General features: G+C 46.2%; 50 protein-coding genes (1 of these 50 running past the window's edge). 29 read left to right on the forward strand and 21 right to left on the reverse strand.

The window, feature by feature from the left end:
• Window positions 1–1,197: the start of a cation-transporting P-type ATPase gene (locus C9I99_RS11710; protein ID WP_107349064.1), read on the reverse strand. 1,512 nt of this gene lie to the left of the window's left edge; 1,197 of the gene's 2,709 nt are visible here — the first part of the coding sequence; it begins with the start codon at window positions 1,195–1,197; its stop codon lies off the left edge, out of view.
• Between the two features lie 96 nt (window positions 1,198–1,293).
• Between C9I99_RS11710 and C9I99_RS11715 the strand changes: the two genes are divergently transcribed.
• Genes C9I99_RS11715 through C9I99_RS11730 form a run of 4 tightly spaced genes read left to right on the forward strand, consistent with a single transcriptional unit; the run spans window position 1,294 to window position 6,105 of the window.
• A complete protein-coding gene (locus C9I99_RS11715) occupies window positions 1,294–2,106 on the forward strand; it encodes a formate/nitrite transporter family protein (RefSeq protein ID WP_107349065.1) in 813 nt (270 codons plus the stop codon).
• A 48-nt stretch (window positions 2,107–2,154) separates the two neighbouring features.
• Window positions 2,155–4,245: a formate dehydrogenase subunit alpha gene (fdhF, locus tag C9I99_RS11720; RefSeq protein WP_107349066.1), complete on the forward strand. Its 2,091-nt coding sequence runs from the start codon at window positions 2,155–2,157 to the stop codon at window positions 4,243–4,245.
• Between the two features lie 2 nt (window positions 4,246–4,247).
• Entirely contained in the window at window positions 4,248–5,279 is a 1,032-nt protein-coding gene (locus tag C9I99_RS11725) for a 4Fe-4S dicluster domain-containing protein (RefSeq protein ID WP_107349067.1), read from the forward strand.
• A complete protein-coding gene (locus tag C9I99_RS11730) occupies window positions 5,272–6,105 on the forward strand; it encodes an iron-sulfur cluster-binding protein (RefSeq protein ID WP_107349068.1) in 834 nt (277 codons plus the stop codon). Before C9I99_RS11725 ends, C9I99_RS11730 begins: the two co-directional genes overlap by 8 nt.
• On the opposite strand, the gene ppsA is transcribed toward C9I99_RS11730, so the two are convergent.
• The 7 genes from ppsA to C9I99_RS11765 all read right to left on the reverse strand — a co-directional run bounded on the left by ppsA (window position 6,102) and on the right by C9I99_RS11765 (window position 15,237).
• Window positions 6,102–8,510 carry a phosphoenolpyruvate synthase gene (gene ppsA, locus C9I99_RS11735; RefSeq protein WP_107349069.1) on the reverse strand — a complete coding sequence of 803 codons (2,409 nt, stop codon included), beginning with the start codon at window positions 8,508–8,510 and terminating at the stop codon, window positions 6,102–6,104. The genes C9I99_RS11730 and ppsA overlap by 4 nt on opposite strands.
• A 12-nt stretch (window positions 8,511–8,522) precedes the next feature.
• The gene (locus tag C9I99_RS11740; protein ID WP_107349070.1) at window positions 8,523–8,768 is read right to left on the reverse strand and encodes an acyl carrier protein; all 246 of its coding nucleotides are present in this window, start codon (window positions 8,766–8,768) and stop codon (window positions 8,523–8,525) included.
• The gene (locus C9I99_RS11745) at window positions 8,765–10,018 is read right to left on the reverse strand and encodes a dihydrolipoamide acetyltransferase family protein (protein ID WP_243734433.1); all 1,254 of its coding nucleotides are present in this window, start codon (window positions 10,016–10,018) and stop codon (window positions 8,765–8,767) included. Before C9I99_RS11745 ends, C9I99_RS11740 begins: the two co-directional genes overlap by 4 nt.
• Window positions 10,005–12,032, reverse strand: coding sequence for a pyruvate dehydrogenase (acetyl-transferring) E1 component subunit alpha (gene pdhA, locus C9I99_RS11750; RefSeq protein WP_107349071.1), 2,028 nt, complete (start codon window positions 12,030–12,032; stop codon window positions 10,005–10,007). Before pdhA ends, C9I99_RS11745 begins: the two co-directional genes overlap by 14 nt.
• The gene (acsA, locus tag C9I99_RS11755; RefSeq protein ID WP_107349072.1) at window positions 12,029–13,774 is read right to left on the reverse strand and encodes an acetate--CoA ligase; all 1,746 of its coding nucleotides are present in this window, start codon (window positions 13,772–13,774) and stop codon (window positions 12,029–12,031) included. Before acsA ends, pdhA begins: the two co-directional genes overlap by 4 nt.
• 111 nt (window positions 13,775–13,885) lie before the next feature.
• Window positions 13,886–14,623 (reverse strand): hypothetical protein, encoded by a 738-nt coding sequence (locus tag C9I99_RS11760; protein WP_107349073.1) that lies wholly within the window; start codon window positions 14,621–14,623, stop codon window positions 13,886–13,888.
• Window positions 14,623–15,237: an RNA polymerase sigma factor gene (locus C9I99_RS11765; protein ID WP_208113381.1), complete on the reverse strand. Its 615-nt coding sequence runs from the start codon at window positions 15,235–15,237 to the stop codon at window positions 14,623–14,625. Before C9I99_RS11765 ends, C9I99_RS11760 begins: the two co-directional genes overlap by 1 nt.
• A gap of 127 nt (window positions 15,238–15,364) precedes the next feature.
• On the opposite strand from C9I99_RS11765, the gene C9I99_RS11770 reads away from it, so the two are divergent.
• On the forward strand, window positions 15,365–15,787 hold the full coding sequence (locus C9I99_RS11770) for a hypothetical protein (protein ID WP_107349075.1): 423 nt from the start codon (window positions 15,365–15,367) through the stop codon (window positions 15,785–15,787).
• An 83-nt stretch (window positions 15,788–15,870) separates the two neighbouring features.
• Here C9I99_RS11770 and C9I99_RS11775 read toward each other — a convergent pair whose 3' ends face one another.
• The 3 genes from C9I99_RS11775 to C9I99_RS11785 form a co-directional block, all read right to left on the reverse strand.
• Window positions 15,871–16,662, reverse strand: a complete 792-nt coding sequence (locus C9I99_RS11775; RefSeq protein WP_107349076.1) for a hypothetical protein — start codon at window positions 16,660–16,662, stop codon at window positions 15,871–15,873.
• A 328-nt stretch (window positions 16,663–16,990) separates the two neighbouring features.
• Window positions 16,991–17,212 carry a hypothetical protein gene (locus C9I99_RS11780; protein WP_107349077.1) on the reverse strand — a complete coding sequence of 74 codons (222 nt, stop codon included), beginning with the start codon at window positions 17,210–17,212 and terminating at the stop codon, window positions 16,991–16,993.
• A gap of 80 nt (window positions 17,213–17,292) precedes the next feature.
• Window positions 17,293–17,622 (reverse strand): DMT family transporter, encoded by a 330-nt coding sequence (locus C9I99_RS11785; protein WP_107349078.1) that lies wholly within the window; start codon window positions 17,620–17,622, stop codon window positions 17,293–17,295.
• Between the two features lie 348 nt (window positions 17,623–17,970).
• Between C9I99_RS11785 and C9I99_RS11790 the strand changes: the two genes are divergently transcribed.
• A complete protein-coding gene (locus tag C9I99_RS11790) occupies window positions 17,971–18,897 on the forward strand; it encodes a TAXI family TRAP transporter solute-binding subunit (RefSeq protein WP_107349079.1) in 927 nt (308 codons plus the stop codon).
• A gap of 133 nt (window positions 18,898–19,030) precedes the next feature.
• A complete protein-coding gene (locus tag C9I99_RS11795; protein ID WP_107349080.1) occupies window positions 19,031–20,920 on the forward strand; it encodes a TRAP transporter permease in 1,890 nt (629 codons plus the stop codon).
• 76 nt (window positions 20,921–20,996) lie between these two features.
• Here the strand turns inward: C9I99_RS11795 and C9I99_RS11800 are convergent, their stop codons facing one another.
• Window positions 20,997–21,704, reverse strand: a complete 708-nt coding sequence (locus C9I99_RS11800) for a response regulator (RefSeq protein ID WP_107349081.1) — start codon at window positions 21,702–21,704, stop codon at window positions 20,997–20,999.
• 2 nt (window positions 21,705–21,706) lie between these two features.
• A complete protein-coding gene (locus C9I99_RS11805) occupies window positions 21,707–23,395 on the reverse strand; it encodes an ATP-binding protein (protein WP_243734437.1) in 1,689 nt (562 codons plus the stop codon).
• A 231-nt stretch (window positions 23,396–23,626) separates the two neighbouring features.
• On the opposite strand from C9I99_RS11805, the gene C9I99_RS11810 reads away from it, so the two are divergent.
• The 5 genes from C9I99_RS11810 (at window position 23,627) to C9I99_RS11830 (ending at window position 28,812) form a co-directional block, all read left to right on the forward strand.
• Window positions 23,627–24,571, forward strand: coding sequence for a tripartite tricarboxylate transporter substrate binding protein (locus C9I99_RS11810; protein ID WP_420849230.1), 945 nt, complete (start codon window positions 23,627–23,629; stop codon window positions 24,569–24,571).
• Between the two features lie 115 nt (window positions 24,572–24,686).
• Window positions 24,687–25,163: a tripartite tricarboxylate transporter TctB family protein gene (locus C9I99_RS11815; protein WP_107349083.1), complete on the forward strand. Its 477-nt coding sequence runs from the start codon at window positions 24,687–24,689 to the stop codon at window positions 25,161–25,163.
• Window positions 25,164–25,179: 16 nt separating this feature from the next.
• Entirely contained in the window at window positions 25,180–26,727 is a 1,548-nt protein-coding gene (locus C9I99_RS11820) for a tripartite tricarboxylate transporter permease (protein WP_107349084.1), read from the forward strand.
• A 49-nt stretch (window positions 26,728–26,776) separates the two neighbouring features.
• Entirely contained in the window at window positions 26,777–27,979 is a 1,203-nt protein-coding gene (locus C9I99_RS11825) for a CaiB/BaiF CoA transferase family protein (RefSeq protein WP_107349085.1), read from the forward strand.
• The gene (locus tag C9I99_RS11830; protein ID WP_107349086.1) at window positions 27,976–28,812 is read left to right on the forward strand and encodes a citryl-CoA lyase; all 837 of its coding nucleotides are present in this window, start codon (window positions 27,976–27,978) and stop codon (window positions 28,810–28,812) included. The genes C9I99_RS11825 and C9I99_RS11830 overlap by 4 nt, the downstream gene beginning before the upstream one ends.
• Before the next feature lie 73 nt (window positions 28,813–28,885).
• Here C9I99_RS11830 and C9I99_RS11835 read toward each other — a convergent pair whose 3' ends face one another.
• A complete protein-coding gene (locus C9I99_RS11835) occupies window positions 28,886–29,572 on the reverse strand; it encodes a DUF3047 domain-containing protein (protein WP_208113382.1) in 687 nt (228 codons plus the stop codon).
• Window positions 29,573–29,716: 144 nt separating this feature from the next.
• Here C9I99_RS11835 and C9I99_RS11840 point away from each other — a divergent pair, with 144 nt between their 5' ends.
• The 6 genes from C9I99_RS11840 to C9I99_RS11870 all read left to right on the forward strand — a co-directional run bounded on the left by C9I99_RS11840 (window position 29,717) and on the right by C9I99_RS11870 (window position 38,812).
• Window positions 29,717–30,655: a LysR family transcriptional regulator gene (locus tag C9I99_RS11840; protein WP_166645413.1), complete on the forward strand. Its 939-nt coding sequence runs from the start codon at window positions 29,717–29,719 to the stop codon at window positions 30,653–30,655.
• 279 nt (window positions 30,656–30,934) lie between these two features.
• Window positions 30,935–32,140, forward strand: coding sequence for a NupC/NupG family nucleoside CNT transporter (locus C9I99_RS11845; protein WP_107349087.1), 1,206 nt, complete (start codon window positions 30,935–30,937; stop codon window positions 32,138–32,140).
• Between the two features lie 197 nt (window positions 32,141–32,337).
• Window positions 32,338–32,865 (forward strand): NADPH-dependent FMN reductase, encoded by a 528-nt coding sequence (locus C9I99_RS11850; protein WP_107349088.1) that lies wholly within the window; start codon window positions 32,338–32,340, stop codon window positions 32,863–32,865.
• A 398-nt stretch (window positions 32,866–33,263) separates the two neighbouring features.
• Window positions 33,264–36,293 (forward strand): cadherin repeat domain-containing protein, encoded by a 3,030-nt coding sequence (locus C9I99_RS11855; RefSeq protein WP_107349089.1) that lies wholly within the window; start codon window positions 33,264–33,266, stop codon window positions 36,291–36,293.
• A 775-nt stretch (window positions 36,294–37,068) separates the two neighbouring features.
• On the forward strand, window positions 37,069–38,100 hold the full coding sequence (gene parM, locus C9I99_RS11865; RefSeq protein ID WP_107349091.1) for a plasmid segregation protein ParM domain-containing protein: 1,032 nt from the start codon (window positions 37,069–37,071) through the stop codon (window positions 38,098–38,100).
• Window positions 38,093–38,812, forward strand: coding sequence for a hypothetical protein (locus tag C9I99_RS11870; protein ID WP_107349092.1), 720 nt, complete (start codon window positions 38,093–38,095; stop codon window positions 38,810–38,812). Before parM ends, C9I99_RS11870 begins: the two co-directional genes overlap by 8 nt.
• Before the next feature lie 82 nt (window positions 38,813–38,894).
• Here C9I99_RS11870 and C9I99_RS11875 read toward each other — a convergent pair whose 3' ends face one another.
• Complete coding sequence (locus tag C9I99_RS11875) at window positions 38,895–40,271, reverse strand: MATE family efflux transporter (RefSeq protein WP_107349093.1); 1,377 nt, start codon at window positions 40,269–40,271, stop codon at window positions 38,895–38,897.
• A 155-nt stretch (window positions 40,272–40,426) separates the two neighbouring features.
• On the opposite strand from C9I99_RS11875, the gene C9I99_RS11880 reads away from it, so the two are divergent.
• The 7 genes from C9I99_RS11880 (at window position 40,427) to C9I99_RS11910 (ending at window position 46,420) form a co-directional block, all read left to right on the forward strand.
• Window positions 40,427–41,299 carry a LysR family transcriptional regulator gene (locus C9I99_RS11880; protein WP_107349094.1) on the forward strand — a complete coding sequence of 291 codons (873 nt, stop codon included), beginning with the start codon at window positions 40,427–40,429 and terminating at the stop codon, window positions 41,297–41,299.
• 147 nt (window positions 41,300–41,446) lie between these two features.
• Window positions 41,447–43,405, forward strand: a complete 1,959-nt coding sequence (locus C9I99_RS11885; RefSeq protein WP_107349095.1) for an alkaline phosphatase D family protein — start codon at window positions 41,447–41,449, stop codon at window positions 43,403–43,405.
• A 60-nt stretch (window positions 43,406–43,465) separates the two neighbouring features.
• Window positions 43,466–44,065, forward strand: a complete 600-nt coding sequence (locus tag C9I99_RS11890; protein ID WP_243734438.1) for a YceI family protein — start codon at window positions 43,466–43,468, stop codon at window positions 44,063–44,065.
• A gap of 130 nt (window positions 44,066–44,195) precedes the next feature.
• The gene (locus C9I99_RS11895; RefSeq protein ID WP_107349132.1) at window positions 44,196–44,813 is read left to right on the forward strand and encodes a fumarylacetoacetate hydrolase family protein; all 618 of its coding nucleotides are present in this window, start codon (window positions 44,196–44,198) and stop codon (window positions 44,811–44,813) included.
• Window positions 44,814–44,858: 45 nt separating this feature from the next.
• The gene (locus C9I99_RS11900; RefSeq protein ID WP_107349096.1) at window positions 44,859–45,074 is read left to right on the forward strand and encodes a DUF3820 family protein; all 216 of its coding nucleotides are present in this window, start codon (window positions 44,859–44,861) and stop codon (window positions 45,072–45,074) included.
• Window positions 45,075–45,597: 523 nt separating this feature from the next.
• The gene (locus C9I99_RS11905) at window positions 45,598–46,122 is read left to right on the forward strand and encodes a hypothetical protein (protein ID WP_107349097.1); all 525 of its coding nucleotides are present in this window, start codon (window positions 45,598–45,600) and stop codon (window positions 46,120–46,122) included.
• Window positions 46,097–46,420, forward strand: coding sequence for a hypothetical protein (locus tag C9I99_RS11910; protein WP_107349098.1), 324 nt, complete (start codon window positions 46,097–46,099; stop codon window positions 46,418–46,420). Before C9I99_RS11905 ends, C9I99_RS11910 begins: the two co-directional genes overlap by 26 nt.
• A 237-nt stretch (window positions 46,421–46,657) precedes the next feature.
• Here C9I99_RS11910 and C9I99_RS27550 read toward each other — a convergent pair whose 3' ends face one another.
• Entirely contained in the window at window positions 46,658–46,783 is a 126-nt protein-coding gene (locus C9I99_RS27550; protein ID WP_275937918.1) for a hypothetical protein, read from the reverse strand.
• 220 nt (window positions 46,784–47,003) lie between these two features.
• Window positions 47,004–48,443: an MltF family protein gene (locus C9I99_RS11915; RefSeq protein WP_107349099.1), complete on the reverse strand. Its 1,440-nt coding sequence runs from the start codon at window positions 48,441–48,443 to the stop codon at window positions 47,004–47,006.
• A gap of 389 nt (window positions 48,444–48,832) precedes the next feature.
• Here C9I99_RS11915 and nrdD point away from each other — a divergent pair, with 389 nt between their 5' ends.
• The 4 genes from nrdD (at window position 48,833) to C9I99_RS11935 (ending at window position 54,432) form a co-directional block, all read left to right on the forward strand.
• Entirely contained in the window at window positions 48,833–50,953 is a 2,121-nt protein-coding gene (gene nrdD / locus C9I99_RS11920; protein ID WP_107349100.1) for an anaerobic ribonucleoside-triphosphate reductase, read from the forward strand.
• A gap of 72 nt (window positions 50,954–51,025) precedes the next feature.
• On the forward strand, window positions 51,026–51,502 hold the full coding sequence (gene nrdG, locus C9I99_RS11925; protein WP_107349101.1) for an anaerobic ribonucleoside-triphosphate reductase-activating protein: 477 nt from the start codon (window positions 51,026–51,028) through the stop codon (window positions 51,500–51,502).
• A gap of 635 nt (window positions 51,503–52,137) precedes the next feature.
• On the forward strand, window positions 52,138–54,135 hold the full coding sequence (locus C9I99_RS11930; RefSeq protein ID WP_107349102.1) for an EAL domain-containing protein: 1,998 nt from the start codon (window positions 52,138–52,140) through the stop codon (window positions 54,133–54,135).
• 33 nt (window positions 54,136–54,168) lie between these two features.
• Complete coding sequence (locus C9I99_RS11935; RefSeq protein ID WP_107349103.1) at window positions 54,169–54,432, forward strand: DUF2960 domain-containing protein; 264 nt, start codon at window positions 54,169–54,171, stop codon at window positions 54,430–54,432.
• A 29-nt stretch (window positions 54,433–54,461) separates the two neighbouring features.
• Here C9I99_RS11935 and C9I99_RS11940 read toward each other — a convergent pair whose 3' ends face one another.
• From C9I99_RS11940 to C9I99_RS11955, 4 genes are all read right to left on the reverse strand, one after another.
• Window positions 54,462–55,295 carry a hypothetical protein gene (locus C9I99_RS11940; protein ID WP_107349104.1) on the reverse strand — a complete coding sequence of 278 codons (834 nt, stop codon included), beginning with the start codon at window positions 55,293–55,295 and terminating at the stop codon, window positions 54,462–54,464.
• Window positions 55,296–55,304: 9 nt separating this feature from the next.
• On the reverse strand, window positions 55,305–55,703 hold the full coding sequence (locus C9I99_RS11945) for a globin (protein ID WP_107349105.1): 399 nt from the start codon (window positions 55,701–55,703) through the stop codon (window positions 55,305–55,307).
• A 139-nt stretch (window positions 55,704–55,842) separates the two neighbouring features.
• A complete protein-coding gene (gene rarD, locus C9I99_RS11950) occupies window positions 55,843–56,739 on the reverse strand; it encodes an EamA family transporter RarD (protein WP_107349106.1) in 897 nt (298 codons plus the stop codon).
• 243 nt (window positions 56,740–56,982) lie between these two features.
• Window positions 56,983–57,579, reverse strand: a complete 597-nt coding sequence (locus C9I99_RS11955; RefSeq protein ID WP_107349107.1) for a class I SAM-dependent methyltransferase — start codon at window positions 57,577–57,579, stop codon at window positions 56,983–56,985.
• Between the last annotated feature and the right edge of the window lie 92 nt (window positions 57,580–57,671).

A 57,671-nucleotide genomic window follows, 5' to 3' on the forward strand; every position in this document is an offset into this window, starting at 1 on the left:
CTTTTCTTGGCGAAGTGTCGCGTCATTGCACAGAACGGCAGCTTCGATTGTTTGCAAGAGAGGGGATCCGGTCTCGGGGAAAACGGTTTGATTGCCACAGGTCAGAATACCGTGTGGATCATAACCGGTGCCACTGAGCGTGTATTGGTTGTCGATGGTGATAATTGTTCTGACGGTCATTTCGTTGCGGGTCAGTGTCCCCGTCTTGTCGGTGCAGATCACGGTGACAGCCCCTAAGGTTTCGACGGCAGGAAGACGACGGATCACGGCTTTACGCCTGGCCATTCTTTCGACACCGATCGCCAAGGTGATAGTCATAATAGCCGGTAGCCCTTCAGGTATCGCGGCAACGGCGAGGCTGACAGCGGCAAGAAACATATTGGTTAAGGGGTAATCCCGGATCAGGACTCCATAGGAAAAGGTGGCGGTTGCTAATGTCAGGATAGTGGCTGTCAGCCAGCGACTGAAGAGGGCAATTTGTTTGAGCAACGGGGTTTGGGTTGATCTAACCTTTGAGACGAGTTCGCTGATCTGCCCCAACTCAGTCCTAACCCCTGTTGCGACGACAATTCCAGTTCCAATACCGTGGGTGACCAAGGTGCCAGAATAGGCCATGCAAGCACGGTTTGCCAATTCGCTCTGGTATGCAACCGGTTCACTCTGCTTATCCACGGCGACAGACTCTCCCGTTAAGGCTGCTTCTGAAATTTGTAACCCTTTGGCACGGCAAAGCCGCAAGTCGGCAGGTATTCGATCCCCAGATTGCAGTAATACGATATCCCCGACGACTAAGTTCTCCACGGCGACGGTTTGTTGCTGGCCGTTGCGAATAACTTCTGCGCTCGGTGATAACATTTTTTGAATGGCTTTGAGTGCATCTTCTGCGCGGCCTTCTTGGATAAAGCCGATGATGGCGTTGATCAGCACAACCCCTGCAATGACCCCGGTGTCTAGCCAATGGCCAAGTAGGCTCGTTATCAGCATGACGGCTAGCAACACGTAAATAAGCAGGTTGTTGAACTGGAATAGGAACCGAACCAATATCGAACGGCGTTGCGGGTCCGGTAACTTGTTCGGACCGTGATGGCGACGGCGGTGATCAGCTTCCGAGGTGCTTAGCCCATCGGGGTGGCTACTGACTGCCTCAAAAGTTCTCTGTATTGAGTAATGATGCCAGGGGAGGGGCGGCTCATGCATGGCAACCTATCCAGCAATCGGATTCTGTCTATGATTGATTATTAGGCAATCTGGTCTAGCTTGTGTGTATGAATAATGGGAAAGAGAAATTATCGAATGGCTGACATCTTTGGTTTTGACGCGTTCTCCCCCAAACAGATCGCCGAGAAGGTTGATAATATCGGGGTAGTAAAAGCAAGGTTGCCACTGGTTTCAATGGTCATGCTCGGCGTCTTGGCCGGTGCTTTTATTGGCCTTGGCGGCTTATATTTCACCTTGGTGAAGTCTGACGCCTCTTTGGGGTTCGCCTCCCAGCAAGTGTTGGGAGGATTGACCTTTTCTCTTGGCTTGCTATTGGTGATTGTTGCTGGAGCTGAGCTATTTACGGGTAACAATTTGCTCGCCATGGCGTGGGCGGATAAGAAAATAACCACTCTAGAACTGCTGAGAAACTGGCTGATCGTCAGTTTAGCTAACTTGGTGGGGGCGGTAGGTCTTGCTTTCCTTGTCTTCTTTTCTGATCACGCCGCCATGAATGATGGGGCCATAGCGGCCATGTACGCGCAAATTGCTGCGGCTAAGTGCGAGTTACCGTTTTGGACCGCTTTTTTCCGAGGGGTATTGTGTAACGTTTTGGTTTGTATGGCGGTTTGGATGGCGCTTGCTGGACGAAGTGTGATTGATAAGGCAGTGGCAATCGTCTTTCCTATTTCAGCGTTTGTCGCGGCTGGTTTTGAGCACAGTGTTGCGAATATGTATTTTATTCCTTTAGCCATGTTACTCAAAGTCTCGGGCACGGTTGACGTTGCCGATTCTGTTTCTATGCTTGGGTTTGTTGGCAATTTGGTTCCGGTTATTTTGGGGAATTTAGTGGGTGGCAGTGTGTTAGTCGGGCTGGTTTATCACATCATTTACTTACGTAAGCAGTAATTGGTGTGGTGCTATAATTTAGCTGGCAATAATGATCAGGCAATCAGCATGCATTCCAAAGTTGTGAAAACTGTCTGTCCTTTCTGTGGTGTTGGCTGTGGTATGTACCTAACCAGCGATTGGAAAGGGAAAGTGTGTGGCGTTACGCCACAATGGGATCATCCAATCAGTCGCGGCAAGCTTTGCGACAAAGGGTGGAGCACGGCTTATGCGGTTTCATCGGAGAGCCGTATTACTCATCCTTTACGAAGAGAGCGTGATAAGTTTGTCCATATCAGTTGGGAAGAGGCACTTTCTTCTATTAGCCGTGCCTTGCAAGACATAATCGATGACGATGGGCCACAAGCCGTAGGCATTATCAGTAGTGCTCGAGCGACCAATGAAGATAATTATGCCGCACAAAAGTTTGCTCGTTCGGTACTGAAAACCAACAATGTTGATCACTGTGCCCGAATTTGTCACAGCCCCACTGTCGCGGGGCTCAAGCAAGTACTGGGTTCGGGAGCGATGACGAACAGCACCGATGATGTGTCGAAGGCCGATGTCATCATGGTTATCGGTGCCGATCCAACTGAAAACCATAGTGTTCTGGGTGGGCAAGTGATCCAGGCCAAGTTAGCCGGAGCCAAGCTTATTGTGGTCGATCCCCGCGTGACACGACTTGCAAAGCTTGCTGATATTCATCTGCAACTTCAACCAGGAACGAATACCGCTCTGCTTAATTCGATGCTACAAGTCATTATTTCCAATGGCTGGCATGATCAAGACTTTATAGCGCAGCGCTGCGAAGGGTTTGAAAAGCTTGAGAAGCACGTTGAAAAAGTAACACCTGAGTCGGTTGAAGCGATCACAGGCCTTGATGCCGAGCAGATCCGACAGGCGGCAAAGCTATACAGCCAGACTGAGCACTCGATGATTTTGTATGGGATGGGGATCACCCAGTTTGTGAGCGGGACAACCAATGTGATGGCCCTTGCCGACTTGGCGCTGGTTTGCGGCCATATTGGTAAGCCGGGCACGGGAATCAACCCTTTGCGGGGACAAAATAATGTTCAAGGTGCTTGCGATATGGGATGCTTGCCCAATGTTTATCCCGGCTATCAACTTGCTGACGAAAAGGAGACTCAAGCGAAATTTTCTGCTGCCTGGGGAGGTGACGTTGCCACGAGCGCCGGGTTGACGTCGATGGGGATGACAAAAGCGGCATTGGCGGGTCAGTTTAAAGGCCTGATCTTGTTTGGTGAAGACCCTGTTGTTACCGACCCAGATCAAAATCATGTTCGCGAAGCATATCAGGCGCTGGATTTGCTGGTGGTGGCAGAGCTGACCATGACAGAAACAGCCAAGCTGGCTGATATTGTATTGCCTGCGGCTTCTTTTGCAGAAAAATCGGGTACATTTACCAATTGTGAGCGAAGGGTGCAGTGTATTCATCCTGTTATTCCACCGCTTGGTGAAGCCATGGGCGACTGGCAGTGGTTGCAAGCATTAGCCAAGGCAATGGGCAGTGATAGGCTAAACTGGCCTGATACTGAGTCAGTGTTTGATGAAATGGCGCGGCTGACACCGCAATACCAAGGGATGAACTACCCCAAACTGGAGCAGGGATTTGGCTTGCAATGGCCTTGTAACGAAAGCGCACCTCAGGGGACGGCAATTTTACATCAGCAGCAGTTCCCCATTGGCAAAGCGAGGCTGACACCAGCCCACTATGTACCAATCGACGAGCCAACAGACGAAGACTACCCATTACTGTTAACCACTAACCGGCTGCATTTTCACTATGGTTGTGGTTCGATGAGCCGTAAATCACCATTACTTGAACGAGAGACACCGCCGGGCATCTTATTTATAAACCCGCTTGATGCCAAGGCCTTATCACTCCATCCTTATCATCCCGTAGGGGTGCGCTCTCGGCGGGGATATATCGAAACAAGGGCCATGATCACCAAAGATGTCCCGCCAGGAGTGGTCAGCATGCCATACCACTTTAAAGAAGCGCCTTCGAACCAATTAACCAATACTGCCTTAGATCCAATCACCAAAATGCCTGAGTTAAAGGCCTGTGCTGTATCCGTGACGGCATTACCGATAGATCATATGCCTAGCCCGGTATGGCAGTTAACAGGGGAGGGGTAAAGATGCACAGTACTTACCTGTTGGAGTCGCTAGATAATTTACGTGAACACTTGGCACAATCTCGAGATATATACCAAGCTGTGGCACTTGCTGATGATGAACATGCGGGTAGCCACTGGCAGTTAGTTTCTGGTGGCAATTGGCCGCCTATGGTTGAACAAAAACCCCTGCAGTCCCCCAAATCATTTTTCTTTGCTGAGCAGGAGCCGTTATATGTCTTTGACGGTGAGTTTTTTAAAGAGGTGTTGCCGGCACCAGATCCGTTTGTGCTCTTTGGTGTAAAGAGCTGTGATTTGATGGCAATCCATTATCAAGATATCTTCTTTGAGCAAGACCCTTATTATCAGGCTCGGCGTAAGCAGGCTCTTTTGGTTGGCGTTGACTGTATCAATCCTTGCGAGCAAGGGTTTTGCCACATGGTCAATGCGGGGCCAAGTGTAAGGGATGAGACTGCAGACTTACTGCTTCACCCGGTGGATTCACAGCGTTGGTTGCTGGTGGTTTTGTCTGCCTTGGGGGAAACGGCATTGCAAGGCATGGAATTAGTTTCTGCATCGCCAAATGATATCAGCTTGAGGTGGGAAAATATCAGCCATTGTGAGCAGTCCTTTTCTGATTACACGTATATTCTCGATGGAATCAGTAAACTGAATCAAGACCTTGTACCCGAGTCGTTGTGGGAACAGTTGGGAGTGCAATGTCTCGGTTGTTCAGGGTGCACAACACTGTGCCCGACCTGCTCTTGTTTCGCTACCCGCCCGGAGGAAAAGACCTCCTCGTCTGAGGCATCGGTGACTCAAGTTCGTTTTTGGGATTCTTGCTTGTACGAGAGCTTCCAGCGTGAGGCAAGTTTTCATAACCCGACGGCAGAAGCAGGCTTGCGGGTGAAGCGCTTTTGGTACCATAAGTTTAGCGATGACTTTATACCTGAATTCGGCCGTTATGGGTGTGTCGGGTGTGGTCGATGTGAGTTGACTTGCCCCGGTGTGGTAGGGGTTCATGCCGTGATGAAAAGGATTGTTGACGATGCTTAGCCTGACGCCTAACCCAATCAAAGTTTTGGACTTTTATGATGATGGTGAAAACACACGTCATTATCAGTTTTGTATTCAGAATCCTGAGCAGCACTTGGCCCCATGGCTGAAAGCTGAAAGTGGGCAATTTTTCATGCTTTGCTTGCCTGGTGTCGGTGAGGCGCCGTTTACCTTTACAGCCCTGCCGGATGAACGAGGCTTATTCAAGGCCCTGGTTCGCAAAACCGGGAGCGTGACAGAAGCTTTGTTCAGGTGTGGCGTCGGGGATGTGATCGGTGCCAGAGGCCCGTTTGGTCGAGGTTGGCCAATGGATAGTTTGACACAGAAACGTATTCTTGTGGTCGGTGGTGGCTGTGGGATCGCCCCTCTTGCGAGTGTGATTGAACAGATGTTGGATAGTCAGGACTTTATCCAGATGGAAGTTGTTTACGCGGCACGTAATAGGGCTTCGCTAATGCTGAATCCAGAGCGTGAGCGTTGGCAGCACAGTGTCCCAATGTTTAACGTGGTCGAAGATGTGACAGGGTTGAGCGAAAGTGAATACTATCAGGGTACCGCACTGGGGATTTTACCAAAGGTGTTACACACATTTGGTGAGCAGCCGGATAGGGTGTTGCTTGCCGGCCCAGAAACAATGCAAACGGTGGCCGCGGAATACCTTGTTGCATACGGTATTGATCCTAAATCGATATTTTTGTCGATCGAGCGCCGTATGCATTGTGCCGTTGGTCTGTGTGGCCATTGCTACCTCAACGAAAAGTATGTTTGTAGCCATGGCCCAACCTTCTCTTGGGCAGAACTCCTGCGCTATGATATTGCCTGTTAATCCTCAGAATGAATTGATTGCTCTGCTTGGGCAATGACCTGGCAGCCCTTGGCAAATGAGTCTGGGTTGAGGGAGATCGAGTCAATACCGCAGTTTACCAAAAATTCGGCAAACTCCGGGTGATCGGAAGGCGCTTGGCCGCAGATCCCGACTTTACACCCCATGCTGTGGGCAACGGTGATCACATGTTCTATCATGCGCTTGACGGCGTCATCTCTGGCATCAAACATGGGTTTTAGCTCTGCGGAGTCGCGGTCTATGCCCAGAACAAGTTGGGTTAAGTCATTACTGCCGATGGAAAAGCCATCAAAGCGTTCAGCAAAGCGCTCTGCCAGGATCACATTCGAAGGGATTTCACACATAACATAAACTTGCAGGCCGTTTTTCCCCCGTTGAAGCCCTGTTTGGGCCATAATCTCTAGCACTTTATCTGCCTCATCGACCGTGCGGCAAAATGGGATCATGATGATAATATTGTCGAACCCCTTGTCATGCCGTGCAGCAGCAATAGCTTGGCATTCGAGTTGGAACGCTTCGCGATAACTCGGGTGGTAATAACGTGATGCCCCCCGCAGCCCGAGCATGGGGTTCTCTTCGTGAAGCTCAAAAAACGTTCCGCCAAGAAGCCCGCGGTATTCATTGGACTTAAAATCGGACATCCTGACAATGACGGGGTTGGGGTATTGGCTAGCCGCAATTTTACTGATGCCAAGCGCTAAGGTGTCGACAAAAAAATCAGGTGGGTTCGTAAAGCTGCTGTATCGTTGCTCAATGGCTTTTCTGACATTGGGATCTGTCACTTTATCTGGGTGAAGCAACGCCATTGGGTGAACCCCTATCTGGCTTGAAATAATAAATTCAATACGTGTCAAACCGATGCCGGAACAAGGTAATTGCCACCAATGAAAGATACCGTCGGGCATTGCAGCATTGATCATCACTTGAGTGCGGGTAGAAGGGAGAGATTTTATGTCAATGCGTTGAGTCGTAAAGTTTACGATACCGTCATAGACTTGTCCGATCGTTCCGCCGGCACAACTTAGAGTGACGGGTTTGCCGTTAGGCAGTATCTGAGTGGCCACTCCGGTGCCTACAATGGCCGGCACTTTAAGCTCTCGACTGACAATGGCGGCATGACTTGTTGGCCCGCCGGTATCAGTGATGATCCCTGCGGCTTTCTTCATCAGTGGTACCCAGTCTGGATCAGTACGTTCCGTTACTAAAATCGCGCCTTCTGGAAACTGTTCGATGTCGTCTGGAGAAAGTACGGTGTAGGTCTTGCCATTGGCAACGGCGCCCCCGACACTGGCACCTTCAAGTAGGATAGGGGCATTAGTGTGATCCAGCTGATAGTTTACTAAAACATCATGGCTCTTTTGCGCTTCTACTGTTTCTGCTCTTGCTTGAACGATACAAAGTTGTTTCGTTTGACTGTCTTTGGCCCATTCTATATCCATGGCTCGGCCATAGTGATTCTCGATGAGCACCGCCCAGCGGCTGAGCTGTAGGATTTCATCATCCGTCAACACTAAATATTGTCGCTCATCAACGCTTGTTGGTATCGTGATTGTCGGGGAGAGGGAAGGCTCTCCATGAGCAAATACCATTTTCTTTTGTTTATCTCCCCGTACCTTCTCGATAATTGGGCATAACCCGGGTTGTTCAAGCAGGGGTTTGTAGACCATAAACTTATCAGGGGTGACGGTCCCTTTAACGATACTTTCACCCAGTCCCCAGCTTCCACTGATCATTACCACATCAGGGAAACCGTTCTCGGTATCCAGAGTGAACATGACGCCAGCGCATTCAGATTCAACCATTTGCTGTATACCGATAGAAAGTGCGACTTGCTGGTGGGGAAAACCTTGTTCTTGGCGGTAGACGATGGCCCGATCAGTATACAGTGAGGCAAAACACTGCTTGCACGCATCAAGAACATGCTGGTCACCCTGGATATTGAGGTAGCTTTCTTGTTGACCGGCAAAACTGGCCTCTGGTAGGTCTTCGGCAGTGGCTGAACTGCGCACTGCAACGGCCAGTCCCTCTTGCCCGACTTGCAGCCCTAACTGGTGGTAAGCATCAAGAATGTGACGCTCTTGGTCGTCCGTAAACTCACCGTGGTTGATCAGCTCCCGGATCTCTTCTCCAGCCTCTGTGAGAGTGGCCGTACCATTTTTCATGGCGTCAAGCAGAGTATTGATTGGGTGCTCAAGTTGATTTTGGTGCAGAAAGTCGCGAAATAACTGGGCACTGGTCGCAAAGCCATTAGGGACTCTGATCCCTGTTTGGTGAAGCTGGTTGTACATTTCCCCTAGGCTGGCATTTTTGCCACCGACTAAGGCGATATCTTGGGCGCGTAATTGAGAGTACCAATATATCTGTGGCGCAGAAGTCGTCGAGTTCATCACAGTATCCAGTTATTGGTTATGGGCTTGAAGGTAGCTTAATAGCTGGTTGTAGCTTCTTACTTTAGGGTAATCACTTTCAGGAATACTGATACCTGATTGCTGCTTGATTTCGGTTAGGAGGTTGAGAAAATCCATTGAGTCTAAGTCGCACTCATCCCGTAGATCTTCCTCCGGGTCGATCTCGGTGACATCAATTTCAGGTGCTATGCGTTTAAGCGCGCTAGCGATGTAATTTGCCGTATCCTTCACCGTCATAAAAGATCCTCTGGGTGTTGAAGCTGTTTAGCTATCGCGTTGAGGAACCGGGAGCCTACGAGTCCGTCGCTAACGCGGTGATCCGCGGAAAGGGTAACGGTCATTAGATCGCCGATTGCTATATTTCCGCTATCCACGATGGGGGCTTGGCGTAATCGGCCTAGACCAACAATGGCGACTTGTGGCGGATAGATAACACCGGTAATAGCGTCAGCGCCTCTATCTCCGATGCTTGTTACTGTCACGGTGGCACTTCCCAGCTCTGAACTTCTGAGGCGGCCTCGCCGCCCCCTTTCGGTCTGATCCCGCAGAGAGACCATTATTTGATCCAAGTTCAGTTGATCCGCATTAAGGATCGCCGGTACAACGAGCCCTTCATCACGAAGACTAATGGTGTTTCCGATATGGATGGCTTGGGATGGCGTGAAGTTGCCATTTTGGTAAAAGCCATTTAGGGCCGGATAGCGCGGTAACTGCCGGGCGATGGCTGTAAGAATGACGGCTGTGATAAGTAAGCGCTGTTCTGGTTCACGTTGTTGATTCTGCCGTATAAGCCATTGTTGTGTCTTGCTTAGATTAATCTCAAGCGAGAGATAGTAATGAGGGATTTGTTGTTTAGATAGGGACATCGCATCGCTGATCGCCTGCCGCATGGTTGATTTTCTATTATCTACATCTCGGCTCGCTTGCGCTTCCGGCACAGCAGGTAAGTCGCGAAGAAGAATTGCCCCGCTTGGACCACTTCCTAGTAAACCGGATAGTGTTATCCCCCTTTGATTAGCCTGTTGGCGAGCCGCTGGAGAGGCCATTGGCCGTGTAGAGCCCAGAGACTCATGGCGCCCAGTATGGGGGGGGAGGTAAGGCCGATGAGCAATAGGAGCCGACTGGGCAGTCATGTCATGACTTTCATGTTCGGGTGAGGTGTGGGTACTTGAGGTTATCGGATGCGATACATGAGTTGTCTTGCTTGATGGTGATTGGCTGGTTGTCTCAGCCATTCTTGCCATCACACTGCCAACAGGGAGCTTGATAGTCGGCATGACGAGTAGTTCGGTAATGATGCCGTCGTGGTAGGCCTCCATATCGATAGCGCCTTTGTTTGTTTCAATAACGGCGATAATGTCGCCTTTCTTTACCTGATCCCCTGGCCTTACTTGCCAATCAATTAAGGTGCCATCGCGCATGTCGGCACCTAAAGCGGGCATTGTGATGTCAACCAGGGGATAGGAGGGGGAGCTATTGTTCATCATGATGCTTCCCTGTTGTATCCTCCCACTGCGGGGCTGCTAGCGCCGTTTTTGCCGCGACAACAATCTGCTGAGGCTGTGGAAGTGCAGCTTGTTCTAAATGTTGGGGGTAGGGAATCGGTACCTCTTGCGTGCAAACCCGACCTACCGGGGCATCCAGGTACCAGAACGCTTGCTCCATAATGATGGCACTGATTTCACCAGCAAGGCTACCGGTATACCAAGCTTCATCGATGATCACGGCACGGTGTGTCTTGCTAATGCTGGCGACGATGGTTTGGCTATCGATAGGGCGTAAAGAACGTAAATCAATGACTTCAGCATCGATCCCCTCTTTGCTTAGTATGTCTGCAGCCTGTAGCACTTTGAGTAGGCTCCCTCCATAGGTGATAAGGGTGATGTCTGAGCCTTCTCGCCTAACCAGTGCTTTATCCATTGGCCCGTCAGGTTGCTCACTGATCGTGCCACTTTCATTGAGAAGCATGACATGTTCGAAAATGATAACGGGATCGGGATCCGATAAGGCCAACCCCAGCATATGTCTTGCATCATTGTGTGTAGCCGGACTAAGAACTTTCAATCCTGGTACATGGGCGTAAAAATTCTCCCAGCTATGGGAGTGTTGTGCCGCGAGTTGTTTCCCCGCACCACAAGCCATGCGTATCACCAAAGGGACATTAAATTGCCCTCCTGACATGTGAAGGAGGGTGGCAGCACTGTTGATGATTTGATCCATTGCCAGTAGGCTGAAATTTACGGTCATGACTTCGACAATGGGTTTCATTCCTCCGAGAGCCGCGCCGATACCAACCCCGACAAAGCCAGATTCACACAAGGGAGTATCAATCACTCGATCAGGGCCGAAGGCATCGAACAGCCCTTTGCTAACGGCGTAGCACCCTCCGTACCGACCGACGTCCTCTCCCATGAGGAAAATTCGCGGATCACTGTTAAGGGCATCACTTAGGCCGTTTCGTAATGCTTCGCGGTAGGTGAGTTCACTTCTTTGCTGTGTATTGATCACGGGGGCTGATGTATGGCTGGTATTGCTGTAGACAAATTGGGTGAGGCCCTCCACGGGCTCCAACTCTCCAGCCTCGGCGAATCTAATAGCGGCCTCAATCTCTTGAGCGATCTCGGCTTCGATAGCGATGAGTTCACTGTCCTGAAAATGATTATTTTTCTGTAACCATTCTATTAATTTCTTCACCGGTCCTTTTTGTTCCCAAAGTGCTATTTCAGCGTTGTCCCTGTAGAGCTGTGTATCAAAGCTGGAATGTCCGCGAAAACGGTAGGTCTGGCATTCAATGAAATAAGGCCCCTTGCCCTGCCGGATATAATCCAGTGCGTTTATGGTGGCCGCTTCGGTATCGACGACATTCATGCCATCGACCTGAACGGCGTTGATGCCATAGCTCTGGGCCTTTCGGGCGATATTGGTTTCCGATTCTGAAAAGGTAAGAGCGGTACCCATTGCATAGCGGTTGTTTTCACAGATAAAGAGCACGGGAAGCTGCCACAGAGCGGCCAAATTCAGGCTTTCATGAAACTCCCCTTCGGCGACAGCCCCCTCACCGAAGAAGCACACGGCAATTGAATCGCGTTGCATCTTCTTGTTGGCCATAGCCAGCCCCGTTGCCAGTGGGAGCCCACCGCCAACAATCGCGTTACCACCGAAAAAGTGACATTGTTTATCAAACAAATGCATTGAGCCGCCCCGGCCGCGGCTACAGCCATTAGCGCGGCCATACATCTCTGCCAATATGCTCCCCATACTCATTCCCCGTGCTAGGGCATGGCCGTGTTCGCGGTAAGTGGCAATGATTTGATCTTCAGGGCTGAGGGCTGACATTACGCCAACGGCTATCGCCTCTTCCCCAATGTAGAGGTGAAGAAAGCCCCGTATTTTTTCCAGGGCGTATAATTCGGCACATTTTTCTTCAAAACGCCGTATTCGAAGCATTTGGCGTAATTGCTCGATAAGGTGTTGGCGGTTGACATGGAGTCTGTTTGTCATTGCTCGTCGCTCTCCAACGTTGAGGTGTCTCCTTCAGGTAGCCCAAGCTCCCTCGCTTTTAGCAGCCGGCGCATGATTTTGCCGCTGCGGGTTTTTGGTAGATTTTTGCGAAAAGCGATTTCTTTGGGTGCTACGGCAGCCCCAAGCTTTTTCCGTGCAAGGCCTAACAATGCTTGCTGAAGCTCATCATCAGCACTGATGCCGGGCTTGAGGGCGACAAAGGCTTTCACTAATTGGCCTGCAACAGGGTCCGGTACGCCGATAACCCCAGCCTCTGCAACGGCAGGGTGTTCCATCAAAACGCTTTCTACTTCAAAGGGACCGATAAGGTGGCCAGATGACTTAATGAGATCGTCTTTACGCCCGACAAACCAGAAATAGCCATCTTCGTCTCTCATTGCTAGATCACCACTTAAGTACCATCCATTGGTGAAACATCTTTCGTATTTCTGTTGTTGATTGAGGTAGCCTCTGAACATGGATGGCCAGCCGGACTTTATTGCTAGCTCGCCAATGATCATCGGTGCCTGTTCTTCAATTGGCTGATTACTGTCATCGGTATTGATGATGGTAGCCTCAATGCCAGGGAGAGGCTGCCCCATTGAGCCGGGTTTAATGGGTTCACTCGGATAGTTGGCAATCATGATCCCCCCCGTTTCGGTCTGCCACCAGTTATCGTGGAATGGTATACCTAGGATCCGGTTGCTCCATTCCACGGCCTCGGGGTTGAGGGGCTCACCAACGCTGGACATAAAGCGTAATGCTGATAAGTCGAACTGGGCGGGGAGTGCATCACCGGCTTTCATTAGCATACGAATCGCGGTGGGGGCGGTATACCAAACAGTAATGTGTTGGTCTTGCAAAAGGGTGTACCAACGTTCTGCATCAAATTCGGCTTCGTCAACGATCATCGTGACCCCGAGGCATAAAGGCGCAATAATGCCGTAGGTCGTACCTGTTACCCAGCCGGGGTCGGCGGTGCACCAATAGGTATCGGTAGGCTTGAGGTCGAGGGCATAGTAGGCTGATATCATGTGGTGTTCAACAGCTTGGTGAACGTGGATAACGCCTTTGGGTTTACCCGTTGTACCACTGGTAAAATGCAGTAATGCAATATCTTCAGGTTGAGTTTTAGCCGTCGTGCTTTGCTGAGTGGCGTTAGCGAGGAGTGAATGAAAGTCAAAGCAATCAGGCTCGTTGTCTGGATTGCCGTCAATAAGCAATATTGCTTTTAAGTGGGGAAGCTCCCGCCACCAGCTTTTGAGTTTTTTACGATATAGAGCCAAGGTGGTGACCACGACATTAGCGTCGCCAATCTCCATTCTTGAACGAATGGGATCGGGGCCAAAAGCTGAAAAAAGGGGGGTAAAAACACAACCCGCTTTTAGTGTTCCCAGCGCGGTGATATATAACTCTGGCCTGCGTCCGATAAGGCTATAGATACGGCTGCCGGATGCTAATCCAAGATGATGTATCAGGTCGGCAAAAGCACTGGATTGCTTGCTAAGTTGATGATAGCTAAACTCAACGATCTGATCTTTTTTACTTATCCAGCGAATAGCGACCTTGTCCTCGAAAGGTGTTCCGAGGTGCCGGTCAATGGCCTCGTAACCAATGTTTATCCCGCCAGATGATAGCCTCTTAGGTTGAGTGCAAAGAGGGGGGATCTGGTTTTGTGCGTGTTTATAGTCTGTAAGGTTGGCATTGTCAGCCAACACCTTATTGAAAATTGGCTTTACCATCTTTAATGCTCGAGAAAAGAATCAGGATTATGACAGCGCTTAAAGCGAACTAAATCTCGAACAAAGTGTGGTTTATTTCTTGGTTTTTGCCATTGCAGTGTTGAGAGAAAGTTATAAATAACTATTTATAAACTCAACATCACCTTCGGCAATCATATAGTAGGTGAATGTTTGATCTTGCCATGAAGCATGGGTAAGGAGCGGCACCTCACTAATAAGCTTTGCGTTCAGAATCACAGCACGATCTTTACCAAACGTATTGAGTTTAGTGATAAATAACCAAATGTATTTGCCTGCCTCGTCCTCCAAGCAAACAATCGATACTTTTTCGTTTTCCCACTCCTGTGTGACGCCGCCCAAGGCGTGCAGACTATTAAGCGCCTTGGGAGTGGTGTAGTTGGTGGGCCACCCTGCTTTTGCAAACCCCTTGTTTATTGAATCAAGATCTTCCACCAAAATATCCATTTCATAAGGTTGGGTAGCAAAGGCGATCATATCTTGCTGGAAATGCACAAAATTCGGTTTATCTAGCGGCGAAAGTTTTCCCCACGATAAAACTAGCAGCAATATAGAAGCAGCAAGAGCCAGTGGTGCTAACCAAGATTTGCGTCTTGATGTCGTGTTTTTAGGCGCGTACTGCTTCTTAAGCTGCGTTTTTAGGTCAATTGGAATTGCAATGTCATTTAACTGAGCACTGATTGCACTTTCGTTTTCTAAGTGTTTTTTGTACCATGCATTAAGTTCAGGGTCGCTCTCTACTTGGGCCAGAGCTTCCGAGATAGGCTTGGTTTCTTCATCAACGTCAGGACGATAAAGTCGTAATATCGACTTGATTTTATTGCTGTCCATTACTCTGCTCCTACTTGCTCCAAGCTATCGTCGAAGTCGGATAAATCTGATTCAATAATTTTGAATAACATTGCTTTACCTCTTGAAATCCTAGACTTAACCGTGCCTATCGGAACACCAATAATATCTGCAATCTCTTGATATGAGTGCTCCCGCATGTAAAACAAAATCAAGGGGGTGCGGTAAAACTCCGTCACGTTTGTTATGGCAGCCATTGCCATATTTGGGTTGATGCAGAGCGATTCATGGTTTTCCAACTCTTCTGCAATGTTTTCAATAATATCTTCATCGCTCGTCAGCAGACCTAACTTCCGTTTTGCATGCAGGAACTCCCTGTACAGCGTGGTAAACAACCATGTTTTTACCTTATCTGGTTCGCGCAGCTGGTGTCCTTTCTCTAGCCAAATACAAAATACCTGCTGGGTAAGATCACAGGCATCGGCTTGTGAATTCGTCAAGCTATAAGCAAAGCGGTAAAGCTTTACGTAGTACTGATCCACGAGCTGGTTGTAGTCATGCTGTGATTGAGAGTGTCTACTCATGTTTATAAGAGGCTCTAAGCGTGAATTTGTTCCATAGGTTTGTTGTAAGCATAGAGTGAATTTTGTATTCAAATTTTCTCACTATCGACATGGAACAATATTGATCCTTTTGTCTCTTACCCGTGAAACAAGGATGTTTATAGTACCGCTTGGAAAAGCAGTGGCATGTTTGATTGAATCAACTTGATTAGGTGAAGTTATGAGAAACGTCATTCAAGGTGCATTAACAGCAGTCGGAATAGTGAGTTTGGTTGCCTTCTCTGGCAGTAGTATTGCGAAAGATGAAGACAGAACGAGAATTGAATGCGAAAAACGCGGTGCTTACGATACCAGTATGGATGCGAGGTTTGAGGTGCGTGGGGGACGGGAGAAATTTGATGTGTCATTCGAAGCTGCGCCTGGAGGCTACTTTACTTCAGGCCAAGAGCTGGATGTTCATGTGGATTATGTTTATGTCGGAAAGCTGATGCTTAGGTATGAAGGCTTTGATCTGCAAGGCGATCTGGAGTTTGATACTAATATCGATAGCGTATATGACGACAGTCAGCCTTTCCCTGAAAACTTCCCAGAGGTAGGTAGAGGAACACATGTTACGGTAGGCTACCTAGGATGCTCGCTGTAAAAAAAGCGCTGTGTCTTTTTATTTGTTTAAAGACACAGCGCTACAGGAAACTTAGTGTTCAGCCAAGAGTTTGCTGTCTTTCATCAGCCTTTGGTAAAGCGGTATGTTTGAATCTTCTGTTCTTGGCCGTTGACTTGAGCATAGGTATCAACCATCCATACACTTGGACCCGCAAAGCCTAGCTCTACGCGTACAGTTGAAGAATCAACGTTTTTGTAAATGCTTGCCTGAGCATTGGTTGGATAAAAGTTGTAGCGGTTCATGTTTTGTTGATATTCACCAGCAAAAGTAACCGGAACATTATTCGCATTATCCGTTACCGTTAGGCTGTAACCGACTTCAGGTGTGTAGGCAAAATTAGCAGTAAAAGAGAGTGCCTGTGACTGACCATCTACGGTGAGGTTGTTAATAGTAACGCTTGCTTCTGTGGTTTTTGCCAGTGAGCCACTTGCCTTTGCTGTTGCATTCACTGGTTGCTCGGTTGCTCCGCTCCAAATATTGACATTCCAGTTGCCAGTGAAGTTATCTAGCTTGTCCCAGTTTTGTGGCTGAGTATTGCTTGCCGTAGCTTGTCCGCCATTACCAATTTGCGCGAGGGCATCGTTGCGGCTGTCATGGCGCTGACTGTCGCGGTTGTTTTGGATATCAGCAGAAGCACCAGCTACACCGCCAGTAACGCCACCAGCTATCGCTCCTTTAACAGCAAGGTCAGCGTCGCCTGTTAGTGCCCCGAGTGTTAGGCCTAGAAGGGCACCACCGGCAGCACCTTGTTTAGTTAGTGCATTTGGATCATCTTGATTGTCTGGGTTTACGCAGCCAGTTAGAAGGGTTAGGCCGATGATTGAAACAATAGAAGATTTGGCGAATGTATTCATGATGATTCCTGCTTATTAATATGCTTTAAGGCTGCATCACTGCTGTGATGGCGTTTTATTATGGCGCTAATTTAGCAACATCAAACTGAATCATTCCTGAATGAATTGAACGGTGTTTTTTATATGTCCAATTGTAAAGGTACCTGTATTTTTTGGCTCTGGATTTAGCGGTTAAGCGGTTCGGTCTATGTGCTTGATTTTAAAAAACACTGTTTTTAAATGAGAGGTTTTCTGTCTGAATTCTGGAACAGTAAAAACGTCAAGGTATGCAAGTTTTCAGTGATAAATGTAAGGATGTGTAACGGTGCGAGGTAGGGTAAGGGAATGATTACTGTCCAAGTTGACGAGTTTGATTCATGGTTCGTGAACCGCCTGCACCATAACTATTGATATCGAATCGATTTTGAGGGCGGTGTCTTTTTCGCTCAAGACGACTTAAATCAATTTGGTATTGCTGGTTTAATAAGTTGATAACCACATCTAATTCTCTTTTCGGAGCTTTATTATTTATAAGGTAGTAGTAAAGATTGATGGCGCGTTCTTCAGTCATTGATATCTCCAAATCTAGAATGTTTGTAAAAGGTGAAAAAGCCTGATTACAACGCCATCAATGTCATTATTTCGGTGTATTTAATGACTGTGCGGGGCACCTGCAAGGTTGATGATGGCAATACCAGCCGCAACGACAATCATGCCCAACCACACTTTGGCATCAAGATGTTGTTTGTATATGAGCCCTGACATTGCTGTGACTACGACGATAGCTAGCCCTGTCCAGATGGTGTGAACGATGCCAACGGGTAATGATTTCATGGCCTGGCCAAGGAAAATGAAGGCAATAAGATGGCCTAAAATAACGATGGTACTGGGGAGCCAGTTAGTAAATCCATTCGTTGCACGTAGTGCAACATGTGATGTTGCTTCTGCCATTACGCCCAATAGTAGAAAAAGCCAGCCCATTGTTATCCTCTCTTGCTTTCTTTGTGATATTCGGTATCAAGATGCGAGTAGTATAACCATTTCCATGGTGGTGATAATTACAGTTAAATGCAAATTACTTTTTACAGGTGGTAACAATAAGGAGGTATTCATAGTTTAGAAGCCATTTGGAGGAGGACAGGCTCTTGATATTATTAACACCACCAATATCTCATTTTCACAACTTTCACATTTTTAACATTTAAATGCAGTTTCTTTTGATGCAACATCGATATGACAATTAAACCTGATGCGTATGTGTCGAGCTTGATACATTTGTATCAAGGACAATACCAACAATCAGGCATTCTGAATGAGAAGGAGTACTCAATGCGTTCAATGATCAAAAAAGGGATTATCTCTCTGGCACTGGCGGTTTCTTTGCCAGTTGCGGCGGCTAACTACACCATAGGTACCGGTAGCCAAAGTGGGACTTACTATCCTTTAGGCGGTTTGCTGGCCAAGGTCTGGAGTGAGAATATTGATGGCTTCAATATGCGCGCAGAAGTGACGGCGGCGTCGGTAGAAAATGTCATCAAAGTATCTACCCAGCAACAACTGGCCGGTATCGCTATGGGGAACGTTGTACAACAAGCCTATCAAGGAACAGAGCCGTTCCCACGTAAGATGGATGTCTCTGTGCTGTTTGCGTTATACCCGAATGTTGTCCAGTTTATGGTGCCTGCGAATTCAGACATCAAGTCTGTTGCTGACTTAAAAGGTAAACGTGTTGCGTTGGGTGCGCCGGGCTCAGGTACGCGTGTGAGTGCGTTGAACATTCTGAAAACCTTAGGTATTGAAGAGGGTGACGTACGCGGTCAGGCGCTGAACTATACCGCGACTACTGAAGCATTGGCGAATGGTCAGATTGATGCTGGTGTAATTGTAGGAAGCTTGGGTGTCGGTGCAATCACCGAATTGGCATTGACGCGTGATATTCGTATTTTGTCATTCAGCGATGAAGAAATAGCGAAAATTAACCAAGACAATGCATCATATAGCGGTTTGGATGTTAGTGCTGATAGTTACCGTAATGTTCCGGCTTTCCAGGCGCCAGCCGTTTGGAATGTACTGGTGGTGAAAGGGGACCTGGATAAAGACTTGGCTTACGAGATGACCAAGGTGGCTTTCGATAACATCGATCAGATCCGCCAGTCTATCGGCGTAACCAAGTTTACGACCGTTGAAAACATGAACAAGCTGGCAGGTATCCCACTGCACCCTGGTTCTCAGCAGTTTATGGATGAGAAAAAATAAACAACCCGAAGTCTTTTGCCTATTGGCATCATGATAGGTAAACCCATACCTCCCGAAGTTGTTCGGGAGGTATATTCCCAAGTTAATTGAAAACGCTTGGGTTAATAACATTGCAGTTTACAAGGAGTTCGCAATGACCCATTCTTCGGCGTTAAATCACAGGGTGACTGAGCGTTTGATACAATTGGCAGCTGTCGCCGCTGTTGCTTTATCAGTGTTTCAAATTTGGCAGGGACTGACCGCCAACCTCTCCGCTCCTGTATTTCGCCCCGTTCACTTATGCTGGATCCTTGCTCTAGTATTTCTCGTAAAACCTTTGGTGAAAGTGGACAACCGTTTCTACCTGCCAGCAAGGCTGGTCGATTTATCTATGGTATTGGCTACCTTGTGGGCTGCACAGCACATCGTTCGTTTTGACTACGATGACATTGGTTTTTTGCTTGATGGGCTAGGGGCGAATGATATTCTGGCGGGCTCTATTTTGATTGTGACCTTGTTGGAAGCGACACGGCGAACCGTCGGTATGGTCATGGTGGTGATTGCTGGATTCTTCTTGTCTTATGCCATGTTTGGCGACATCTTGCCGGCCAGTGTTGCGAGTAAAGGTTTCGCGTTGGATGAGATCATCCGTTTCCATATTTATTCCACTAACGGTGTGTTCGGTGCACCGCTGGCTATTGCTGCTGGGGTGGTATTTATTTTCGTGTTGTTTGGCGCTTTTTTGCAAGTTACCGGTGCTGGACAGTTTTTTATTGATGCTGCGTTTGCGGTCGCGGGAAAATACCGTGGCGGCCCAGCGAAAGCCAGTGTGGTCGCTTCGGCGGCATTAGGGTCAATATCGGGATCGGCGATTGCCAATACAGTGACCACTGGTGCTTTGACTATTCCGATGATGAAAAAGCTGGGCTATAAGCCCGAGCAAGCGGCAGGTATTGAAGCGGCAGCGTCGACTGGTGGGCAGATCATGCCACCAGTGATGGGGGCGGGTGCCTTTGTCATGGCCCAGTTCACCGGTATTGCCTACAGTGAAATCCTGCTGGTGTCGATTGCCCCGGCCATTTTGTATTTTGGCTGTACCTTGCTCTACGTCCACTTGATGGCCTGTAAGCTTGGCCTGAAAGGGATGGACAAAGTCACGCAACTTAAAATAGTGATGAAACAAGGTTGGCACTTTATTGTGCCGTTGGTATTGATCACGAGCCTGTTGCTGATGAGCTACTCGCCAGTACTGGTCGGTATTGCGGGCTGTAGTGCTATTTTGGTCGCCGCGATGTGCCGTAAGCACAGTCGTATAAGCCTTCGAGTTTTCCTTGAGGGGATGAAAGAAGGTGCGTTGCTGGCATTACCTATCTCTGTTGCCTGTGCCACTGCCGGTATTGTGGTTGGTGTCGTGGGCCAGACCGGTATCGGTTTGCAATTTACCCAGTTCCTGATGGCTCTATCGGGGGGGTATTTATGGTCGGTGATGGCGTTGATTGCGCTTGCGGCAGTGATTCTCGGGATGGGCTTACCAGTGACAGCGGCCTATATCGTACTGTCAATTATGGCGGTACCTGCATTGACTGAGCTTGGTTTGAGTATTCTGACCGCACACATGATCGTGTTTTGGTTGTCGCAAACCTCAAATGTAACCCCGCCAATTGCCTTGGCTGCGTTTGCAGGTGCGGGTATTGCTGGGGCATCTCCGATGCAATCTGCGGTACAGGCATTCAAGCTGGCGCAGGGCTTCTTCCTGATCCCATTGATGATGGCGTTCTCGCCGCTTATCTATGATGGTGAAAACCTGTTTGGCTTTATGTTCGCGATAGTGACTACCATCGCGCTTATTGTCGCCTTTGCCGGGGCGATTGAAGGGCGGCTCATTAAGCCGTTGTCGGTATTGGAGCGCTCGATACTGTTGGTGGTGCCATTTGCGCTGATCTTCAGCGGACTCGCGATTAAATTGGCAGCAGTGGCGGTTGTGATTGTGATTACGTCACTCAACGCATTTCGCAGCAGGGAAAGCAGCGCAACACCTGTTTAACGACTCTTTTCTACGGAGTAATAGCCAAAACTAAAGGGGAAGCCATTAGGCTTTCCCTTGTTATTTCAGCGGTAACTTAAGAACAAAGCTGATAACGTCGCTCTGGGCGGCCGACACTGCCGTATGAAACTTCCGCATTCAGTTCATCGGTGCTGACCATATACTCGAGGTAACGCCTTGCGGTTGTTCTACTGGCGCCAATGTGTTGCCCGACCTCTTCTGCATTTAATAACGCTGATTGATCTTTGAAAACCGCGCGGATCTTATCGAGGGTTAAACCGTCAATCCCCTTGGGTAACCGGGTAACTGCGGAGGCTGCTATACCTTGTTGGTTTGTGGCATCGGGTGTTGCTTGCAACAGCCCGTCGACATCGCTTTGTAGTAGTGACTCAATGTCAGAAAACCTATCTAGGTGACCTCGAAACTTTTGCAGTGAAGCCTGCAGACGTTCAAATACCAAGGGTTTTAGGATGTAATCGAAAATACCACTGTGCATGGCTTGGCGCAGGGTATCGACTTCTTTAGCTGCCGTAACCAAAATGACATCGGTGTTGCAGCCATCAGCCCGTAACTCTCTAAGTAGATCAAGGCCAGTACCGGTCGGAAATTGATTATCCAGCAAGACTAATTCTGGTTGGAGAACTTCAATCAAGTCTCTGGCTTCATCGATTCCGTGGGCGATGCCAATCACCTCGAACCCTTCGATACGCTCAATAAAACGTCTTTGAATCTCTGCGATTTGCGGGTCATCTTCGGCGATGACAATGCGAATGGCGGTTGTCATGGCTACACCTCCTTGTGTTTCGTCGTTTTATTATTATGGTTATTTTGTGTGAAATGCTTAGGCAGATATAAGGTAAATCGGCTACCACCGTTCTCTGAATGTGATGCAATAGATTCAACCGTTATCAGTCCGCCGAGATGCTCAGTCAGGCTTTTTACCAAATCCAACCCGATGCCGTGCCCTTGGATATTTTGGGGTGACTGGCTTTTCGTTGAATAGCCTCGGGTAAAGATTTTGTCTTGCTCATCCGCGGAGATGCCCGGCCCTTGGTCTTCAACTTCAAAAATTAACTCTTTACCAAAGTCGGAGAGGATCACTGTCACTGTACCGCCTTTCCCTTGGTGGGAAAGGGTCGCTTCAAGTGCATTGTCGATAAGGTTACCCAAAATACTGACCAGTTGCTCACGGGGGAGGGCATCAGGCAGTGCTGACATTTGACTGCCTTGATCGATAACTAATTCTAGTCCGAGTTCCTTAGCTCGATTGTATTTACCCAGCAAGCAACCGGCGAGGATGCTGTCGGAGGTCACTTCCATCAACTGCTGGATAAAGGCTTGGTGACTCGATGTTTCTTGACCAATAACCGCAAGCGCTTCGTCTTTGGCGTCGATTTGGATCAGTCCGGCAATAGTGTGGAGTTTGTTATTATATTCATGGGATTGGCTGCGCAAACTCTCGGCATACTGTTTGATCCGGGTGAGTTTTCGGCTGACCAAGTCGACTTCATTCTTCAGCCGGAAGCTTGATACGACTCCGGTAATTTGATCGCCTTGGATCAGTGGGATCCGGTTGGCAATCAGCAAGTGGTTATGCAGCCATATTTCTTGATCATACTGTGGCTGGCCTTGTACAAGAACATCAAGCATTCCGCTGTCAGGCAATACAGATTGGATATGTTTTCCGATATAGCTGCCGTCTTCTGGAAGCTCCAGCGTCTTGATGGCCGCGTGGTTGAACGTCGTGACTATACCGTGATGGTTGATGGCAACAATGCCTTCGCGAACCGTTTCTAGGGTCGCATTTCGTTCTTGGTACATTCTGCCGATTTGCTCTGGCTCTAGGTTGAAAATGGCTCTTTTAAAGTGGGAGGCAAACCATACAGCGGTAAAGACACTAAAAAGAAACGCCCCGCCAATAGCAAAGAACATCGTCAAGCGATGGTTGCTTACAATTCTGTCTACGGTGTCGAGCATGTAGCCAACCGAGACAATACCGATAACGTCGGTGCCCTCGGCATTAAATACCGGTGCTTTGCCACGCATTGACCAACCAATACTGCCGAGTGCTTTGGAAATATAGGGTTTTCCCTGCAGCAGTGCTGGAGCGTTGGTATCTCCGTCATCATCTGCCATGGATTTGCCAATCATATGGGGGAAGGGGTGGGCTAAGCGAATACCGTCTTTATCGCCAAACACTACAAACCGAGCTTCTGCTGAATGGGCTAGTTTGTAACTTAAAGGTTGCAAAAACTCTGAGTCTTTAGCCTCTACCGCATGGATAACATCGGGTGAAGCGGCAATAGCCAATGCTACCCGCATTGCTTGCTGACCAATTTGTTCATCCAGAACGCTATCAAGATAGCGAATGGCAAAGTGACCGAGCATACCTGTTTGGAGTATGGCAATAACACCTAAAATCAATACCATACGCCATTTTAGGCGTAAGTGGCGCAGCGAGAGCATTTGTAACATGGAGCAGGTGATTCCTTTCACCGGATAAGATGCAACAACTCTACCTGTTTTTACCGGGCTGTGCTGTGAACAATATGAACAAAATGAAAAATACAGCCGTTATTCACAATAATTTTACAATCTTTAGTTTGGTCAATAGCTGGCTTACCTTTGTGTTGAAGGATAAAAACAACACTCAACGAGGAAAGAGCTATGCTGACTCAGTTTATTACCCGCAACCGTGTAACCTTAATGGCGACTTTAATGGCATCCGCAATGAGCATGGGCTCAGCGCAGGCCAAGGTCGATGAAATCCACTTCTTAGTGCCGGGTGGCGCAGGTGGTGGCTGGGACAGCACAGCACGTGGTACCGGTGAGGCACTCTCAAAATCAGATTTGGTCGATACCGTGTCTTATGAAAACATGTCGGGCGGCGGTGGCGGCAAGGCGATTGCGTATTTGATCAAAACTGCAGAACAGTCACAAGATACGTTGATGGTGAATTCGACCCCTATAGTTATCCGTTCTCTTTCGAAGGTATTCCCTCAGTCATTTCGTGACCTTACTCCTGTAGCCGCCACCATTGGTGATTACGCCGCTTTTGTCGTTGCCAAAGACTCGCCTTATCAATCGTTTAATGAGCTCGCTGAAGCTTACAAGAAAGATCCACGTTCGGTGTCTGTTGCCGGCGGCTCCTCGCGAGGTGGTATGGATCACCTTGTCGCGGCATTGGCCTTCAAGGCCGCAGGTGGGGAACCGCGCCGGGTGAAATACCTTGCCTATGATGCCGGCGGCAAAGCGATGGCGGGTTTGTTGTCAGGTGAAACCCAAGTGCTATCAACGGGGTTGAGTGAGGCGCTGAGCCTCGCTGAAGCCGGAGAAGTGCGTATTTTGGCGATGACAGGTGATACCCGTTCAACAGTTGCGCCGAATGTGCCGACCCTGCAAGAGTTGGGTTATGACGCGACCTTTGTTAACTGGCGCGGTTTCTTTGCTGCACCTGGGATCAGCGATCAGCAGGCCGATGAATTTGCCAGTGTGCTTGAGAAAATGTACCAGACCAATGAGTGGACCACAGTGCGTGACCGTTACGGCTGGACAGAGATCTTCAAGCCTCGTGCAGAATTTGAAGCCTTTTTACAAGAACAAGAAAAAGAGATGGGCAGTTTAATGAAGGAGCTGGGCTTCTTGAACTAACGCTTTGAGTGAGTCTCCCAAATCACGCTGTGATTTACCTTCCGGCAGAGCAGGAGCCTGCTCTGCCAATTCTACGGCGATAGATGTCTAATAATACCTATCAGGGGATATACCCATGACGCTTACCAAAGATCATATCGGCGGCTTGATCTTCTTATGCTTTTCAGTTGCCTACGGTTATTACGCCAATCAAATTCATTTGTTTCCTGGTGATGAATACGAACCCTTCCACGCCAAATCCATGCCAACTATGTTAGCTGTGCTGGGGATAGCACTGTCGCTAATGCAGCTAGTCGCCGCTCATCGAAAGGCGCAGGTTAAAGCCTCTGAAATGCTGTCTTTTGCGGGATTGGATTTCAAAATAATCAGTAAGTTACTGGTTCTGATGGTGTTGTTTGCATTTGCCCTTGAGTGGTCTGGTTTTTTGCTTTCAACCATCTTTTTTCTTGTTGGCGGTTATTGGTTACTGGGTGAGCGTCGCCCGAAAATTCTGTTTATCGCTTCGGTGCCGTTTGCGACCGGATTTTGGTATGTCCTGACCCAGTTACTGGACATTTATTTAGCGCCGGGCCGACTTTGGGCATTCATGTAATAGGGAGAATATATCCATGTTTGATGGAATGATGTCAGGACTGACAACGGCAGTTATGCCATTTAATTTGATGATGGTGGTGGTCGGCTGTTTTGCCGGCACCTTCATTGGAATGCTACCGGGATTGGGGCCTATTTCAGCGATTGCCTTGATGATCCCTATTACATACGGCCTTGATCCCTCTTCGGGCATTATCTTGATGGCGGGCGTCTATTACGGTGCTATCTTCGGTGGTTCTACCTCTTCAATTTTGATCAATGCCCCAGGCTGTGCCAGTACGGTTGTGACTGCATTTGATGGCTATCCTATGGCCCAGCGCAAGCAGGCGGGCAAGGCATTGGCATTGGCCGCTTACTCGTCATTTACTGGCGGGACTATCGGCGCAATTATTTTACTTTTTGCTGCACCAGCGTTGGCTAAAGTCTCGCTGAGCTTCCAGTCGTCGGATTACTTTGCCTTGATGATATTAGGCTTGACCGCTGTGGCTGCTTTTTCAGGTAAAGGGCAGGTGATCAAGGCACTGATAATGACTGTGTTCGGCCTGATGATTGCCACCGTGGGTAACGATGTGATGTCTGGGATCCCGCGCTTTACCTTCGATAACATTAATCTGATTGACGGTATTAGCTTCCTGCTGCTGGCCATGGCAACCTTCGCCCTGACTGAAGTGATCATGACGGTATTACGAGGTGAGCATAAACAAAAAGAAGCGCAAATGGATATGGACTCCCTCGGCAGCATGAAGCTGAGCAAAGAGGAAGTGAAGCATGTGGCCCCGACGGTTGGCCGTTCATCTGTCTTCGGTTTCTTGGTGGGGGTACTGCCGGGTGCAGGGGCGACAATTGCTTCGTTTCTCAGTTATGGCATGGAGCGAAACCTTGCCAGCAAAGAGGAAAAAACCAAATTCGGTAAGGGTGCTTTACGTGGACTGGCAGCGCCAGAGTCTGCCAATAACGCCGCTTCAACAGGATCCTTTGTCCCTCTGTTAACACTGGGTATTCCGGGCTCGGGCACGACGGCGATTATGCTAGGCGCATTGATTGCGTATGGTATTCAGCCAGGTCCGCGTTTGTTTGTTGATAATCCGGATGTGTTTTGGTCGGTGATTATCTCAATGTACTTTGGCAACTTGGTACTGCTGATCCTGAACTTACCGCTGATTCCGTATATTTCGCGCTTGTTAGCCATTCCTCGGCCAATCCTGATCCCATTGATTTTGTTTTTCTCTATCACTGGCGTGTATCTGGTGAGCTTCAATACCTTTGATATTCACATGATGGTCATCATCACGGTGATAGCAACCTTCTTGAAGCTGCTCCACTTTCCTATGGCCCCTATGCTGCTGGGATTCATCCTTGGCGAAATACTCGAGAAGAACCTAAGCCGCTCGCTGACCTTGTCTGACGGAAGCTACGCCTTCCTGTGGGAGCGCCCACTGACCCTATCCATCATGATCTGTGCCGTATTGGCCTTGATGATGCCGGTGGTCAGTAACTTATGGGAAGCACGCAAAGCTAAGCAAACTCAAGCGGAACAAGACGTGGCTGCGCCAGAACAGCAGTAACAACATATATATACCCAAGTTATAGCAATAAATACGATGGAGTCGAAGGATGCTGACACCACTAAATCAATACCGAGTGTTGGATTTAACCAATGTGCTGGCAGGGCCTTTCTGTGGCCACCAATTAGCGCACCTAGGCGCTGAAGTTATTAAAATCGAAGTGCCGAAAAGTGGCGACCTTGCTCGCCAGCTGGGTGCTTCACCCGCTCTTAACCAATCTGGGATGGGGATTTCGTTTCTTGCCCAGAATGTGGGTAAACAGTCCGTTACACTGAACTTGAAAACTGACGAGGGTAAATCAGTTTTTAAGCAGCTAGTGGAAACGGCTGATGTGGTGATTGAAAATTTCCGTCCGGGTGTAATGGACCGATTAGGTTTGGGTTACGACGAGCTAAAAGCGGTCAATCCTAGCATCATCTATTGCGCGATTTCAGGTTATGGTGCTGATGGTCCGATGCGTCATCTACCGGCATACGATCAAATTATTCAGGGCATGTCCGGAGTCATGAGCATCACGGGCGATCCGGAAAATGCGCCTTACCGTGTTGGCTATCCTATTGCAGATACTATCGGTGGTATGACCGCTGCCTTTGCAATCAGCGCAGCTCTTGCTGGTCGGGGAGCGTCAGGGGAAGGCTCGTTTATTGATGTGTCTATGTTGGAATCGACCCTCACGACCATGGGGTGGGCGGTATCTAACTATTTGGTTGCCGATAAAGCCCCGCAGCCTTTGGGGAATAACAATGTGACTGCAAGCCCTTCCGGGACATTCAAGACCGGAGAAGGGTTGCTGAACATTGCCGCTAACAAACAAGAGCAGTTTGAAGCCTTGTGCAGGTTGATTGAACGGGATGATTTGATTGTGGATCCGCGTTTTGCCGAGCGACAGGCAAGGCTGGAAAATCGCGCATTGTTAACGGGCCATATCGAAGCGGCATTTGCAGGGAAAACGGCAAAAGAGTGGGAAGCGGCATTGAACCATATCGGTGTACCGGCTGGTAGAGTGTTGAGCGTGCCGCAGGCGCTGGATTTGCCTCAGGTAAAAGGGCGCGACTTTACCGGCTGCTTTATCGATTCTCCGGGGGTAAACCAAGATGTCCGTTATGTCAGAACGGGCTTCAAGCTCGACGGCAAGCGACCAGCTGTCACCACACCTCCGCCTCAGTTAGGCGAGCATACCGAACGCTGGTTGACGGAATTGGGGTTATCAAAGGATGAAATAGAACGGCTACAGGAGCAGGGGGCAATATGAGTATCGAAAGGCCGGAGCAAGGGATAGGGCGTGAGGTCAGTGACTGGTGGAAGACTGATATCATTGATATGTCGCCGGGTGTGATTCGCTACTATGGCTACCCGATAGAACAACTGATTGGTAATGTCAGCTTTGCTCAGATGATCTGGCTGATGCTCAGGGGGGAACTGCCAGCTCCCTCACAAGCAAAACTGCTGGATGCAGCATTGATGTCAGCTGTCGATCATGGACCTCAGGCACCGAGTATCGCTATCGCCAGAATGGCTACAACTTGCGGTGTAGGGTTGAACAATGCGATGGCTTCAGCCGTCAATGTGTTGGGTGATGTGCATGGCGGCGCGGGTGAACAAGCCGTCGCTTTATATCAAGCTATTGCAGCTCGGTGTGAGCAAGGAGAGGCACTTGATCTAGCCATTGAAACAGAAGTGGCTGCGCATAAAGAGCTTCATGGTAAATTCATTCCGGGTTTCGGGCACCGTTTTCACCCGGTTGATCCGCGCGCACCTGCACTTATGACGCTGGTCAAACAAGCTGCTGATGCCGGAACGGTTACCGGCCAGTTTGCAGAGATCGCCATGGGTATAGAAAACCACTTGTTCCAGCAGAAGGGAAAGCGCATTCCGATGAATATCGACGGTGCGACAGCGGTGATTTATGCCGAGTTAGGCTTTCCTGCGCCATTGGCTCGGGGGCTATTTTGTTTATCGCGTTCGGTTGGCATATTGGCCCATGCTTGGGAGCAAAATAACCAGGGGGGCCGAAATAAAGGGCCAATTCCGCGAAATTTGCTTTGGAGTTACGAAGGGCCTGAGAGGCGAGATTTGGAAGTGTAACCAGTTGCCATGTGGTGTTCAGTAAGTGTTTGCATTGGTTGTCGTTGCTGGTAATCATTGTTTTTATTGCGATTTATTTGGTCGAAAAGAAGATATTGCCATAATAGGCTGTGACCGCCTGGCCGCTATTATCGGTATCCGTCATGATGGCAACAGCATTGATATACCGATAAGCTTTTCGGTTTTTGTGTTCATTTCCTTTGTCCCCAAACATATTGATGAAATCTTGGTAGACATTACGTTTTTCATTCTGCCATTGAGATATGTCGTCAGTTGCGCCTCTTATCGCCATCATTTGGACTTTTTCCCCGGCAAACGCATTGACCCATCGTGAGAATCGAGGCTGGTTGCTGGACCAGACATAGTTTATCGCCTTGCTGGATGAAGACAGCATATTGGTTCCGCTGGCTAAATAAATCCTGGCTGCGTAATCGTCCCCGTCCTTGGTCGTTTCATTGATCCCATGCAACTGATTTTCTACCCGCCATGACCAATTGAGGTAGGGGGTCTCTTCAAGATCGATACGTATGGGTTTAGATATGAGGGTAGCGCTATTGTTGCTGGACGCTTTGAGCACACGTTGGCCGTCAAGCCTAACTTGGACATATTGGGTGCGCCCTTGAAAGTGTTTAACCTTCCAGGTGCCGAGCGCTTCGTGCTCAAATTGCGCCACAGGGCGTTCAAAAGTGGCAGAAGCACCACACGAGAAGAGAAGCAGAGTTAATCGTAAAAGTATTGGCATAGGGATAATAATAGGCATATATCTTTAATATCGTACGGCTGAGATAAAACTGATTTTCTCTTGTTCAGGGGGCATTTGTAGGTAAACTGGCGAGCTTTTTATTCCACTTATTTGGAATAACCACCATGGATGGTCTGTAGGTAATATATTGAGGGCATAGCAGTGATCCATGACAGAGCCAGCCAGATGGTGATTTTTCATACCCTAGTCCAGGCAGGTAGCTTTACCGCCGCAGCACGTAATCTCGGGGTATCTACCTCCCATGTCAGCAAGCAACTCGGCGCGCTGGAAAGTGAATTGAACGTCAAGCTTATCCAACGTACAACGCGAAGTTTAACTCTGACAGAAGCTGGCCACCATTTTGCCCAATATGCTAAACAAGTTGTGTCTGCGGTTAACGAAGCTAGCGACAGTATGGCACTTGAACGTGATGATATATCGGGAGTGATTCGTTTAGGCTTGTCGCAATCGTTCGGCACCATGCATATTATTCCCGCAATCGAAAAGCTTCGTCAGCTATACCCTGATTTACAGGTTGAGCTGAGTTTGTTTGATCACAGAGCTGATATGTTGGCAGATGGATTGGATTTATGGATCACCAACTATGAACACATACCAGAAGGCTATGTTGCACAGCGTTTGGCAGAAACCCGCTTTCTTGTCACCGCGTCACCAAAGTACCTGATGGATCATGCCGCGCCGAGTCACCCATCCGATCTGGTCAGCCATAACTGCGTGACCTATCAAAGCCGACAACGTGATTATAGTTGTTGGGACTTCATCAAAAAGGGTGAGTCATTGAGTGTTAAAGTGTCTGGAAACTATCGAGTTGACTTGGCTGAGGCGGTACGCGATGCCGCTGTTGCTGGCTGGGGTGTAGCGTACCTAGCGAGTTATCTATTAACAGATGAGTTTAGGGATGGAAAACTCATCCAGTTGCTACCGGATTGGAGCGCAAATCAGACCATGCCGTTCTATGCTGTGTATCCAAGTCGGAAACATTTGCCGCGCAAGATCAGCGCAGTGATCGCTTTTTTTAAAAAATATATTGGTGAGGCACCATACTGGGATGAAGCGCTAAAGCCTTGGGTGAAGCTTTAAAGTTTGGATTCAAGCCGTAAACGTTAGGTGATGCTTTAATAATTGTTGATATTTCCAGCAGGTAGCAGCACATTATTGTCCGTGAAGACATAAATACTTTTTCCACTTGGCAATAATCACGTTTTTATTTAAATTAAATTCAATCAATTCAATATTTTAATGTTGGCTGTTTCATGGGCCTGATTGGGTTGTAACAAACGGATAGCAAACGCCTCTTGTACGCAAACCTTTGCTCTTTAGAATGCGCGGCTCAACATTTAGAGCAAAGGTGCTTATTTCATGTCCTCCTTACTGGGTATTTTAGCCATTCTGGTTTTTGCGTATCTCATATCAACAGATCGACGCAATATTCCATTCCGAACCGTTTCCCTCGCGTTCGGCCTTCAGATCATCTTTGCTCTGCTAGTGCTTTATGTACCAGCGGGTAAGGAAGTATTGAATGCAGTGACGGCGGGTGTATCCAGCGTTATTGATTATGGCCAGCAAGGGATCAGCTTTTTGTTTGGTGGATTGGCGACGGGCAGTGTCGGTTTTGTGTTTGCTATCAATGTACTTGGTATCATTATTTTCTTCTCGGCACTTATTTCTGCGCTATATCACATTGGTCTAATGCCTAAAGTCATTAATATCATCGGCGGCGGGCTTCAGCGTTTGTTGGGTACAGGCCGTGCTGAATCGCTATCGGCGACAGCCAATATTTTCGTCGGCATGGTTGAAGCCCCCTTGGTGGTAAAACCGTACCTGACCAAAATGAGCGATTCACAGTTCTTCGCAGTGATGACCTGTGGTCTGGCATCTGTTGCTGGTGGCACCTTAGTTGGTTATGCGTCATTGGGCGTAGAATTGAATTTCTTGATTGCTGCTGCCTTCATGTCGGCACCTGCAGGCTTGCTGATGGCGAAAATGATGGTACCGCCCAGCGCTCAGGGTAATGATGAAGATGAAATTACTTCTGTTGAGCTTCCACGTGCGACTAATGTTGTTGAAGCTTTGGCCGATGGTGCGATGTCGGGTGTACGCATTGCCGTAGCCGTTGGTGCGACCCTGTTAGCCTTCATCAGTGTTATTGCGCTTCTTAACGGCCTACTAGGTAATATTGGTGAGCTGTTCGGTATGCAGCTGAGCTTTGAGTTGATCCTTGGTTATGCTTTCGCACCTATTGCCTTCTTGATTGGCGTACCATGGAACGAAGCATTGGTGGCCGGCTCTTTGATTGGTAGCAAGATTGTTGTGAACGAGTTTGTTGCATTCATTCAGATGATGGAAGTGAAAGATCAGTTGAGTGAGCATTCTCTGGCTATTGTGACTTTTGCCCTGTGCGGTTTTGCAAATGTCTCTACCATGGCTATTTTGATTGGTGGTTTGGGTAGTTTGGCTCCAGAGCGTCGTACCTTTATATCTAAAATGGGTTTCCGTGCTATCACTGCAGGTGTTCTGGCAAACTTAATGAGCGCCTCTATCGCTGGCGTGATCTTATCGCTATAAGTTGATGAGATAACAGATACTGTGAACTAGTGATATTGTGAAATCGGTTTTTAATTAGGGGGAGAGCGGTGGTTTTCCCCTTTTTTTATGGGGTTTTATAAATTGCAAGGAGAATAGCGCATCTGGTTTACTTCACTAATATGGGTTGCTAATGTTAGCGAACAAGCAAAATAATACATGATGATAAGGAAGCCAGAATGAAAGTAGTCGCCTTTGCTGCAAGTAACAGCTCAACCTCTATCAATAAACAACTTGTCACCTATGCTGCCTCGCAGATAGAAGGCATGAATGTCGAAGTCTTAGATCTGAATGATTTTGAATTGCCACTATTTAGCCAAGACAAAGAAAAAGAGTTAGGTCAACCGTCACAGGCACATGCATTTCTCAAGAAGGTGCAATCTGCAGATGCGTTACTGATTTCATTTGCCGAACATAATGGATCCTACACCGCGGCGTATAAAAACTTGTTTGATTGGGTTTCGCGTATCGAGCCTAAAGTGTATCAAGACAAGCCTGTTGTACTGCTATCGACTTCTCCCGGCCCAGGTGGCGCCAAGAACGTATTGGCCGCAGCTGAGGCTTCTATGCCATTCTTTGGTGCTGAGGTGAAGGCAACCCTGTCGGTACCGAGCTTTTATGATAATTTCGACCCTGAAAATGGCGGAATTATTCACCCTCATTTGAACGACAAGATCGTGACCACGGTTCAGTTGCTACAAAGCTGACTTAATATCTTTAAGTGATGTTGGTTTGTTGTACTTCAATGAAACAGGATGACTTAATATTCTTTTGTATTTAATGCCCTTGGAAATTTAATTTTTTCAAGGGCATTGTTCTCAACTATCACCAATAATACATGTTCAAAAATGGAAAATTTGATTGGTATATAAGTTAGATGTATTTTTAATGCAATTTAATTTGACTTTTAATCTATTGATTTTAAATAAATATTTTATTATTGCGCCACATAATTTATAAAACCCATGTACCTATCTATACATATACAATCATTTAACCTATTGAAGCTTAAAGATTAATGGAACTATAATGCGCCAACAAAAAAACAATGTTCTTTAAATAATTACCTCTAAAGTGGTAATTATTGTCTTGTAGGTGATATGACATGAATATAAAAATAAAAGCCGCATTGGTTTTACTGGCTTTGCTCTTGTTTGGCTGTGGCGGCGGTGGGGGGGCAAGTGATTCTGAGCCAGTACAGACACCTCAAGTAAAACAAGAACGCGAAGCATTGTCTGCTCAAGACCTTTTTTTAACCTTTTCTGAGCAAGGTATCGCTTACCCCCGAGTGAGTCACAGAGTGGGGAATACGGAATATCGTATTTCTGCTGGTGAACCTGAGGATGTCATCGAAATAGATCCAAAATCCGGTGTCATTTCAATACTTGCTGCCGGAGAAACTCAGATTACAGTGGTTGATAGTAGCAGCGATTACAAAACATCAAGCACAACGTTTAAAGTGGTCGTTAAGCAGGCAGAGAATAAGGAACTCTCGTTTTCTGATATCACGATCCCTACCGTTTCTAATCAAAATATCTATCTAGCTTTTCTCGGGGAAAAAGGTGAAGTAAGTATCGATTTTCAACCAGAGGGATTGGTTCGTTTCGATCCAGCAACCGGTACTATAGTTGCGGAAGGGATACCGGGAGAGGTTGAGGTTACGATTACCGATAAGGGGGATCGAAACTACGTTGAAACCACTAAATCTGCCAAGATCACGATCGAAGCAGTTGAGCCTGATACCTTGGAATTTTCACCGCTTGAACGTCCATACCAAACTGGCTTGGCGCTGAATCCAGTAAGGATCAGTGGTTCTGAAGGGGGCCATTTCCACTATGAACTCATTGATGGGGAAAATGCTGACCCGATTATGACGCTGAACGAAGACACCGGCTTGATGACTGTTTTGCGAGTTGGTGAGGCCACTGTCAGAGCAACACAGACCCTAGGCAGCGAGTTTAACTATGCTAAGCAAGAAACATCTTTTACAGTGCGTATTGAGCTTGGTCAGCGTCCAGATTTAGAGGTACCTGATGCCGTTGTCTTGTTTGACAGTGAGCAGCTTTTTTCTCCTGCCGTTAACAACAGTGTCGCGCCCGTTCATTTTGAGGTGCTAAATGGTGACGATGCTGTCGAAGTTGATGCGCAAACCGGATTGCTTCGTTTGTTGGGCGTCGGCCAAGCTAAGGTGAAAGCTGTCGATGATTTAGACACTAATTTTGCTGCTGATGAGCGTTTGTTCACTGTCATGGTTAATCCTGCCATTCACCCAGGGGTTGATGCTGGAGAGGTGACCTATACCTACGCAAACGATGGTAAAGTAACCCCTAGCATGAAGGGGCAATTAGGTAAGTTGACACTAAGCGGTGATACGAATGTCGTTTCCTTAGAAGGTAATACATTAACCATCTTGCGGGCTGGAACCGCAAAGCTGACCGCTGTTGATGATGGCGGGGAGAACTATTTGCCATCTAAACCTGTTTCACTGACAGTGAACGTGCTCAAGGCGCCAGGTCCAGATTTATTGGTAGGTAATGTGAAAGCGACTTACTTGCCTAATCATTGTGAAGATGTTGCTGTTGAAGGGGGAGTGGGCACGTTACTGGTGACACCTGTTTCAAGTAATGACAACAATATTGCTGAATATGATGTTCAAAATAAGTGCTTCCAATTAAAGCGTAGTGGTATCGCCAATTTTACCTTTGTCCGTGAGGAGAGTGAAAATTATCTGGCTTCTGAACCAAAGCGTATGAGTGTTGTGGTGAATCCTGCGGATTCTCGCTTAAGCGTTGATGGCGATTTAACGCGAACATTCGTTGAGGGCCAGCCTACCGTTCATTCACCAGCAATTGGCGGAGGTACTGGCAATATAAGCTATATGTTGGTTGGGGAGAAAAGTGAGAGTGATGTCATTACCGTTGATAAAAGCAGCGGGGATATTACGATTCTCAACGCGGGCCATGCTGTAGTTGAAATTACTGATTTAGGGAATGATAAATACAGCCCTGCTACTATTCCGTTCGCTGTAACGATTGAAAAAGCGGTGAACCCAGTAAGTATATCGTACGAAAACACGACATATTCACCGGATGGGGTGATTACACCAATATTTAATAATCTTAAAGGGGATATCACTTTTAGGCTAAATGACCCCGATACATCACCAGTCAAATTAGTAGGAAAAGGCAACCTTTCTATTCGTTCGACCGGGACATTCCATGTATATTTTGATGCTGCGGAAACACGAAACTACCAATCGGTTTCTGGGCTAGCGACAGCATTTATTGATTTGGCAGATAACCCAGGTATTGCACTTCGCTATGATAGGCTTGAATACGCACCACTGAAAAAAGTAACACTTGATCTCCCAACTGCATACGGAGCAAGAACCTACAGTATGGAGAGTCCTACTGGTGGTTGGGTGGGAGATTATTTGCGAGTACAAGCAGATTCTGGGGAGATTTCTCTGTTAGATTATGCACCGAAGAAAGCTTTTTCTCTGTGGGTTAGTGAACAGCCAAGTGATCTTTATAAGTACATGGAACCGCAGCCTGTCAGCTATATTACTGTGGAACCACCAGCAAAAGGAAAAGCAAATCGCGATCTTATCATCTCAGAGTCATTGACTGTTATGAAAAGCTCAGTGGATTATAATGATAAGACGTTTGAAAAAACCAAATTATATATTGCTGGTACAGAGTTTGGGCATCCAACAAGGGAAGAATTCGGTCAATATGGAAATGGTGTTGTTTTACCCGTCGAAGTCTTGTCATATGAATTAATCGGCAATACCGGCGCTCAATATCAACGGACTGTACGCTTGTATGTTCAGCGTTATGAAGGTTGCACTTCTAACGTTAATGAAAGTAATTTAGATAATTTAATTGAACAGAAAAAAGCGGTTAACTTTTATGACGGCACGCAATGTGACGATGGGCCAACAAGTTTATTTCTGACTTATAGGGTTCTTGATAAATCAGAAATTAATAGGTTTAACTCTTATGATGGTGAATGGGAGACGTTGCAACCTTTTGTTGTCTATCGTAGCGCTAATATGCTGTCGGAAGAGACTGGACGAAAGGAAGAGCAGTTAGTTGAGTGGGATCGAATTGAACTCAAATTGACGCGCGATTGATTCGAAGGAATAAAATAAAAAGACAGTCACCAGTAAGTGGCTGTTTTTTTCGTAAGGGCATTGGTCTCAAATTTTGAGAAGTAGAGGATAAAATGAAAAGATCAATTATCAGTGCTCTTCTCTTCATGACCGCAGCTCATGCCAATGCGGCGCCTAATGTACAAGGTTATTATTAATCTAAAGAGTCAATTAGCTATTCCGTCAATAAAATTCAGCAGAATAAGGCAGAGTACTTATTGTTGGATTACGCGTTGACATTGCCAGTTAGCTCCGAGGCTCAATTAGCGTCTTACAATACGGCTTTGGGCCATTTCAAGCACATAACTCGGGCGTGAGTGATGATGTATTTTTCAATATTGTAAATAAAGTGAATCCTTCGACGTTGTAAGATCAGTTTGTGTGTCGAGTTGATGTTAACGGCACTAAATTGGCTTATGTCTCAAGGCGTGGTCAGTGATGTGATGGAACCTATGATAACGATCCTCGCGCTATCGTTGGTCGAAGCCTTACGATATCTTGACGTAAATTGGAAAACAGCGGCTACTGGGGGCGCTGTTTTTTTATGGGGTGCTTATCAAAATAGCCTGCAAGCCAATAAATGCGTCCGTTTAGGCTGATCGACCAAATTTCGGGATAGTTAAACAAGGTGTACTGATTTTTTTTGTTTTGCTGAACTGCTTCAAATCTATGGTGTTAGGTTTGCCATTGGCGTGGGGTTTTTATTTACTTCCGCGCAGACAAACTTATATCCCCTTGAGAAAAGAGCAGGATCACAATGACGCCACGTAAATTTGCGGTTGATGATGGTTCAACCAACGTTAAAGTAAGTTGGATTGAAAATGGTGAATTACACACGGTTATCTCACCGAATTCATTTCGTAAAAACTGGAAAAGTGCCGCACTGAGAAAAGACAAAAAGATCTTTAACTATACGATTGGCTCAACCAAATATACCTACGATATGACCTCCGATAAGGCGTTGGAAACAACCCATGTCGATTATCAGTACGATGACTTGAATCTGCTTTCCGTGCATCATGCGCTGCTACAAACGGGTGTTGAACCGGGGCCGGTGACGTTGGTGGTTACACTGCCTATTACTGAATACTACAACGCCGAAGACTGCCAAAAAAATGAAAATAAGATTGCCCGCAAGCGTGACAATCTTATGCGTCAGATTGAGCTCAATAAAGGTGACTTGTTCGATATCATCGATGTCGAGGTGATGCCTGAAAGTTTGCCTGCGGTACTGTCGACTCTCACTATGCAGTCAGTAAGCCAGTTTAACCGCTCTTTGGTCATCGATATTGGCGGTACCACACTGGATATGGGGGTGATTGTCGGTGAATTTGATGACGTTTCAGCGATTTATGGCAATAACGAGATCGGTGTTTCCATGGTAACCGATGTTGCCCGAAAATCTCTGGCGGTTGCAGATAGTGATTCGAGCTACTTAGTTGCCAACGAGTTAATCAAGCAACGTACAAATTACGACTTTGTCAGAGAAGTGGTCAACGACGAAAGTCAGATCCCGGTGATTCTCGAGAAGATTGACACTAAAATAGACGAACTGGGTAAGCAGGTTGCTTATGAGGCGAAGAAGTTCGCCAAAAACCCGAATCGCGTTTATTTGGTTGGCGGTGGTGCGAGCTTGATTTATCCGGCAGTGCAAAAAGCCTATGAGACATTGGGTGAACGTGTGGTGCTGGTGGATGAGCCGCAAGAAGCCTTGGCTAGAGAGCTGTGTTTGTATCACGCCGATGGCGAAGCGGTGACTATGCCAGAGCAAGAGGCCGTCAATGGCTGAACGTCTTAAGCGGATAAATTACTCTATTTATCTCGACCCATTGAATAACCCAGCCGACTTGTATGCTAGCAAAGTGCTTCATCAATGGGCAGATGATTTTACGCGGTTGAAAGCTGAGTCTGGTGAAGAGAGTGGCTTGGCGTTGCTCAATGCACGTAATGTGCAAAAGCAGGTCTATTTAAGTGGTTTGTTCATGCACTTGCTAAGTCCTGAATTGTCACAGCAATTGAGTTTGCAGGTGACAGAGTCACAGGTTTCAGAGTTCACGCTGGAAAAGACGCTTCATGGACTAGGCTTTTTAGTTACGAAATCTGAGCCAAAGGTTAGCCTGCAAGCACAAAGTGAATTGCTTGAGGTACTAAAAGCATCAATTGGCGAACAATTGAGAGCAGAAGCTGAGCTGACTCGTGATCATATATCTTCATCCATTTCTTCAGCCGCAGCTGAAAAACCGGCATCCGGTGATGCTGGAATGGGTGGCGTGGACGGGATTTATGAGCAAAATGAAAAATTAGTGTCAATGCTTGAACTGCAATCGAAACAGATTGCAGAATTAAAACAGAAGCTTGTATCACAAGCAGCGTTAATTCGTGCCATACCTACTGGCAATATTGGTAGCCAGAGCGTATCTACTAATAATGATTCGCCGGTTGTCGACCTGAATGAACGGCTTGCACACGTACAGAAGATCAAAAAGAAAGGGATATTTTAGACGTTATCCTTGATAAGCCGCGAAAAGAAAAAGTACACGCTATCTGCGTGTACTTTTTTATTGGAAATCAGCTGAAATTGTGTCATGCAGCTACGGTACGAAGTGAAATGTCACTACGTTGTTTGTTCTGAATATCCTGCCATACCAACGGTACGACAATCGCAGCCAGTAGAATATTAGACAGAGGAACCGATAACCAAACCCCATTGACTCCAAGCCATTGTGGCAGGAAATATAAGAAGGGCAGCTGTACCAGCATGTTTCCCGCTGAAATAGCCACAGCCTTCCCTCCTTGGTTAACAGACATGAAGTAGACAGACGCGAGCGCAATAAAGCCATCCAGGAACATAGCAAATAGATGCAGGCGTAAGCCATTGACTGTCTCGGCGGCGAGTGATGGATCGCCGTTACTGAACAAGTTGACTAAGGTATTCGGGAATAAGTTTAATAAAACGACCGAGGTGATGCCTGTAAGTACCACGACTTTGCTTGCAAGGATTAACGTTGCACGGATCTTCTTGCCATGCCCTGCTCCGTAGTAATAACTGACAGGCGGCTGCATACCACTGGCAATACCTTCCGCAAGCAGGTAATACATGGTCATCAGATAGCCTACAATCGCAAATCCCCCAACGTGAACCGCACTGCCGTAATCCATCAGTAACTTGTTGTGTACCGCAACAATAAAGCTGAAATAGGCATACATGAACAAGCTGGATGTACCTAGGCTAATGGCGTTGGCTGCAATACTCCAATTAAGCGTGAAATTCTTCAGGCTGAGCCTTAATTTTGAATAGCGCGTAAAAAAATACGTCACTGCCACAATGGTGATAGAAATCTGGGCGATGATAGTGGCAATCGCAGCGCCTTTTAGTCCCATATCGAGGTGGGCGATGAAAATATAATCAAGGACAATATTGATAATGGCACCAGCCATCATCAAAGCCGTTGAAAAATTCGGGCTATCGTCGTTACGAATCAGCATCGGTAAGGCACCGGCGGCAATAGTAAACACGCCTCCCCAAGTGAACACTTCAATATAGTCTGTGCCCATCGCCAGTGGTATACCTGTTGCCCCTTGGGCAATCAACAGCGAGGGCCCCATCATGGCCAGTACCATCATGACCAATAGGCCAGCAATGGCGATTAAGCCAAGGCCAGTCGATAAAGCCTGTTGCGCTTTACTGTGGTTACCTTCACCTTTGTAAATAGAGATTAGACTTCCCGTCCCCATACCGACAAGAAGCCCAAGACCGGTAATGAGGCCAATAACAGGCCAGGCCATATTAATACCGGCTAAGCCTTCAAAGCCAATAAAGTGACCAACGAAAATACCATCAATCACTTGATAGAGGCCGTTTACAAGCATGGCTGCAACGGAAGGAATGGCATATCGCCAAAAGGTTTTGCTGATACTTTGAATGTTTGTTGGCGTTTCGTGACTGAATTGCTCTTGCATGACTTTCTCTTGCGTCGCTGTCTTTAGAATAGGGACTTTGTGCTGTAATAACGTTGGGTGCATTATCGCTTTTTTTGAGATTGGTTGAAGTTAGTATCTATCCGCTTTTCGGATAGAATGGTGATGGGATTGATAGGTATAGCGGGTAAATAATTGTGAATTGGACGATTGATCAACTGGAAGCGTTCGTATGTGCTGTCCAGCAGGGCTCATTTTCAGCGGCGGCTAGAAAACTCGGCAAGGCACAATCGAGAGTAAGTACTGCGATAAATAACCTTGAATTGGATTTAGGTTTTGAGCTATTTGACCGTAGTGCCCGTCTACCGGTTCTGACCCCTGAAGGGGAAGAAATGTATATTGAAGCACAAGCCGTACTCGCTCAGTGTGAGAGAATGTCAGCACGAGCTATGACCGTTTCATCAGGTGAGGAAGCGACATTTACCGTTGCGATTGATGAAGCTGTGCCTATCACTGCTTTTGAAAGCTTATTTGCTTCTTTAACAAGGGTTTATCCATTGTTGAAGTTGACTATTATTAATGGCTCACAGCAAGATATCTCTCAGTGGGTGGCGACCGAGAAGGCCGATTTGGGGGTGTTATTTCATCAGGATGTCTTACCTGACAGTTTGGAATTTACGTCAATCGGCCAGTTTAAGCATGCTTTGATTGTTTCACGAGAGCATCCGTTAGCTGCAATTCCAGTACCTAAAATTTCTGACCTTACCCAACACAGGCAACTGGTCATTCGCGATCGTATGGGGGTAGGCAAAGCGAAGCCAATTTCTTCCAATTATTGGCATATTGATAGCTATTATTTGATTTCCTCGATGGTAATACGAGGGGTCGGCTGGGCGTTGGTCCCTGAGCATGTTGCACAAGAGGAATGGTATGTCGATGCGCTTGTTGAGCTGTCAACCGAAGAAATCCCAGAGCCTTTAATGGTGGAAATAGGTGCAGTGAAGCGACGGGACAAGGGGGTTGGTCAAGTCATGAATTGGATGTACACCGAGTTGACTAAAATGTTCTAGACGTCGACTCGGTTACATGAGACTAACTTTATTAAACAAATTGTTGCTGTTAATGTCATATACCCAAGTTACCTCTGAATTCAGTACCTTGAAGTCGCTTGGGTATACAAAAATAACACATAAAAAAGTAAAGAGTATCGGTGTCTTATGACAGTTAAATCAGCATTAACCACAGAGTTACCCCGCTCAGCAACTGCATTGCCCCTCATCCTGGCCGGGCCCATTTTACGTAAGGTTTCTTCGCAGGAGCTAACCCTGTGGTTTGCCGTTTCTCAGCCTCTTACCGGGACGTTTACTCTCTACCACCAAGCTGAGCAATCACCACTCTTTGACGGTGAGTTTTCACAAGGAAAGCACATTCGAATTGGTGAGCGTGCTTGGGTATATCAGGTCACATTTTTTGGTGAGTTCCCTGTAAACACTCCGCTGGAATACCAAATTGAAACACAAGATGGATTGTTGACCGATTTGATGCCCGACCTGCTCTATAGTGGGGAGTCACGGCCGATGTTTATCATTAAAACCCAAGCCGATTACGTGATGCATGGTTCTTGCCGAAACCCGCATTATCCAAGTAAAGACAGCTTGGTGGCAGCGGACACTAAAGTTGCGGGCCAGCGTATTGAAGAGCGACCGTCACTGCTGATGATGAGTGGTGATCAGATTTATGCTGATCATGTTGCTGGCTCAACATTAGATGCTATCCAGCAGGTGATCCCTTTGTTGGGCCTCTACGATGAAAGCTTTGATAAAGCGCCGGTAGCCAATACACAAGCTTTATTTGAACATGCTGATAATTTTTACGGCAGGGACAAGCTATTGCCAGACTATCTCGAAGGTGGTCATGAAATCATTGAGCGTGTTCCTCGCCTTGCAAACTGGCTGAGACGCAAGTCGCCAGTATTTAGCTCCCGAGAGTCTGGCAATCACCTGATCACACTGAGCGAATTCAATGCGATGTATCTGTTAGTGTGGTCACCCGTGCTGTGGCAGTTCGTAGACAATGCAAAGCTAGAGCAAAATCATTTTCAGTGGCAAGGCAATACACTGGATGCGAAATGGCAAAAGCTCTGGATTGATGAGAAAGTTCAAATTGATCATTTTGTCGAGGGATTACCCCAAGTTCGACGCCTAATGGCACATGTTCCCACTTATATGATTTTTGATGACCACGATATAACCGATGACTGGAACCTGACCGTGGGGTGGGAGCAAGCGGCATACCACAATCATTTTTCTCGACGGATAATTGGCAACGGTTTAATCAGTTACTGGCTATGCCAAGGGTGGGGGAATGCCCCTGAAAATTTCGACGAGACGTTTTTCAGTCATATAGAGGCATATTTCGATCATCCGAGCAGTGATAGCCAAGATAGCTTGATAGATTTTCTCTACCGCTTTGAGCAATGGCATTACACTATCAGTACCTCACCGAAAATGCTGGTGCTGGACACCCGCACCCGCCGTTGGCGCTCCGAATCGAAAATGAACAAGCCTTCGGGCCTGATGGACTGGGAAGCGCTAAGCGAACTACAGATGTCACTGATTAATGAACCTGCAGTTATTCTTGTTTCTGCCGCGCCTATGTTTGGGGTGAAGTTTATTGAATCCTTGCAGCGTGGTATGACGTGGCTTGGTCAGCCATTATTGATTGATGCGGAAAACTGGATGGCGCACCCGGGATCAGCCAATACGCTTATTAGTATTTTCACTCATACCAAAACCCCGACTAACTTTGTCATTCTATCGGGTGACGTACATTATTCGTTTGTGTATGACGTCAAACTCCGCTTTCGAAACAGCAGCCCGAATATTTACCAAATCACTTCAAGCGGGATCAAAAATGAGTTTCCGAACGCGTTACTACGCGTTTGCGATTTTATGGATCGCATGTTGTACAGCCCGCGTTCCCCCCTCAATTTACTGACCAAACGTAAACGACTCAAGATCTTCAAACGTGATCCCGATTTACCGGGAAACCACCGTTTGATCAACCGAAGCGCAATCGGAGAAGTGAGGCTAGATGCTGACGGTAAACCTGTCGATATCGCTATTTTAACGGCAGAAGGTCAGAGAGTTTCCTTTCCGCCAATTAACGCTAAGTAAAGAACTGACCTATATTTTCTAAGTGATATTTCAAAGAAATAACGAGAGAAGGGGAAGTCAATGGCGTTAACGTGGAAGAAAAAGGTTCTGTTGGGCAGCGTTTCTATGACCCTTATGCTTGGAGCAACAGGCACGTGGGCAGGTTGGAAGTTAGATAGTACTCACTCCTCTGTGGGGTTCTCTTCGGTAAAAAATGACAGTGTGATGGAGCAACACGGCTTTCGTAATTTGAGTGGTTCCATTTCGGATAAAGGTGAGGTGTCGCTTGCGATTGATTTGACCAGTGTCGATACCAAGATTCAGATCCGTGATGAACGAATGAAGAAAGAGCTCTTCGATACAGAACAATATCCACTGACAACCATCGAAGCTAAAGTGGACAGTGCGGCTATCAGTGGATTGAGCGCAGGACAAACCGTGGTGCAGGATGTTGAGTTCAAGATCGATTTGCATGGCAAGTCTGAGGCGTTAAACGCCACCGTTCAGGTTACGGGACTTGATGATGGTGGTCTGTTGGTTTCAACGATCAATCCAGTGGAAGTACAAGCGGGGGCTTTTGGTCTTGATGAAGGGATAGGGAAACTAAAAGATATTGCTAAACTCAATTCGATATTGCTGACGGTGCCTGTTAACGCAAATTTAGTGTTTGTTGCGGAATAGCTGACGCAGAGGCGTCGTTTAGCACTTACATACCCCCCCTTGCTTGTAACGCATACTTTTTCAAAGCCGGCCATTGCCGGCTTTTTATATCGGTGATACTTTTTAGAAAGGAATGATGGAAGGGATTGAGATGAAACACATTATTGTGGAAGAGCAAGTTATTACACCAAATAAAGTGGTGTGTGTTGGGCGTAATTATGTGGCGCATATTCATGAATTAGGCAATGAAATACCTGATGAGATGGTGTTATTCAATAAGCCTAATTCTGCCATTTCAGAGACGCTGTTCGCTTCACATAATGGCGATGAGATCCACTACGAAGCTGAGTTATCATTTCTGTACCGCAATGGCAGATTCGATGCGGTAGCGGTAGGCCTCGACCTTACCAAGCGTGGTGTGCAAAGCCAATTAAAACCAAAAGGATTGCCGTGGGAGCGGAGCAAAGCGTTTGATGGTTCCGCGCTGTTTAGCCAATTCGTGCCTTTACCATCAGCTGAGCGTGGTGAATTGGGCCTACGTCTTTTCATCGATCAAGCGTTAACACAATCAGGTACGGTTTCTTTGATGATTTATCCGCCGGATGTCATCTTGCGAGAAATCCAAAGCTTCATGACATTGAATGATGGTGATATCGTGATGACGGGTACCCCATCTGGTGTGGGTAAGGTGCAAGCAAATAAGCAGTATCTTGCCCAGGTAACCGTTGGTGATGATGTCATCGTTTGTGCTGAATGGTTGGCAAAATAGTACTCTGATTTACCCATACCGATATGAATAATTAACAGGCTCAACGTGTTTGATAAAGAAAAAATCATAAAACTTGCGAATGTGAAAATGCCTTTTGGCAAGTATGCCGGCAGGGTAATAATTGACCTGCCGGAAGAATATTTGCTGTGGTTTCAAAAGAAGGGATTTCCAGAAGGCGAACTAGGCTTGTTGATGGCGTTGGCCCTTGAGATGAAAATTGAAGGGTTGGAGTCTGTTATTCGGCCGCTAAGGCGAGATTGACGAACGTGACCATTTTTACCGTATAGCGCAAACCCACAGACACCATGCTGTGGTTTTTTTTAATGCCATCATCCATGCTGTTTAGGTACCACCAATACTCAGCAGTATGTTAAGCCAGTTTGCGATACCTGAGTTAATTCATTGATGGCTAAATTAGTAAGGCGTCTAATTTATTTATGCCCAGAGACGTATCTGTGATGATCATCGCTGGCACGTCTTTGCACCTTTGTGTATTTCGGAGATTGAACACTCACTTTCACCAAAGGGCCATTTTATTTCCTTTTCGTAATACCAACAATGTGTCTGTAGAAGCCGGCTAGTATTTGAACCGTCAACTATTTTTAGGATGTGGCACCTAGATAAATTCGAATCCACAGCGTGATTTCACTCCAACTAAATGATGAAACGCGCATGGCCTTAATTTAAAGTTGCGCCCCCTCCCCATGAGAGACGCTAGAATTCAAACAGAAAGCCTGCACTGGGATATCATGATCTTTCCTTTTGTCAACCTAGGTTCGCGATAATGCGCTTTGTTTTTATTCCACTTTTTATCTTACTGGCTAGTTTTCCGTCCTTGGCAAATATGAAGCTAAAATTAACTCCAGAAATAACACTAACACTTTCACAACCCAATACAATTGCTCATAGCCTCAGTTCATTGCTTATACGGTATGATGACGGAACTATGATGCATGAACATATAGATCCAGAAAGAGCATTTGCGCCAGCCATTAACCTTACAGGTATAGCCCCTCTCTTTTTTCGCTCTCTATTTGAACCTGAAACAATGCAGACACTTCCTGACTGGCTAAGCGCCCTAGCAAAAGAGCAGCACGCAGCTTTAGGCATAACATTGCCTGTAGATAACTTTTTATGTGGGGATGTACACGTCTATCACTTTTTCTCCAAATCATACAACACAGGTCATCTGTTCATGATTTCGAGTAATTCAGTGCAACGCATTGAAGTTACAAAAGATGCTGACCTTTACCAGAACTTAGTAAATCAATTAAGGACGCACCATGCTAACTGTAAACGAAAAACATGAATTAAAAGCATATCTCACTCAACTTTGGGGGGCAGAAGCACAACTATGGCCAATGAATGAACAACTATTCGATGTCACTTATTTGATGCTTCAAGATTCTAAAAAGTGCTCCGACCTTATGGAGCTAGTTCCAAGACCAATGCCTGTGGGAGCGAATCCTTCAAGCTGGTTAACTAAAGAAGTTAGAAAGGCGATCATCCGCAAGTTGAAGGATGACAAGCAATACTACTTCATATGCGTACAGGCTCGAAAGCTGCAATGGAAGACGCGTTTTCTTGAGGCAGCAAATGGTTCTTAATGAATACACCAAATGATAGTTGAGCTCACTAATAAGAGAGCCCTCGTGTTGGAAGTGTAATTCGTCCACTCAGGCGTGATTAGAATACCCGGTTAACCAGCTTAATTTAATTAGCTTTACGTTGGGCACTTTACCCTAAGGGCGGTTTTTGAACGGCTAAATAGTGAATTGAAAGGCTGTAGAAATAGAATGAGCTAGCATAATACTAGCTCATTGCTTAATTAGAATCAGTTGCTGTTATAGAACAATAATATCGTTGGCGAGTTCGCCTTCTTCATCATTCAAGTTCAGGCTATCGGGACAGTTACCCAATAGCTCTTCATCGGTCGGTACAACAATTGTTGTATTGTTTAATATATCCATAAATATATGCCTTGTTGAGTGCTATAGCAGAGGCCTATAGCAATGTTGTTCCCAAGCAGCGTTTTCCTTAACTGCATATTCCCAAGCAGCTTCACGGTGATTGGGTATATTACTTTTGTACTGGTAAGAGTAGTGACATTAAATGACAGCGTGATGAAAGCGAGAGGTTGATCTCATCGTCTGTTGGATTCGAGGTTTACCTGTATAAAACGTAAGCAAACTAGCGAGAGAGGTTGAAACGAAAGCGGTTGGTCTTTGCCATGCGTTGGCCTGCGGCGTTTTGCAGCGAGAAAATCTGTTTGTAAATGGTGAAGTAGCGGTTGATATTACCTACATAGGTGATGGGCTCCATGCCAACTTCTTCTTTGACAATGACTTCAACGTTGTTAAACCACTTGGTTGGGTCATAGCCGCGCTCTTCAGCCACTTTTCTCAACCGACGTATTCTATTCGGCCCCGCATTGTAGCTTGCGAGGGCGAAATACAGTTGGTTAAGCTCATCGGTGTCATCATCGGTGACGTATCTCTCGCGGATGAAGTCCATATATTTCACGCCAGCGTGGATATTGTTTTCGATGTTTTGAATGTTGCGAATATTGATGTAGGGCTCACTGGCCGTTTGTGGAAGGACCTGCATGATGCCTATCGCACCTGCGTGTGATCGCTTGGATTGATCAAATCCTGATTCTTGATAGGCTTGGGCGGCGATGATCAGCCAGTTGATATCATACATATCGCCGTATCGAATAAAGCGATTTTCAAGCTCTTTGAATTTATCGATATTGTCTGGGCTCATGACCTTCTGGAACCACGCTTTACTGTTGAGGTAGCGATCGAACAAAATGTTGCCATTTAGGGTGCCACGGCGGTTTTTTTCGATAAATTCATCAACAATTGCTTTAAACTCAGGACTGCTTTTACGAAAACTCCAACCGATTGAACCATTTTTTCGGATCGGGTACTCGTAGTGGATCTGAAGATCATCGCTCACTAAATCCCAAAACTCTGCTTTGTGTGAGTCAAGCACGGTCATGGGAATAATGCCTTCTTGAATCATTTGCAGCATCTCAAAATCTTGAAGCGTTTCTTCCAGAAAATGAACATACATCGGCTCCTTGCCGAGTTTTTCCAGTCGTTTATTAATTCGACGGATGCTTTGGTAATAACTCGAACTAGCTCGAAGCCAAACACTCTTTTTCGAGAGCTGTTTGATGTTGGTTATAGGGCTTCGTATTGAATGGGTAATAAACAATTCTTGGATATCAGTAAAAATAGGACGGCTAAAATCAACCTGTTTCATGCGAGAGGGGGTGATGGTGAGGTTAGCCGTAACGAGATCTCCAATACCGGCATTTAAAGCAGGGAGTAGTTGATCTCGGTGAACGGGGATAATTTGTACACGGTATTTTAGCTGGGTTTTTTCTGTGACAAACTTTTCAAAAAGCCTAAGCATTTCAGATATTAAGCCTTTCGGTTGCCCCCGGTCGAGATAGTAAAAGCCCAAATCGGCAGCGACAAGCACGCGGATAACACGCTTTTCCTCCATAACAGGGAGATCGCCGGTATACCTTTCATATATCTGCGGTGTGATTTGGAATGCGCCGCAGAATGAAGATATTAGTACGCCAGTGATGAACAAGAAAGGCAAGGCTGTTCGCATAGGCAATACTCTCCACAGTGATGCTTTTGAGTATAGAGTGCAGGGAGGATAACCGACAAAAAGCAGCTCAGCAGTGGCCAAGATATTTGTGTGAGAGATGCTGAACTTGAACTAAAACTCTAACAAATATTCAAGTTTTTTTTCTGAAATTTCAGCGTTGAGTACTAAATATATGGGTTGACAATTTTGCAATGAAACGAGTGAAAATCTCAGTTTTGAGAGGTAATCGAAAACATCGGTTGTTAGCTGTACGCTCTTAGTGAAATACTGACATAGATCAATGTTTCCATTCCTGAATTCTCGCTTAATACACCACATCTTGTATTGGTCAATTTAGTAAGCCCTATATTTAGTGGTTTTCGTGACACTGTCATTTTTAGGAGACTTGTGTGAACCCTGTTGTGATTAAGCGTGATGGCTGCCTTGTACCGTTTAATACCAAGCGTATTAAAGAAGCGGTACTTGGTGCTGCCGAATCTGTAGAGGCAATGGATGCCACGTATGCTGAGTCAGTTGCTGAGCAAGTACTGTCCCAGTTCGCTGACCAGGAGCAGGTGGAGATCCACGCTATTCAAGACGCGGTTGAAAATCACCTGATGAATGGTCCACACAAAGAAGTTGCACGTGCTTATATTGAGTACCGCCACGACCGTGACCTTGCTCGCGAGAAGAAGAGCCACTTGAATAACGAAATTCGTGGTTTGATTGATCAAAGCAACGCTTCTCTACTTAATGAGAACGCCAACAAAGATGGTAAGGTGATCCCGACTCAACGTGATCTACTTGCTGGTATTGTGGCTAAACACTACGCAAAGCAGCATTTGCTACCTCGTGATATTGTTTCGGCACATGAAGAGGGCGATATCCATTTCCATGATCTGGATTACTCACCTTTCTTCCCTATGTTTAACTGTATGCTGATCGACTTGAATGGCATGTTGACCCATGGCTTTAAAATGGGTAATGCAGAAATTGATACGCCTAAGTCAATTTCTACAGCAACCGCAGTAACGGCTCAGATCATCGCACAAGTAGCCAGCCATATTTACGGTGGTACTACGATCAACCGTATTGACGAAGTATTGGCACCATACGTGTCAGTTAGCTATGAAAAGCACTTAAAAGTTGCCAATGAGTGGGACATTCCAGAACCAGAAGCTTTTGCTAAGGCGCGAACTGAAAAAGAGTGCTACGACGCATTCCAATCGCTTGAATACGAAGTAAACACTTTGCACACTGCGAACGGGCAAACGCCATTCGTTACGTTTGGTTTCGGCTTAGGGACATCTTGGGAATCACGTTTGATTCAGTCGTCTATTCTGAAAAACCGTATCGCAGGATTGGGTAAAAACCACAAGACAGCTGTTTTCCCTAAATTGGTGTTTGCAATCCGAGATGGGTTGAACCACAAGCAAGGTGATGCCAACTACGATATCAAGCAACTGGCGCTTGAGTGTGCATCTAAGCGTATGTATCCGGATATCCTTAACTACGACAAAGTGGTTGAAGTGACGGGCTCGTTCAAAACCCCAATGGGTTGCCGTAGCTTCTTGGGACCATACGAAGAAAATGGCGAGCTTATTCACGAAGGTCGTAACAACATTGGTGTGGTGAGTCTGAACTTACCACGTATCGCACTGAAGGCGAAAGGTGATGAAGCACTGTTCTTCGCTATGCTTGATGAGAAATTGGTTCTTGCGCGCCGTGCGCTAGAAACCCGCATCAGCCGTCTCGAGGGTGTTAAAGCGCGTGTTGCCCCTATCCTTTATATGGAAGGTGCTTGTGGCGTGCGCCTGCAGCCAGACGACAACGTATCTGAGATCTTCAAAAACGGTCGAGCATCGATTTCTCTGGGCTACATTGGCATCCATGAAACGATCAATGCGTTATACGGCACAGACGAGCATGTCTACGACAACGAAGCACTGCGCGAAAAAGCGATCGCGATTGTTGAGCGTTTGAAAGCCGCTACTGACAGCTGGAAAGAAGAGACGGGTTACGGCTTCAGCCTGTACAGCACACCAAGTGAAAACTTGTGCAGCCGTTTCTGTTCTATCGACGCGAAAGAGTTTGGTGTGGTAAATGGCGTAACTGACAAAGGTTACTACACCAACAGCTTCCACTTGGACGTTGAAAAGAAAGTCAACCCTTACGATAAGATCGACTTTGAAATGCCATACCCAGAAATCGCAAATGGTGGCTTTATCTGTTATGGCGAATACCCGAATATTCAGCATAACGTTGAAGCGCTGGAGAACGTTTGGGATTACAGCTATACCCGTGTGCCATACTATGGCACAAATACACCGATTGATGAGTGTTACGAGTGTGGTTTCAATGGTGAGTTTGATTGTACAAGCAAAGGCTTTACATGCCCGAAATGTGGCAATCATGAACCGTCGAAGGTATCGGTTACTCGTCGAGTGTGTGGATACCTAGGGAGTCCAGATGCACGCCCGTTTAACTTCGGTAAGCAAGAAGAAGTTAAACGTCGTGTGAAACACATGTAGACCTATACGTTTATCCACAAACTGACATGACATTAAGTGCCGATCATTCGGCACTTTTTATTTGGAGTCGCAATGAATTATCACAACTATTACCCTGTTGATGTTATTAATGGTCCTGGTACACGCTGTACCTTGTTTGTATCTGGGTGTGTACACCAGTGCCGAGGATGCTATAACCAGAGCACATGGCGCTTGGACGCTGGGCATGTTTACACTCAGGAGATAGAAGATCAAATCATTGCGGACCTGAACGATAGCCGCATAAAGCGGCGCGGCTTGTCATTATCAGGCGGTGATCCTCTTCATCCTGTGAATGTTCCAACGATATTGAAGCTGGTAAAACGTGTGCAGGCTGAATGTAGTGGTAAAGACATTTGGTTATGGACGGGTTACCTGTTGGCAGAACTTGATGAGCAGCAGAAAGCAGTGCTCGACTATGTTGACGTTGTGGTCGATGGGAAGTTCGAGAAGGCGCTGCATGACCCTGAATTAGTATGGCGAGGAAGCAGCAATCAGGTTATCCACTACCTAAAGGACAAAGATAAATAAGCGATCAGCATTACGCTGTAACTTAAGTGGCTACTTGGTAACGGTAGTCTAAATAGTAGCCATTGTTGTTAAATAATTGTTTGAATTAAAGGGTTATCCACCGTTTCTGTGCATAACTCTGGGAAAACAACTTGTATAGATAGGGCTTGTTTACGAGGTTATGATTGTTAGGTATGGATGACTCTAATCATTGTACTGGGCAGTTAATGATTCTCTGCTTTTTACCTTAGTGATATATTCGCGTTGCTTTTTACTCTTAGTTTATTTAAATATATCGGTAATTAGTTGGTTTTTAAAATAATCATTTGATATCTATTCGGTATTGTTCTTTGTTAGTAGGTATAATCAAGGGTGATGCGTAAAGCGTCAAACATGCTTTAATTTTATTTATCCCCTGGTTGAAATAATGTTTTCTACTAATGATATAATAATATGATATATATAACGTAATTGTAGTGTGCTAATAAATCTAATTTGATATGATGTAAAGTAACATCCAGTGAGGTTGTTACCATGCATTTATGACTAGGTGTATGCGGCTTAGTGTTTTATTAATTGGATAATGTACATTGCCTCTTTTACTTTCAAAGTTATCTACTAATCCCTTTCTAGTTGCTATAAGCAATGTCTTTATCATGGCTTTGCCTGTATCATTGATAGCTGCATTTTTTAACTTGCTTTCTGTTTTCTCAGGCAAGTTTGGTTACGACAATGTCAGTGTAACGCTGGGTTATGTTGGGGAGATGACGGGGCACATGTTCCCGCTATTACTTAATATATTCTTTGCCACATATTATGCATCACTACTTAGGTTACCTAAAGCTGCACCTATCTCTTGTGCACTTGCTTCATTTTTTATTGTATCGCAGCAATGGGGCCTCATATCACCAGTCATAGCCTTGCCAAATAATTATGCGATATCGCTTTTAACCGCATATGTGTCGTGCCACATTATATTTAAGCTGAACAAGACTCGTTTGTTTAGCTTTGATAAATTTATTATTGCTGCCGATACATCCGTTCATATGATAGTTACCTGTGTTATTACATTAGCAACGTTAATCATAGGTTCACATCTATCTGTGGTGATATATACAACGTTTATTCATCCTGCAATAGTATTACCAACACTGGATCCAACATCTTTTTATGATGGTCTGATATATGAATTTACGCGAGGGGTATTATGGAGTTTTGGCGTTAATGGCCATAATATTCTTCATATGTATAAAACAGAGTTATATGACATTAGCATTGCAAATATGGCTGATTGGAAAAACTTTGGAACAGACCTAAATATTATTAGTACTAACTTCTATGATTTTTTTACTGGTATGGGGGGGAGTGGTAATACTATTAGTCTTGTATTGTGCATGTTGCTCTTTTCGAAAAGCAAAGGCTATAAGTTACTAGCAAAAGCCGCGCTTATTCTAACTATTTTCAATATCAATGAGCCAATACTGTTTGGGATCCCGATCATATTCAACCCGATAATGATATTCCCCTTTTTATGCGTGCCGATGGTTAGCTTCATGCTGGCGTATGGGGCGACCTTAACAGGTTTGATCCCACCTTTAAGTGAGGTACATAGTTGGCTGATACCTCCGGTGATTAATGGTTATGTTGCATCAGGTGGTGCTGTATCGGTAGCTGTTTTTCAGCTATTTCTTATTTTGGTAGGGGTCGTGATTTATTATCCTTTTTTCAAGGTTATGGATCAGCGGTCGTTGGGCGTAGATGTATCATCTATGTTCCAGACTCATTTCTTTAAAGGTGGTGAGGTACCGATAAAGTCCAAATTAAACAGTTTCATACCCTCAATTCAAGATAATATTAATGCACAGCGTGAAGTCGAACAGCTTCAAAACAGTGGGTCTTTTTTGCTCCATTATCAGCCGCAAGTTGATATTCACAGTGCTGAAGTCGTGGCACTTGAAGCGTTGATACGTCATGAAGATGTAAAAGGTCGAATAAAAGGGCCAACTTTCTTAAAGTCGTTCGGACAGCTAGGGCTTCTTTCTGATGTGGATTTTTGGGTGTTTGAAAAGGCCATTTCTGATGCCTCTGATTTGGCCCAAACCTCAAACTTTACCATCTCGGTTAACATTTCAGCAGAGACGGTGTTGAAAAAAGATTTTGTTAAATCGATCAAGCAGGTGATAGACAACAGTGCGTTGGACTATGATCAGGTTGAAATCGAAATTACCGAGGAGATGCTGATCCAGGATGAAGTGCGAACCGCTCAAGTGATCCAAGATATTAAAGCGCTGGGGGTGTCTGTAGCTTTGGATGACTTTGGTACTGGCTACTCTTCACTGGCCTACCTCTCCCGCTTTGAATTTGACAAGATCAAAATAGATCGCTCACTGGTAGAAAATCTAGATACTGAGCGTGGGCGAAATTTGTTCGATGTCGTTGTACAACTTGGCCATATCACACAAGCTAAGATTGTAGTTGAAGGTGTTGAAACGGTAGAAGAGCTAAGCTTTATCCAAAGTAAAGGCGTGCAGTATGTGCAGGGCTTCTTTTTCTATCGGCCGATGACAAAAGCACAGATTTTAGCCGAGCACATTGTACCAACACATTCTCGTCAAACCGGAAAAAAGGTTTCTTCTGAAATTGAAGTAGGGTAAATTCCCTCTCTTGATTTTGCTGTTGGAGGCGTTATGTCGCGCACTATTATTTATACCTTTAAAGAACAAGAGAAAACGCTGACGTTTTCATACTCTCAGTATCATACGATTCATGAGGCGGTTGCAGCAGCAGAAGGCATTGATTTAACCAATTACCTTAGAATGGAACAGCAAGTAGAAGCGGTATCATCGGGTAGCAAAGCGATGAGGGACTTTAGAGATAGTCACTTCCGTAAACTAGGCTTCGGAAAAATCACGCTAGCAAAAAAAGAACATCGCGGAATCGGTGAAAAATAGTGCCTAATTAGCACTTGGTTAAGCCTCGTTTAGATACGGGGCTTTTTTGTACCTGTAGACTTCCAACCTAGATAGACACTATAGCCTGCGAGTGCAGCTAAAATATGCTTCAGGCAATGGCCACTTACCTGAGAAGTGAGTGCATATATTTGATCGTCGTTCGATTCTGCCAGTTTACACAGCACATATAAACCCAGTGCACATAGATAGTATTTCGTCGGGTTAGACTGGTTTGGGTAAAGCCACAAAATCAACGGAATGTGGATGACGGGAAGCAGTTGCACCAGCACATAGGGAGCCATATCACCGCGACCATCAATGACATCGGTCATATACCAATAGATAACGGAAAGTACTCCGTATGCTAGCGTGGGCAGGAATATAGCTCTGCCGAGTGTTGGTGATAAGTATTCGGTAAGGACAATACAATAAAGGCAGATAAAGCCGATCGTGATGGGGATTCGGTCTATCATCAAAGTGAATGGGCCGGGTGACAAATGGTAAAGACTTGATCCTAAAAAAGCGCCGATAAGACTGATGAAAAATAGTTGGTAGGCAAAGGACAGTGGCTGATTGATGGCAAAGGGGTTACGCTGGTTTTCCCTCAGTCCGATGATGCCAACGATGAGAAACCCCAAATTACTGACGACATTCCAAAAGTGGGGGATACCCAGTAGTAATCGTTGGTCTGCATAGTCGTAAAAGTTACGGCTCTGTCTGATAGGTGAGAAATAGAGAGCCAATATCCCGAGTGACAGTGCGATAACGATAAGTAATATATATCGCCAGTCAAACAGTGAGCGCTTACTGGTGGATGATGCGCTTGGCGTCGATGAATTCTCAGGCCGAAAATGGGAAGGCATAGGGAGTCTCTATAGACATTCTTCTTTCATTATAGCGATCCCTTCTTTGAAACATTGCCGCCAGGCCATGGCAATCTCATCATTGAACTTTGGATCGCAAATTTGAACGGTTTCGATGAGAGAGTCCAACCAAACTTCAAAATCATCAGGTCGAACGCCGATGCCGTCCGGGCCGTGGGCCTTACCGAATCGCCGAAGACCTTCTCTTGCTTGCTCTGATGACGAAGCCAGCATTATCATCGCGATAGATAACTTGAGCATCTTAACTTGGCGCTCTAAATCCACACCGTTGAAGATGTTTTTGAATCGTTGGTCTTTTTGCCAGAAGTGATGATAAAAAATAAAGAAGAATTGCTTGTTTCGCTGGCAGCGTGCATAGCTATTGTTGAATATTTCGTGGGTATCCATACCTCAACGCGCCTATTTGCTAACCCCATGCAATTAGTATGGCTTTTAAAATCATTTATACAATAGCTGCCATCTTATGTTTGCTGCCTAGCCACTGGATTTGCCGATGTAACCTCTCAGTGGCTTTTGGAAGGCCAGATTATGACGTTTTTAATCGCCTTAAAGCGAGGTTGCTGAATGCCTCAAGGCTACACAATAGTAGGCCCAGCCAGATAACGCTAAAGCTGACAGCTTTGACTTGGTCAAACACTTCGCCAAAGAGGAATACCGCCAGTAAGAACTGCAGTGTGGGTTCGATGTATTGCATTAACCCAACCATGGTTAAACTTGTACGGCTTATCGCTAGCGCAAAGAAAATTAACGGAGCCAGTGTTACCGGTGCCGAGCCAATATAAAGTAGCAAGGTCGTCGTGTCGGTAAACAGGGCTGTCGAGGTCAGATTGACAAAGCTGTACGCTAAATACACTAAGGCAAAAGGCGCAAGTATCACTGCCTCAAGTGTTACTGATGTGAGAGCATCGTAGCGAATATATTTTTTGCATAAACCGTAAATCGCAAAGAAACTCCCCATGATTAATGAAATCCAGGGAAGCTCACCGTAATGGAGTACTTGGTAACCAATGCCAATTATCCCCAGAACAACGGCCATCGATTGTGCTTTACTGAGTTTCTCTTTAAGGAATAACACGCCTAAGGCTATCGCAAATAACGGATTGATGAAAAAGCCTAAGCTGGCAGCGAGTACTTGGTCATGGGTAATTGCCCAGGTAAAGGCATACCATGATACACACATGATTAGTCCTGCAATGCCTGACATGACTAAAGAGTGTTTGTCTTGCCAAAGTTTTGAGAGCTTTGGCAGCGGTCGGCGCAATAGTAACATGACAAACAGCATAAACGGGATTGAAAAAAGGATCCTCAACGCCAGCAAATCATTGATGTCTGCGCCTGGAAGATATTGATAATAAAGGGGGAGGATCCCCCACAGCACAAAAGAAAATGCAGCAAGGGCATTCCCGGTACGCTGAGTGTGCATACAAGCTAACCTACATAAAGTATATAAAAGACAAAAACCCCAAGCCACTCGAATCAATGTATTGATTGAGAGTCGGTTTATACGGCAGAGAGCGTGGGTGAAACCTTTTGGGAGAATGCTATTCTGGCATAGAATTCGCCAAATAAGAACAAAATTTAAACATTATTTGGTGGTTTTTTGGTTATTAGTCAGGTGAATAATTTACCTTTAAATTATTGATTGCTGGCGGTGTATTTTAAGAGACTATTTTTTCATCGCGATGATGGTGTGGATTAGCCAGAGCCGTTTTTTACCTGTTAGGTTGGCTGAATACTCTTGCTTTTTCTTCCAAGAAATAATGTAAAAATCCGCAAATAATTGCTCGAGTTCGAATTGGCTATGGGTGAGGATCGGTAACTTTTCATTAGGTTCTAACGCTTCCTTTCCCAAGAAGTGTCCGCAAAAAATCCCACTTTTTTTGAGGCTGCTGGAGACATTGCCCCAGAGTGTGTTGAAGTCATGAGGCGTGCAGAAAAACAAGCAAGCACTGGCATTAATCAGGTTTGCTCGGGGGAACTCATAATCGGCAAAACTACTGATTTGAATATCAAGGTTCGGATGGGCGCCCAACAAAGGGTGTTCTGAAAGGGATTTTAGGCGAGGGCGATCGTTGTCAAAAGCGTACACATGATAACCTTGTTCAAGCAGGTATAAGGTGTCTCTACCGTTCCCGCAGGCACAGTCAACAGCAACCTTTCTTTCACCATGCTCACCAATATATTCATGGGCTTCTACCAGGTGAGAGCGTGGATTCAAAATAGTTTGATTACAAAGGTTTGATAGCCAGTCAACGGTTGCCATGTTTTGCCCTCTGTTACTGCCCGTTTGGGGTTGTTGTGCCGGTGATCTAAACAAGTATAGCTATCTATACCCAAGTTACTTCAAGGTTCAAT

Origin of the sequence: Photobacterium lutimaris (assembly GCF_003025555.1) — a bacterium.
GTDB classification, from domain to species: domain Bacteria; phylum Pseudomonadota; class Gammaproteobacteria; order Enterobacterales; family Vibrionaceae; genus Photobacterium; species Photobacterium lutimaris.

Bases quoted from the DNA above. Each gene is read 5' to 3' on its own strand.
- C9I99_RS11730 (WP_107349068.1), top strand. From the start codon at position 5,272: ATGCTTAGCCTGACGCCTAACCCAATCAAAGTTTTGGACTTTTATGAT.
- C9I99_RS11775 (WP_107349076.1), bottom strand. From the start codon at position 16,662: ATGAATACATTCGCCAAATCTTCTATTGTTTCAATCATCGGCCTAACC.
- C9I99_RS11930 (WP_107349102.1), top strand. From the start codon at position 52,138: ATGGCTTTGCCTGTATCATTGATAGCTGCATTTTTTAACTTGCTTTCT.
- C9I99_RS11940 (WP_107349104.1), bottom strand. From the start codon at position 55,295: ATGCCTTCCCATTTTCGGCCTGAGAATTCATCGACGCCAAGCGCATCA.
- C9I99_RS11820 (WP_107349084.1), top strand. From the start codon at position 25,180: ATGTTTGATGGAATGATGTCAGGACTGACAACGGCAGTTATGCCATTT.
- C9I99_RS11770 (WP_107349075.1), top strand. From the start codon at position 15,365: ATGAGAAACGTCATTCAAGGTGCATTAACAGCAGTCGGAATAGTGAGT.
- C9I99_RS11785 (WP_107349078.1), bottom strand. From the start codon at position 17,622: ATGGGCTGGCTTTTTCTACTATTGGGCGTAATGGCAGAAGCAACATCA.
- C9I99_RS11790 (WP_107349079.1), top strand. From the start codon at position 17,971: ATGCGTTCAATGATCAAAAAAGGGATTATCTCTCTGGCACTGGCGGTT.
- C9I99_RS11875 (WP_107349093.1), bottom strand. From the start codon at position 40,271: ATGCAAGAGCAATTCAGTCACGAAACGCCAACAAACATTCAAAGTATC.
- C9I99_RS11835 (WP_208113382.1), bottom strand. From the start codon at position 29,572: ATGCCTATTATTATCCCTATGCCAATACTTTTACGATTAACTCTGCTT.
- C9I99_RS11795 (WP_107349080.1), top strand. From the start codon at position 19,031: ATGACCCATTCTTCGGCGTTAAATCACAGGGTGACTGAGCGTTTGATA.
- C9I99_RS11715 (WP_107349065.1), top strand. From the start codon at position 1,294: ATGGCTGACATCTTTGGTTTTGACGCGTTCTCCCCCAAACAGATCGCC.
- C9I99_RS11740 (WP_107349070.1), bottom strand. From the start codon at position 8,768: ATGACGGTGAAGGATACGGCAAATTACATCGCTAGCGCGCTTAAACGC.
- C9I99_RS11955 (WP_107349107.1), bottom strand. From the start codon at position 57,579: ATGGCAACCGTTGACTGGCTATCAAACCTTTGTAATCAAACTATTTTG.
- pdhA (WP_107349071.1), bottom strand. From the start codon at position 12,032: ATGACAAACAGACTCCATGTCAACCGCCAACACCTTATCGAGCAATTA.
- C9I99_RS11805 (WP_243734437.1), bottom strand. From the start codon at position 23,395: ATGTTACAAATGCTCTCGCTGCGCCACTTACGCCTAAAATGGCGTATG.
- C9I99_RS11855 (WP_107349089.1), top strand. From the start codon at position 33,264: ATGAATATAAAAATAAAAGCCGCATTGGTTTTACTGGCTTTGCTCTTG.
- rarD (WP_107349106.1), bottom strand. From the start codon at position 56,739: ATGCACACTCAGCGTACCGGGAATGCCCTTGCTGCATTTTCTTTTGTG.
- C9I99_RS11945 (WP_107349105.1), bottom strand. From the start codon at position 55,703: ATGGATACCCACGAAATATTCAACAATAGCTATGCACGCTGCCAGCGA.
- C9I99_RS11830 (WP_107349086.1), top strand. From the start codon at position 27,976: ATGAGTATCGAAAGGCCGGAGCAAGGGATAGGGCGTGAGGTCAGTGAC.
- C9I99_RS11825 (WP_107349085.1), top strand. From the start codon at position 26,777: ATGCTGACACCACTAAATCAATACCGAGTGTTGGATTTAACCAATGTG.
- C9I99_RS11915 (WP_107349099.1), bottom strand. From the start codon at position 48,443: ATGCGAACAGCCTTGCCTTTCTTGTTCATCACTGGCGTACTAATATCT.
- acsA (WP_107349072.1), bottom strand. From the start codon at position 13,774: ATGGTAAAGCCAATTTTCAATAAGGTGTTGGCTGACAATGCCAACCTT.
- C9I99_RS11850 (WP_107349088.1), top strand. From the start codon at position 32,338: ATGAAAGTAGTCGCCTTTGCTGCAAGTAACAGCTCAACCTCTATCAAT.
- nrdG (WP_107349101.1), top strand. From the start codon at position 51,026: ATGAATTATCACAACTATTACCCTGTTGATGTTATTAATGGTCCTGGT.
- C9I99_RS11885 (WP_107349095.1), top strand. From the start codon at position 41,447: ATGACAGTTAAATCAGCATTAACCACAGAGTTACCCCGCTCAGCAACT.
- fdhF (WP_107349066.1), top strand. From the start codon at position 2,155: ATGCATTCCAAAGTTGTGAAAACTGTCTGTCCTTTCTGTGGTGTTGGC.
- C9I99_RS11745 (WP_243734433.1), bottom strand. From the start codon at position 10,018: ATGATGAACAATAGCTCCCCCTCCTATCCCCTGGTTGACATCACAATG.
- parM (WP_107349091.1), top strand. From the start codon at position 37,069: ATGACGCCACGTAAATTTGCGGTTGATGATGGTTCAACCAACGTTAAA.
- C9I99_RS11935 (WP_107349103.1), top strand. From the start codon at position 54,169: ATGTCGCGCACTATTATTTATACCTTTAAAGAACAAGAGAAAACGCTG.
- C9I99_RS11905 (WP_107349097.1), top strand. From the start codon at position 45,598: ATGCGCTTTGTTTTTATTCCACTTTTTATCTTACTGGCTAGTTTTCCG.
- C9I99_RS11890 (WP_243734438.1), top strand. From the start codon at position 43,466: ATGGCGTTAACGTGGAAGAAAAAGGTTCTGTTGGGCAGCGTTTCTATG.
- C9I99_RS27550 (WP_275937918.1), bottom strand. From the start codon at position 46,783: ATGGATATATTAAACAATACAACAATTGTTGTACCGACCGATGAAGAG.
- ppsA (WP_107349069.1), bottom strand. From the start codon at position 8,510: ATGAACTCGACGACTTCTGCGCCACAGATATATTGGTACTCTCAATTA.
- C9I99_RS11815 (WP_107349083.1), top strand. From the start codon at position 24,687: ATGACGCTTACCAAAGATCATATCGGCGGCTTGATCTTCTTATGCTTT.
- C9I99_RS11725 (WP_107349067.1), top strand. From the start codon at position 4,248: ATGCACAGTACTTACCTGTTGGAGTCGCTAGATAATTTACGTGAACAC.
- C9I99_RS11870 (WP_107349092.1), top strand. From the start codon at position 38,093: ATGGCTGAACGTCTTAAGCGGATAAATTACTCTATTTATCTCGACCCA.
- C9I99_RS11800 (WP_107349081.1), bottom strand. From the start codon at position 21,704: ATGACAACCGCCATTCGCATTGTCATCGCCGAAGATGACCCGCAAATC.
- C9I99_RS11845 (WP_107349087.1), top strand. From the start codon at position 30,935: ATGTCCTCCTTACTGGGTATTTTAGCCATTCTGGTTTTTGCGTATCTC.
- C9I99_RS11810 (WP_420849230.1), top strand. From the start codon at position 23,627: ATGGCGACTTTAATGGCATCCGCAATGAGCATGGGCTCAGCGCAGGCC.
- C9I99_RS11910 (WP_107349098.1), top strand. From the start codon at position 46,097: ATGCTAACTGTAAACGAAAAACATGAATTAAAAGCATATCTCACTCAA.
- C9I99_RS11780 (WP_107349077.1), bottom strand. From the start codon at position 17,212: ATGACTGAAGAACGCGCCATCAATCTTTACTACTACCTTATAAATAAT.
- C9I99_RS11760 (WP_107349073.1), bottom strand. From the start codon at position 14,623: ATGGACAGCAATAAAATCAAGTCGATATTACGACTTTATCGTCCTGAC.
- C9I99_RS11895 (WP_107349132.1), top strand. From the start codon at position 44,196: ATGAAACACATTATTGTGGAAGAGCAAGTTATTACACCAAATAAAGTG.